Raw genomic sequence first — 57671 nt, forward strand, 5'->3', positions numbered from 1 at the left:
AGTCACCGATATATTGAATTTGCTCGGCTTTCAGACAGTTTGCAGAACGTACAGTTAGTTCTAAGTCATCAACTGGACGAAGTAGAATCGGATCGAACTCCGGTTTCTCTTCTTTCTCTTCTGGCTCAGAAACATCACGTAGGTCTACGAATGCATCTAACTGCTCAGCAAGGATAGTTGACGCACGGCGGATCGCTTCTTCAGGATCTAAAGTGCCGTTCGTTTCCATATCGATGATTAGTTTATCTAAGTCTGTACGCTGCTCAACACGAGCTGACTCAACCGAGTACGCAATACGCTCAACCGGGCTGAATGATGCATCTAGCAACAAACGGCCGATTGGACGCTCATCGTCATCAGAGGATAAACGACTAGACGCCGGTACATAACCGCGACCACGCTCAACACGAATGCGCATGCTGATTTCGCTATTGTCAGCAGTTAAGTGACAAATGACATGCTCAGGGTTGGCGATAGTCACATCTCCGTCGTGCTGGATATCAGCCGCAGTCACAGGGCCTACACCAGACTTAGTCAGGGTAAGGAAAACTTCATCTTTACCTTCTAGAGATACCGCTAGACCTTTAAGGTTTAACAGAATTTCAATGATGTCTTCTTGTACGCCTTCTTTCGCGCTGTACTCGTGCAATACGCCGTCAATTTCAACTTCTGTCACAGCACAACCAGGCATAGATGAAAGAAGTATACGACGTAGAGCATTACCTAGTGTGTGGCCAAAACCACGCTCTAGAGGCTCTAAAACTACTTTAGAACGCGTTGAGCTTACAGCGTCGATATCGACTAATCTTGGTTTTAGGAATTCGGTTACAGAACCCTGCATTTTATCCTCTCTTAACTCTTAACTTTACTTCGAGTAAAGTTCGACGATTAGTTGTTCGTTAATGTCCGCAGACAGATCAGAACGCTCTGGTAGACGCTTGAAAGTGCCTTCCATTTTCTTACCGTCAACTTCAATCCAAGTTGGCTTTTCACGTTGCTCAGCCAACTCTAGAGCAGCGATGATACGCGCTTGCTTTTTAGACTTCTCGCGAATTACTACTACATCTTCAGGAGTAACTACGAAAGAAGGGATATTAACAACACGACCATTAACCATAATCGCTTTGTGGCTTACTAGCTGACGTGCTTCAGCACGTGTGCTTGCAAAACCCATGCGATATACAACATTGTCTAGACGTTGCTCTAGAAGCTGTAACAAGTTTTCACCTGTGTTACCTTTAAGGCGAGCAGCTTCTTTGTAGTAGTTACGGAATTGCTTTTCTAGTACACCGTAGATACGACGAACTTTTTGCTTTTCACGTAGCTGTAAACCGTAATCAGATAGACGACCTTTACGTGCGCCGTGCTGACCAGGTGCTGTTTCTAGTTTACACTTAGAGTCAATTGCTCTTACGCCGCTTTTAAGGAACAGGTCAGTACCTTCACGACGACTCAGCTTGAGCTTAGGGCCCAAATATCTTGCCATGTTCTTTCTCCTAACCTATTGTTATACGCGACGTTTCTTCGGTGGACGACAACCATTGTGTGGAATTGGCGTCACGTCAGTGATGTTAGTGATACGGTAACCAGCAGCATTCAATGCACGAACAGCAGACTCACGGCCTGGACCTGGACCTTTGATGAATACTTCTAGGTTCTTAAGACCGTACTCTTGTGCAGCAACACCTGCACGCTCCGCAGCAACCTGTGCAGCGAATGGAGTAGACTTACGAGAACCACGGAAACCTGAACCACCTGCAGTCGCCCAAGAAAGAGCATTACCTTGACGGTCAGTGATGGTCACAATCGTGTTGTTGAAAGATGCATGAACGTGAGCCATGCCGTCAACAACCTGCTTTTTGACCTTTTTACGACGAATTGGTGCTTTTGCCATAACTTACCCCACCTTATTTCTTGATAGGCTTGCGAGGACCCTTACGAGTACGCGCGTTAGTCTTAGTACGCTGACCACGTAGTGGTAGCGAACGACGGTGACGTAAGCCACGGAAACAACCAAGGTCCATAAGACGCTTGATGTTTAGTGTAACTTCACGACGAAGATCACCTTCAACAGTGTACTTGCCAACTTCTTCACGAAGGATGTCAAGTGTTTCGTCATTTAACTCGCCGATTTTAGTAGTTTCAGCGATACCTGTCGCAGCTAAGATCGCCTTAGCGCGAGTTTTACCTACACCATAGATGCTTGTTAAACCGATAACAGCATGCTTATGATCAGGAACGTTAATGCCTGCGATACGGGCCACTAACATATCTCCTATAAATAAACTTGATTATCATCTTGCTGGAAAGCCCGTATAGGATACCCAACCGACATTCAAGTTTTACCAAAGAAACAGGCTAAGTAAAGTTACTCAGCCTGCACGACTTAATTTGCTTAGCCTTGCCTTTGCTTGTGCTTTGGCTCACTGCAGATCACACGTACAACACCTGCACGCTTGATTACTTTGCAGTTACGGCAAATTTTCTTAACGGAAGCACGTACTTTCATTACTCAACTCCGTAAACTGACCTTAACGGCCGTAGCCTTTAAGGTTCGCTTTTTTCAGCACAGAATCATATTGATGTGACATCATATGAGTCTGTACTTGTGCCATAAAGTCCATGATGACAACAACGATAATCAGAATCGATGTACCGCCGAAGTAGAATGGCGTTTGCCATGCCATAGTCATAAACTCGGGCACCAGACAGATAAAGGTTATATACAAAGCACCTGCCAATGTCAGGCGTGTCATCACTTTATCAATGTATTTAGATGTCTGCTCACCTGGACGAATGCCTGGAATAAAAGCGCCAGATTTTTTCAGGTTATCTGCTGTCTCACGCGGGTTAAACACCAACGCAGTGTAGAAGAAGCAGAAGAAGATAATAGCCGCAGCTAATACCATCGCATACAGTGGTTGACCTGGAGTCAATACTGCTGAGATAGCTTGTAGCACATCAGCGACCGGACCTTCACCTTGGCCAAACCAGCTTGCTATTGTACCAGGGAACAAAATGATACTGCTAGCAAAGATTGGTGGAATAACACCCGCCATGTTAACTTTTAGTGGTAAGTGCGTGCTTTGAGCAGCAAATACCTGACGACCTTGTTGACGCTTCGCATAGTTTACAACGATACGACGTTGACCACGCTCGAAGAACACAACTAGGTAAGTTACAGCGAATACGATTACCGCAATCAATAACAATGCTAAAATATGCAGATCACCTTGGCGCGCCATTTCTGCTGTCGAACCAATTGCAGACGGCAGGTTAGCTACAATACCAACAAATATTAGAACTGAGATACCGTTACCGATACCACGCTCAGTGATTTGTTCGCCCAACCACATAAGGAACATAGTTCCTGTGACTAAGCTCACTACAGCTGTGAAATAAAAGCCGAAGCCTGGATTCACAACTAAGCCTTCCATCATGTTAGGTAGACCAGTAGCGATACCTATCGATTGGAATGTAGCAAGCACAAGCGTACCATAACGCGTATACTGGCTGATTTTCTTACGCCCTTGCTCACCTTCTTTCTTAAGCTCTATCATCGCAGGATGTATGTGCGTTAATAGCTGCATAATAATCGAAGCCGAGATGTACGGCATAATACCTAGCGCCAATACCGATGCACGCTCAAGCGCACCACCGCTGAACATGTTGAACATCTCAACAATGGTGCCCTTTTGTTGCTCGAAGAATTCGGCAAGTACAGCGGCGTCAATCCCAGGGATTGGCACAAAAGAGCCCAGACGGTAAATAATGATAGCACCCAATACGAATAGTAATCGGCGCTTCAGTTCCGCAAGCCCACTTTGTGCACTTTGCATATCTTGACCTGGTTTAGCCATAGCGTACTTCCTTAGTCTTCTACCTTGCCTCCGGCAGCTTCGATAGCTTCGCGTGCACCTTTAGACACTTTCATGCCTTTAACAGTAACAGCGCGTGAAACTTCGCCAGATTTTACAACTTTTACGAACTGGATGTTCTTTTTAACGATACCAGCTGCCTGTAACGCGTTTAGATCTACCACATCGCCTTCAACTTTAGCGATTTCGAATAGATTCACTTCTTTAGACACAAGAGACTTGCGTGAAGTGAAACCAAACTTAGGTAGACGACGTTGCATAGGCATTTGACCGCCTTCGAAACCAACGCGTACTTTACCGCCAGAGCGTGACTTTTGACCTTTGTGACCACGGCCACCAGTCTTACCAAGACCAGAACCGATACCACGGCCAACACGCTTACCAGCTGTTTTTGAACCTGCAGCAGGTGAAAGTGTATTCAAGTTCATCGAATTACCCCTCAACCTTAACCATGTAAGAAACTTGGTTGATCATACCGCGAACTGCTGGCGTATCTTCTAGCTCAACAGTGTGATTGATACGACGTAAACCAAGGCCACGTAATGTAGCTTTATGCTTCGGTAAACGACCGATTGAGCTACGTACTTGAGTTACTTTTACTGTGTTTGCCATGGTGTCTTACCCCAAGATTTCGTCAACGCTAAGACCACGCTTCGCAGCAATACCTTCTGGAGAATTCATATTCTCTAGCGCTGCGATAGTTGCGCGAACGATGTTGATCGGGTTAGTTGAACCGTATGCTTTAGATAGTACGTTCTGTACACCAGTTACTTCTAGTACTGCACGCATCGCACCACCTGCGATGATACCTGTACCTTCAGATGCTGGCTGCATGTATACTTTAGAACCCGCGTGGCGACCCTTGATTGGGTGCTGTAGCGTGTTACCTTTTAGTTCAACAGTGATCATGTTGCGACGTGCTTTTTCCATTGCTTTTTGAATAGCAGCAGGAACTTCACGTGCTTTACCATAACCAAAACCTACTTTACCAGCGCCATCACCAACTACTGTTAGTGCAGTGAAGCTAAAGATACGACCACCTTTAACCACTTTAGACACACGGTTTACCGCGATTAGCTTTTCAGCCAATTCAGGCTGTTGTGCTTTTGCTTCTACGTTAGCCATTGTCTACTCCTAGAATTGCAGACCGGCTTCGCGCGCAGCATCAGCTAGCGCCTTCACACGGCCGTGATATTTAAAGCCACTGCGATCAAAAGCGATTTTTTCAACGCCTTTGTCAGCTACGCGCTCAGCGATTGCTTTACCAACTGCTTGAGCCGCTTCGATGTTGCCTGTGCCTTTAACTGTTTCAACAATTGCTTTTTCAACAGTAGAAGCAGCAGCCAGTACATTACCCTCAGCATTGATTACTTGAGCGTAAATGTGACGTGGCGTGCGGTGGATAACAAGACGTGTTGTGCCTTGTTCGATAATATTTCTACGAGTGCGCTTAGCACGACGTAGACGAGCTGTTTTCTTATCCATCGTCTTACCTTACTTCTTCTTAGCCTCTTTACGACGCACGTGCTCATCAGCGTAACGTACACCTTTACCTTTATAAGGCTCTGGTTCACGGTATGAGCGGATGTTAGCAGCTGTTTGACCAACTAACTGCTTGTCTGCGCCTTTAACAACAATTTCAGTCTGGCTTGGAGCTTCGATAGTGATACCTGTTGGGATCTCGAAGTTCACTGGGTGAGAAAAGCCAAGGGTTAAATCTAATGTATTACCCTTAACTGCCGCACGGTAACCAACACCTACTAGCTGTAGTTTCTTCTCATAACCATCGTTAACACCAACAATCATGTTGTTGATTAGCGCACGTGCAGTACCAGCTTGAGCCCAAGCATTAGCAACTTCACGAGGAGCTGTAGTGATAACGTTGTCGTTTAGTGAAACTTCAACCGCATCGTTGATTGTGCGAGTTAATTCACCGTTCTTGCCTTTAACTTTGATGTCCTGGCCGTTAATTGTAACTTCAACACCGGCAGGAACATTGATTGGAGCCTTCGCTATACGAGACATAGTTCCCCTCCGATTAAGCTACAAAGCCAATGATTTCACCACCAACGCCAGCGGTACGCGCAGCGCGGTCTGTCATCAGGCCTTTAGAAGTTGATACGATAGCGATACCTAGACCACCCATTACCTTAGGTAATTCGTCACGTCTCTTATAGATACGTAGACCAGGGCGGCTAACACGCTGGATGTTTTCGATTACAGCTTTGCCTTCGAAGTACTTAAGTTCGATAGTCAATTCTGCTTTTACGTCACCAGATACTGCGAAGTCAGTGATATAACCTTCGTCTTTAAGTACCTTAGCTACAGCTACTTTCAGCTTTGAAGTTGGCATTGAAACAGATACCTTCTTCGCAGACTGACCGTTACGGATACGTGTGAACAAATCCGCAATTGGATCTTGCAAGCTCATGTCTTACTCCCGTGATTCTATTACCAACTAGCCTTTTTAAGGCCAGGAATTTCACCGCGCATCGCTGCTTCGCGAACTTTAATACGGCTTAAGCCGAACTTGCGAAGGTAACCATGAGGGCGGCCCGTGATGTTACAACGATTACGTTGACGTGAAGGGCTAGAATCGCGTGGTAAAGACTGTAGCTTTAACACTGCATCCCAACGCTCATCATCAGATGCATTAACATCGCTGATGATAGCTTTTAACGCAGCACGCTTTTCAGCATACTGAGTAACTAATTTAGCACGTTTTACGTCACGTGCTTTCATTGAATTCTTTGCCATAACCCTACCCTTACTTTTTGAATGGGAAGTTGAACGCTTCTAACAACGCACGGCCTTCGTCATCTGTTTTCGCAGAAGTAGTGATTGTGATATCCATACCGCGAACGCGGTCTACTTTATCATAATCGATTTCTGGGAAGATGATTTGTTCACGTACGCCCATAGAGTAGTTACCGCGACCGTCAAAAGACTTTGCGCTAACACCGCGGAAGTCACGAATACGTGGCATCGCGATAGAGACTAAACGCTCTAGGAAATCCCACATACGCTCGCCGCGTAGGGTTACTTTACAGCCAATTGGGTAACCTTCACGGATCTTAAAGCCAGCAACTGATTTGCGTGCTTTCGTCACTAGAGGCTTCTGACCAGAGATTGATTCTAGGTCTGCTACTGCGTTTTCTAGAATTTTCTTGTCAGCTAGGGCTTCGCCCACACCCATGTTAAGTGTGATCTTTTCGATCTGAGGGACTTGCATGACAGAGCTGTAACCGAACTTCTCTTGAAGCTCTTTTACCACTTTGTCTTTGTACACTTCATGCAGTTTCGCCATCGTCTACTCCAACTATTAAATAGTTTTACCGGTAGACTTGAAGAAACGGACTTTTTTACCGTCTTCAAATCTAAAACCTACACGATCCGCTTTGCCAGTTTCGGCATTGAAAATCGCTACGTTTGATACGTCGACTGACGCTTCTTTCTCAACAACACCGCCAGCTTGCTGTAGTTGTGGTACAGGCTTCTGGTGTTTCTTGATGATGTTAACGCCTTCAACAAATACTCGGCCAGTTTCAGTAACAACTGAAAGCACTTTACCGCGCTTACCTTTGTCTTTACCGGCTAGTACGATTACTTCGTCATCACGACGGATTTTTGCTGCCATGATCGACTCCTTATAGTACTTCTGGTGCTAGTGAAACGATCTTCATGAACTTTTCAGTACGAAGTTCACGAGTCACAGGGCCGAAGATACGAGTACCAATAGGCTGTAAGTTATCATTTAAGATAACAGCCGCATTGCTATCGAAACGGATTAAAGAGCCGTCTGGACGACGTACGCCTTTTTTAGTACGCACTACTACTGCGTTTTTAACATCACCTTTCTTCACTTTGCCGCGAGGAATCGCTTCTTTAACAGAAACTTTAATGATGTCGCCAACCGCTGCGTAGCGACGGTGCGAACCACCAAGGACTTTTATACACTGCACTTTGCGAGCGCCGCTGTTATCAGCAACGTCCAGCTGAGTTTGCATTTGGATCATCTTAATGACCTCCGGTGTAGTTACAACTCGCCTAGATTTCGTTCAAAATCAAGGCATTTAGGTTAAATTCCACTCAAAAAACTGTGATTATGTCTTTCAAGGGCGGGCAATTGTATCAGCAATGTCGCATCAAAGATAGTTCAATTTTTAATTAATTTAACGCGTTAACATGAGGTACCGATTACAGTTTGAGGATATGGCGGCAAGCAATCGAGAATTCAACCACTTGCGCAAATATTAAACAAAGTTTACAGCGAAAATTTTATTTCGATTATTGTTTAGGCATATCGCTTAGTAGGCTGTGAACAAGAATTTCTCATCCTTTTCTCACAAACAAGCTCAAGCTTTGAGCAAACAGCTATATGGAGCGACGAGAGAATTTTAGAAACCGTCAAGTCGAGATAAATCTCGACCTACGGCTCTCTTTTACTTTTGATGTAATCACCCACATTGCTTACGGTGTCTAGCCAATAACCATTTTTAGGGTCCTGTAAATAAGGAATAAGCTGGTCTAACATTTTGGTATCGACGGTGTACATGCCTTTTTCACCCACTTCATGTCCAGCAAGGATGATCCAACTGTTATTTGCCCTAAGATGCTCCAGCAGCCCTTTTAGTTCTTCAAAGCTAACACCGTCCATCCTGATTCCGGTGAGTTGCGCAAAGTCAGTATAAGTTGGGTGGTTAGCGGTTTCATCTAACCACGTACGGCCACTGTCAAAGTGCTTCGCAATCACCGGTACATAACTTTTTACTTCAGCGCCGCGACCAACAAAGGTATTACCACAAGGGTATGCAAAGCTTCTGGGGGTTACGCCCAAATGCTTTTCAATATATTTTGTGGTGCTTACTACATCGCGTTCTATGTAGGCCAAATCAACTTGTTCCAGCCCTTTGTCCTTTTCCCTTAGCCAGGCAAAGTTACCCGTACATAAGTGTTCACTGGTGTGGTTGCCTATTTCATGCCCCTGCTTCACCGCCGCTTGCCACAATCCGAGCTTTTCCTCCACCTGTGATGGCATAACATAAAATGTGCCTTTCACCTTATGGCGATTAAGTAACGGCACTCCCACCTCAACTTGACTTGGCCTTGCATCATCAAACGTAAGGCTTATTGCGTTACGAGCATTATTAGGATAATTAAAGGTTTGGTTGCTATCAGCCGCTATACTAGAAGTATTTACGAGCAGAGCGCTTGCCATCATGGCAGCCAAACTGAAGTGAGAAACTAAATTAGAAGATAACTTTGCCATTTGTTTGTCCTTATTGTTATTTATCCTTATAACCTATATGAGGCTGTGAGTATGACAAAGTGTTAAATTTTCAACTTGTTATTTGCGACTAAGGCCAACGCAAATGGTACTAATTTAGTATTTTTAGCGATACACTAATCCCAATAATAAAAGAGAAAGACAGCGCTGTGTTGAAGTTAGAAGAATACTATCAGGACGTGATCTTGCTCGCCGAAGGCGGAATGAGCAAAGTGTACCTTGCTACCGACAAAAAATTAGGCCGCCGAGTAGCGGTAAAGGTGATATCACTAACTCAGCACACGCAATCAGATGCACTCAACGAAGCCCGCCTGTTAGCGCGTTTTAACCATCCAAACATAGTACAAATTTATGATGTATTTGAAAGCGATGGCCAAATGGCTTTGGAAATGGAATATGTGCAAGGTGCAACTTTACAGCACTACACAAAAACACACGTATTAACTACCGAGCAAAAAGTCGAGCTGCTAAGTCATATAGCCGATGGGCTGGCCTCAGCTCATGGCCAGAACATTCTTCATTTAGACTTAAAACCTGGCAATATACTGGTTAATGAACAGAGCATAGCCAAAATTGCCGACTTTGGTATTTCACAATTAGAAGACAACCAAGCCTCTCGTCCACATACCAGTTACGGTAGTCTCACAGCAATGTCACCAGAGCAACTTCGTGATGAAACGCTAGACAGTCGCAGTGACTTATTCTCATTTGGGCTAATAGCTTATCAATTGTTAGCAGGACATCATCCTTATTTCGAACAAGCTGACGATGGTAGTGACAAGTCTATTGCTGAACAGATCAAGTTCCAGCCATTAAAAGCCAGTGCTAAACGTATTTTAGATATTCCCCCTGCACTGGCACAGCTCATTGATCGCTTATTGCAATACGACAAAAACGCTCGCCCAAGTAGCGCGAATGAAGTCAGTCAGCAGCTAAAGCAAATTTTACACGCCTTTAGCTACGATAACAGCGAAGCGACAGTGTCACTTGAACAAATAGAGCTACGAGATAGAGCCAGAGAGAAAGCCAAAGCACGTAAAAAGCAACTAGGTATTGCAGTATTTTTCACCTTTTTAGTGTGCTTAGCCGTTGGTGGGTACTGGTATTGGCAGGAAACCAAACCCAAGGTTTATATTGCAGCGCTACCGATAAAATTCACAAACTCTTTTCAACTACTTGAAGCGCATCAACAAAACATCGAGTTAGCAATTAACGACGCACTTAAACAACATTTTTTAAGTAATGATGATTACGTCTTCATTTCAGACAGTGAAGTAGAGCAAACACAAAAATTTATTGGTGTTGAAGCACCATTAAAGGCATTGGGGCGAGCGTTAAATAGTAATGAGCTCATTACGATAAAACTAGACTGTAATATTCAAAGCTGTGACATCGTTATCGACTTAGTTGATGCGTCTAATGGAGCCTTGATTAATGGTGCGCGAACAATGACCTCGAGTGAAAACTACAGCCATGTTTTTGCTATTACAGCCTCGGCCCTCACTTCATTAACCGGAGGCTCAACTGATTTAGCCACTAGCAATAAAACATTACTGAATAACTACGCCACACTGCATGATGCTAGCTTAGTACAAGGGGCGGACCGCGCTGCGATATTAAAAGAGTTAACAACGCTGATTGATACTGCGCCGGACTTCCTGCCGCTGTATTCACTTTACTCTGAACTCGCAATTCAGTTGTATACAGATAGTTCAAATGATCAAGTACTTCTAAACTGGGAGCAAGTATTACAGCAAGCCCCCAAGAGATTAAAGGCAAGTACAATTATTCAAACTTCCTATCTCGAGTTTTATGCGTTTGTAAAAGACAAGAGCCGTGCCAAAGGAACCTTTTTAGCCATTCAGAATTCAGTCAAGGACGAGTATCAAAAGCATGCACTTATCAGCATCTACTATAATTTAATAAACGATTACGCTTCGGCGCTTCATCACATTGAGCTTGCCTATGAACTTAGACCGACCTTAAAAGTCATCCGCAATGCAGCCTTGCTCAACATGAAGCTTGGCCAGTATGAAGAAGCCTTACCTTACTTACGAGCAGCCAGCCACTACGGCCCTGACAACCTGAAAACACTAAAGGCCATTGCCGATATCTCTCTTCTACTTGGTAAGCTCCATGACGCAGAGAAATCTTATCAAGCTCTAGTTAATCGCTCATATACAAGTACGGCTACCTTTAATAATTATGCCATTGTATTGATGCTCTTAGGTGATTTAGAACGGGCACTAGAGTTTGCTGAACGAGCGACTCAGTTGGCGCCCAGCAATGTAGAAATCTTACTTAACTATGCAGACATTTACTCCCTAATGGGCGAGAAGGCGAAAGCCAGTGAAGTGTATCAGCAAATTTTAGCCAGTGCTCCAGCAAGCCAAGTTGAAGTCGTACGCATTCAAGCTTTGGCACACCTAGGTCGGAACCAAGAGGCATTAATAGCAATTGATGAATATTTGGCAGAGTACCCCGATTCAGCCGAGGCTTTTTACGTAAAATCGTTAATTCAAACACTGATAGAAGAAAAGTATTCCGCGATGGCTTCACTGAAAAAAAGCATTGATTTAGGCTGGAGCCCGTCTTTTTATCGCCTGTCATGGTTCAAGACACTATGTCACTCGCCATCACTTGAATTAAGAATTGGCACAGAACACTTTACCTATCTGTGCCAAGTGCAAATTACGAATTAGACTGGAGCATCTGGCTCGTCAATTATCACCCTTGGATCTTGAGAGAAATAACGCACAGCACCATTTGCGGAGTCATATTGAGCAACAAGTCTGAACTCAATTTTCGAGTTGTTATTCTCTACGAGTGTAACAACTCTCGCATCAGGGTTAGCTGAAAGCGCTTCGATATCATCTTCACTTAGCGTATTCGCAACATTCAATGCTTCAATCTTCACCTCAACCGTAAACTCATCTTTTAATGTGCTTATAAGGTTATAATTGAAATTGTCTTGCGCTTCGGTAAAAAAAGTACCGTTTTCAGCAAAGCTCCAGCCGGCTTCATCAGTAACGAGCTTATAAGTTAGAACAGCGCTTTCACCCTGAGCTAATTTAAGTTCAACTGGTTTATCGTCATTTGAAAATATCCAGTTACCCTCAGCTTTTGGCGTCACCGTGTATTCGAGTAAAATAGGTGTACTCATTATTTTATCCTTCGTTTGTTTATAGAGCTATTCGCATCTATCTAAGCACATGAATAGCAGTAATTCTATTACAGCTGGTTACAGTTTATAGGCATAAGTCATCATAAGCTCACTATAACTGCATATAGATAATTAACTCGCGATAAATATAGAACAAGGGCTACCATCGGCAAGCCCTTGTTTAGCTGAAATTGATTTAAAACAAACAGATGAGCTGTTTATTGAAGCGTCATAAAGATCTATCCACCAAACAAACCTTTAAGTTTGTCTTTTACCTTATCCTTAACCTTGTCTTTGGCTTTGTCTTTTGCCGCTTCTTTTAGGTCTAAGCTAGTTTCAACTTTGTGGAATGGACCTTTGATCCGCACCGGAATTTTAAAGCCGGTACTGTCATCGCTACTGGCTTGCCCCTCAATGGTATCAACAATTCCAGTCACCACACGGTAATCAACTAAAGTTTGTGGTAAATCAACGGTGCCCTTGCCTGTCACTCGAAGTAACGGGCTTGCCAATGAGAAGTCATCGTTTTGACCTACGCCTTTGGTAAAGACAAAGGTGCCAGTCATGGCTGAGAAGTCGGTTTTTTGATCCGGATCGAAATTGGCATTGAGTCCTTGCGATACCGAAGAGAAGTCACCTTTGAGCATCTCTTTGCCCTTACGGATCATCTCAGCAAGGTTTGCGCCTTTTACGCCACCATCTTTGAACTCAAAACCTAATTTACCACCTAGGGCATTCACAAATTGCTTTTGAGTGACACCTTGTGTGTTTAACGCCCAATTAAGACTACCTTTACCCAATACTTTGTCAAAGCCAATGGCATCGGTCAGTAGTGGCTCGGCATTAATTGCCGTTAACGCAAAGTCAGTACTGATGGTATAAGGTTTTGCAGCCGCATTTACAACAACCCTACCTTTACCCTGACCTTCATAGGCTTGGAACTTATCTAAGCTCAGTGTCGCCTTACCTGAGTTAAGCACTAAGCTGATTTGGTTTTCGCCAAGCTTAATTTCTCTCGCACGTAGCCCTGTTGAGGTGATCTTCACATTCGCATTGAGGCTATTAAGTGCTGACAAATCAATTGCAGTGTCATCCCACACGATAGGCTGTGCTGGTGCGCCTTCTGGCTCAGTTTGCGTTTGTGGCTTTTCCACAGGTTCTGGTAAATACGGGTTAAGATCTAACATGCCAAGGTCAACGCTAGCGACAATATCAGGCTTACCTGAGAGGGTGACTTTGCTTTGACCCTTTATTACCAATTCGTCCAAGGTCGCTTCTAAGGCATTGAGAGTAAAAACTTGCCCTTGCGTCGTCATTTTAGCATTTAGGCCAAAGTCATTGAACGCATTTTCTTTGGCTTTTAGATCAACGCCCTGCCACTTAGCTAGCGCTTTTACCGAGTCGCCAGACAAGGCTAATTGACCGCGAATGGTTTTACCTTGCTCTGCAATTTCACCTTTATAGTCAAGGTTGAACAGCGCTGATTTTACTTGTTGTTCAACATTAAAGGTTTCACCTTCGATCGCCTTTGCTGGATTATCGAGTGTAGTAACTAGGTTAAAAGTTTGACCTTGAAAAGTCAGCTTGCCGTCGACTTCTAATGGTTGGTACAGTGACGATAGCATCACGCTAATGTCTAAATCAGTTACCTGATATTCAGCGCCTGTCACACCATCAAGATAAGTCACCGAGCCACCATAAATCGCCACTTCGCCAAGGCTAACATCTAAGCCTTCCGGTAACTGCATATTACCTTTTGAGCTGGTTTGCGCCGTTGGCGTGTTTTCTGCACTGGTGGGTAGCAACTGCCAGTTAGCATTACCTTGTTTGTCGGTTTCTAGAATAATTTTAGGATTATTGATCACAAAGCGCTCAAGCTTAGCTTCACCAGACAACGCACTTAACCACGGAATATGCACGGCAAGTTGCTCCATAGCGAACATATCTGGGCGACTGCCCGTTGCCATGTTGGCAAATCGCACTTGGTTTAGCTCAATGTGCAGCGTTGGGAAAATACCGATGTCAGAGTCGCCATCGATCGACAGTTTTCTACCTGTCACTGACTCAACCTGTGACGTGACTTGGTCAATAATTGCCTGTTTGGGGATTAAAAACGGGGCTGCGATAACAAGAATAATAATAAGCGCGACAATGGCGCCTACGATTTTAACTAGCCGGTTCATTGCTTTTCCTTCGTAAGGCTTGGTTCTCTTTATGATAACGGCTGTAGTCGAATATACCATGAATAAAGGCAAATAATTTGTACTGAGCGATTGCAACCTTTTGACTAATCGGTATGATCCTCGCCCTTGCCAGTTTTTAGCGTCATTAGCTATATTTTACTGGTTGGTTTATTAATCAAACTTGGAGTATCTAACCCGCATGAAGAAACTGCTCGTATCACCGTCAAACATGGCCTTGGGCGAACAAGAAAGTCAGATTTATCAAAATATCCTCAAACAGGCCACGGAGATCAGCCTTAATCTGATGGCGGTTAAGGTGGAAAATCATCCTGAAGATTTTCTTGGTTGGTGTTATGAACTGCTTGATGTGGCGAAAAATCGTATCAATTTTGATTTACTGGATGACCATCAATTACCCACAGTGAAAAAGCTACAAGATCTGCTCATCGCAGCGATTAGCTTTTTACAACTCAAGACGTTACGCATTGCGCCTTGGCCTATGGTGGCTGCATTTATTACCGGTCACAAAGAAGTGATTGTACTAGATGAGCAATTAAAACTGATTGAATACCTTAAACCAATGCGCAGCACTCCACTTAAAGACATGATCAAAGAAGATCGCCTCGCCTTTAGCGGTAAGCATGCTGCAAATTTAGATACCAGCGTGTATCAGTTTGACGTGGAGTGGTTTGCCTCCACCAAAAGTGCAAAAGGCTTTCACCAGTTATTAGACGACCTTCCGGGTGCTTTTGATGAAGCGCTAGCCACAATCCCGGCAGAAGGTGACGTGACGCTCGAGCATTATCAGTCATTTATGGTGGGGTATTTAAGCGCTTTTGCTGGCAGCGAGGAAAAGCCAACGCTTGCACCAGCTACTCGCCTATTAGCAATGCGTCGCCCTGATGTGTTCACTCCAATAACCTCGAGCAAGCTTGACGCTTTGTGCCAAGCGCTTGGTGTTGCTAAACTTAACAATCGCGATTTTGAGCGTTACTGGACCGATGTCGTCAGCACCATTAAAGCAATGCCATGGTATACGATGGCCGCTCCTGTGGATGAGTTTGAAACGCAACTTGCTGAAATTAAAGCGCTGCTACCATGCCTGTTTTATTACGCGGATAAAGACACCGCCACTAACTCCAATTACTTTAAGCTACTGCATAAGCCTAAGCGCAGCGGCAGCAGTGGTGGCAAAAAGACCGTACGCCGCGGTAAAGAGTCAGCTGAAGTGTTAGTCGACCGCGCACTCGCGGATGAGTCTATTCCAGAACATATTCGCGCCAAACGTGACTCGATAGTCGCCGAAGTGGAAAAAGGCCGCAGTGTTGATGAAACCATCAGCCTAATGCGCACCATCTTTGGATAACGACTAGCTCAAAACACAGCTTGCATTAATACTGTGCAAGCTGTGTTACTTTGCACCAGCCATGTGCAACATTTATGCAAATCACTCTGCCCTACTTTCGAAACTCAGAAATTAAATGCTAATATTTTTAATAACATAGAATAAATTCTCCGTTATTTTCCGACATTGGCCTCCCCCTTGCACCTACTCTTTGCAAAAAATGCAATGACAACAACTGAATAATAACTCTGCGTTCAATGGGGAAAACAGAATGAAAAACAAACCTTTGCTTATGCTACTCGGCGGCCTGACTGCGTGCTTTTGTGTCTCTGCTCAGGCGGAAGTGACCGCGAATATTGCGGCAAGCTCAAATTATTACTGGCGTGGTATCACCCAGACTGATGACGGCGCAGCGGTGTCTGGCGGCTTGGATTATAGCAATGAGTCAGGGTTTTATGCAGGCACTTGGGTCTCTAACATCGACTTTGGCGACTCCGCCAGTTACGAAATGGATCTGTACGCGGGTTACGCTGGAGAAATCAAGGGCATGAGTTTTGATTTCGGTTATATCCACTACGCCTATCCCGATGCCAGTGGAGATATTGATTTTGGCGAGATTTACGCCGCGCTTGGCTGGCAATACTTTACGTTTAAACTCAGCCACTTAGCTACAGCGCAAAGCGACTCAACCACAGAAGAAGACATGCTATATGCCGAAGTGTCGGCCAGCTTCCCCATTTTTAAAGACAGTGAATTAACTCTACATATTGGTCGCTCCAGCGGAGACACAGTGCTTGAGTGGACAGGAGAAGACGACGCTTATATGGATTACGGGGTGAGTTTATCTACGCAAGGCTTTACCTTCGGATTAGTAAAAACCGACCTAGACAGTAGCGACGATATCAAAGCATACGTAAGTTATGGATTAGATTTTAATCTGTGATGACCAAAGGTGAACGGCCCTGTGACAGCCGCATCACCTTATTTTTTACTTGCTGCAACACGTAGGGCCGAAAGGCCCTTTTTTTAATTCTTCAACATTCTGAGTTTGGAACATTAAAAACGTACTGTAATTCATTGCGAGAATTGTAAAAGTGAATTGTGCAACCTGTTACCTTACTGCTGTCTCCAGACTCTGGCGGAATTCCACCTAGATTACCAAACCGAGTCGCCGAACCATCCTTAAGTTTCAACTGTCCGAACTGACTTAATTTTTCTAGCTGGTATAAAACACACTCATTAGTAATTTCTTGCGGCCTATGAAGTGCCTGCAATAGCGTCGTAATTCTTTTCCCCCCAGCAACTCGCGAATGAGCTTTATTCAACTTCATACCCAGAAAAGGTACATTTTCAGCATCCCAACCGATATGATCTATGCTCAACGCTAGCACATCACGAAATGAGCTAGACTCTTCATTTTCATAAAACGTCTTAGCATAAACTAGCGGTTGCTCATGTTCAGGTATACTGACTGACACACTCGCTCCAAAATGAGATAGACTCACGGAACCTCCAGTGAAACGCGCGCCTTGATAAATTCTCTTATTAACATCAATACCGTCACCCATCCCAACTGTAATCTCAGCCAACGCAAGCTCCTCCAGTGCCATCATTTTTGAGGGGTCGAGCAAAGTTGCTAGCGCAGAATTTGATGGGCACGATTGTTCTGGCTGCTGAGCCTGGCTACGCACGTTTGACAAACCATAACGACTCACATTCTGACTTGAGGTAGTTGCTAGCACGTGCTTCATCTCTTCATAAAAACTGGCCGCCTCTGCAAAGACCTTTTTTTGCACTTCCGTTAACGAAAAGGCAGTCACTTTGACATCATAGGGTAAAAAATCTTCATGCGTAACCCAAAAACCGTAAGTCGTTCCACTTGCAGGGTGTACAAGAAAAACCTGTTTTTTTGCAGAAGTACACTGCATGTTTTCAGGGGTCATAGGCGCGCTAGGTTTTAATGGATAGCAGCTTTTTTGTGGTGCATAAGTTTTAGCCATCTTCTGAGCTTTACTTTCAGATGTACATAAGCTGCAAAACTGGCCTCGATAATCAGACGCACTCGAATTCGCAAATACAGGTCTGGTGGCCAATATGCACATCAAGAATAGCACCGCTGAGATTATACATTTCATTTATTTAACTCCTTTTTAGAAATGAAAGTACAAAATAATCAAAAGAAGAGACAATATACAAGTAGTTTGAGATAAGTATTAAAGTTCAAAAGTAGTGCTCTCAGCTACTGCCAAGCTATCTATGTTTACTAGGAAAAACTTCGCTATTCATTTGTTCTAATTGATAAATTTTTAACAAACTACGATACCTGGGGTTTGAATGCAACTGATATTATAACTGGCTCAAATTTATTGCCGTGGTTTGCCCCAAATAACTTCAGGGCAAACTAATCGGTTATGGTACGCTATACCCGGTAGACGCCGTCCAAATGCGATACCACTGCTCGCGACTCATGCTAAGTGACTGTGAAGCAAACGCGCTGGCAACTCGAGTGATATTTCCCGTTCCAAGCACAGTGGCGGGTTTCGATGGATGCATGGCAAGCCATGCGTAGATCACTTGATCAATTTCAGTGCTACCAATCTCTTCACCCACTTGCTGTAGCACCGCACGCAGTCGTTCGGCTTTTTCATCTTCGCTGGAGAATATTCTCCCCCCTGCCAGCGGCGACCACAGCATAGGATTCATGCCTAGTTGTTGGCACTGATCAAGCGTGCCATCGTCAAGCGCTTTCATCTCATAAGGTGAAAACTCAATTTGGTTGGTCACTAAAGCGAAATCGAGTCTCGATTGCAATAAGGCAAGCTGGCTCGGTGTAAAGTTCGAGACCCCAAAATGCAGCACATCGCCGTTTTGTTTGAGGGTATTAAACGCATCGGCAACTTCATCAGCATCCATCAGATAATCCGGGCGATGGATCAACAACACATCTAACCTATCCGTGCCGAAATGCTTTAGTGACTGCTGCGCTTGAGCAATGATATGCGCCTTACTCGAATCATAGTGGTTCGCCTTTCCCACTAGTCCCAAGCTTGGAAATGCGGGCTTAATGCCACATTTAGTGATGATCCGAATGTGCTCTCGAATGCTAGGCTCAAGCGCTAAGGCTTTGCCAAACTCCGCCTCACACTGATACTCACCGTAAATATCAGCATGATCAGTATCGCGTATTCCAAGCTCAATCGCTTGCTTTAAAAAGCGTAAATTTTCTTGCGGCGTAATTTGCCAATCTAATAGCCGCCAAAACCCCAATACTAATGGGTCAAGTACGCGGGTGTTTGCGTTCATAACGTAATTCCTACTGTTGCAGCCACTTGCTTGGCTTTTTCGACAGCACTTTCAGCCGAATCTGAGCGCGCTAACGCCACACCCATTCTACGCTTGCCACTCACCTCGGGTTTACCAAACAAACGAATATCCGTTAGTGGCTCTGCAAGCGCTTGTGCAAGATTGTTGAACTGTAGCTGTGTTGATTCCCCTTCGACAAGGATCACGCTAGATGCCGATGGCCCATTAAAGTGAATGGTGGGGATAGGCAAACCTAAAATTGCCCGAGCATGCAGCGCAAACTCACTTAAGTCTTGCGAGATAAGCGTGACCATGCCGGTATCATGTGGCCTTGGCGAGACTTCGCTGAAGTAAACTTCATCACCCTTAATAAAGAGTTCAACGCCAAACAGACCCCGACCGCCCAGTGCCGCCGTGACTTTTTCAGCCATCGCTTTGCTGCGCTCTAGCGCGAGTGCTGACATCTGCTGCGGCTGCCAGCTTTGCTGATAATCACCGTCTTGTTGCACATGTCCAATTGGCTCACAAAAACTCGTACCATCGATATGGCGTACGGTTAGCAGCGTAATTTCGTAGTCAAAATCAACAAAACCTTCCACAATCACTCTGCCCTGACCTGCACGCCCACCTTCTTGAGCATAGTGCCAAGCCGCTTCGATATCCGCGGCACTTTTAATCACACTTTGCCCTTTACCTGATGAGCTCATGATAGGCTTAACCACACACGGCATGCCGATACTCGCGACAGCAGCATTAAAGTCTGCCAAGGTGTCAACAAATTGATAGGGTGAAGTGGCAAGCCCAAGCGTTTCAGCAGCAAGACAGCGGATCCCTTCACGGTTCATGGTCAGTTGAGTCGCTTTGGCGGTTGGCACCACCGTGTAACCTTCAGCCTCTAATTCCACCAGCTTATCCGTCGCAATGGCTTCGATTTCCGGCACGATATAATCAGGTTGCTCTTGTTCAATAATCGCTTTGAGTTTTTCACCATCCAACATAGACAAGGTATAGCTGCGATCTGCCACTTGCATCGCTGGCGCATTGTCGTAGCGATCTAAGACAATCACTTCTGCACCTAAGCGCTTAAACTCGATAACGACTTCCTTCCCTAACTCACCGCCACCGCAGAGTAATATTTTGCAAGCAGTTACCGAAAAGGGCGTGCCCAGAGGTTTGATTTTCATGATGATTCCTTGGTTGGTTTGATACCCCATGGTAGCGACTTTTTGTCATATGCAAAAGCTGAGAAGACGGCAATTCAACTCGAAATCACAAAATACACATTTCAAACACATTCTTTACATATCGTACACAAAGAGCATTTTTATATTTAAAGGATTACTTCAATGACTGCCCAGTCTCCTATTGATTACAGCACTCAGCCGCAGATCTTATTAACGCGCGCACTCAACCAATACGCCAATAAAATCGCACTGGTATTTAACGGTACGCAAGTCACCTATCAAGCACTTGAAGAGCAGGTAACACGGGTCGCCACGAATATCCAGCAACAGATGAGTCTGAGCCAATCTCAATCGCCTTATGTGGCACTATATCTCGAGCGTGGCATTGATATGGTCGTGGGGATCTTAGCGGCAATCAAATCAGGACTGGGTTATATCCCTATTTCCACGGAGGCACCCAAAGCTCGCTGCGAGTTTATTCTTGAAGATAGCCAACCAGCGCTTATCGTCACCCATGGACATTATCAAGCACTGCCACAATTTGGCCACACACCTCAAGTGCTGATCGACTCTCCTGCAACGCAAGCCTTTGTTACTCCTGATTATAAAATGAGTGATATTGCTTATGTGATCTACACCTCGGGCACCACTGGCACGCCAAAAGGCGTAGAAGTACCTTACCAAAACTTACTTTATTTAGCCGAATCACAAATTAACCGTTTTGAGCTAGACCGATTAGACCGCGTTATGATGTTTGCTTCTTATATTTTCGATGCTAGCGTGTTTGAGCTGCTCGTGCATATCATGTTGGGTCAAACTGTATTTGTAACGACAGAAACCGAGCGACGAGATGCCAAAGCGCTGAGCCAATTGATCTCAAAAAATGCGATTCAATTTGGCGCTATCCCTCCTGCATTGCTGGCTTTGATGGATCCCCGAGATTTGCGCTCGATGCGCAAATTAATCGTTGCAGGAGAAACCCCAAATCTAGAAATGCTATCTCGACTTTCAGAAGTCACGCGAGTGTTTAACGGTTATGGTCCTACCGAATATACCGTGTGCACCTGCGCCAATGAATATACCAATGCCGACTCCGAATTTAATATTGGTCAACCTTTTGTGAATACCAGACTTTATGTGCTAGATGAGCAATTGCAACAAGTAGCCAATGGCGCTATCGGTGAGCTCTATATTAGTGGTGCAGGTTTGGCTAAAGGATACTTGAACCGTCCTGAACTCACAAAATCTCGATTTATCGCCAACCCCTATTATCAAGCAGAAGTCGACCCTGTGCACTTCGCTAGACTTTATAAAACTGGCGACTTAGTAAGTTTTGACGGTGATAATTATCATTTTGTTGGTCGTAATGACAACCAAATTAAGCTACGTGGATTTCGTATTGAGTTAGGTGAAATAGAAAAAGTTGTTGCCCAACATGAGGCAGTAAAACTTGCAAGCTGCCAAGTAGTACAACGAGGTAATGCAAAGTTCTTGGTAGCATTTATCGTTCCTCATAGTGAACCTACAGCAGACCTTGGACAACACATCAGCCAGTTAGCAGAAAAGCTACTGCCAGACTATATGCTGCCTGATCACTATCAATGTTTAGACGCATTACCCATGACCGAAAACGGGAAGGTAGATAGCCGCGCACTCGCTAATTACGAATTAAGTAGCCAACAAGACCAACCGCAAGATCAGCTTAGCCAAGAACAGCAAGCTTTTTTAGCGCAGTTTCAAGGTTTCTGTTTGCCAGGTCTTGGCTGGCAACAAGATTTTTTCCAACAAGGTGGTGACTCCATTTCTGCAATCAACCTTAGCAACCAGTTATTTCAGCAGCTCGGCTTAAGCGTGCCAACACACCTAATCTATCGCTATCGTAGTGCTGGACAAGTATGGCAGGCAATGCAAACTCAACACTTTGAAACCATTGCGATTCCAAAGCGCGATGCTGATTTTGCTGAGGTCGCCCCGCTATCACTGCAACAACGCGCGATTTGGTTTTTAGCCAAAGCCGATCCAAGTGATAAAGCCTATCATGCAAAGTGTACAATCACCTTCAGTGGTGATTTAAATGTACCAGCACTACAAGGTGCATTACAGGATATCGTTGATAACCATGCGATTTTCCGTACTAGCTACGACTTACATGAGCCACTGCAATATATTGCAAAACACTACCAGCAAGACGTGCCTTACTTTGATTTTAGTGAGTATCAAGAAACACAAGCATTAGCTGAGGTCGATAAACTCGTTAATGGTCATATGAATGATATTTTTGCGATTGACCAATTACCGCTAGCGCGCTGGGCAATTGTAAAAATTAGCGAATATAAACATGTACTTATTCATATTGAACATCACTTAGTACATGATGGTTGGTCTTCTAACATCTTCCTTGATCACCTCTTTAGTTGTTATAAGCAGCGCTTACATGGCGCAAGCCAAGGTACTTTGCCTGAAATCACACAATACGCCGATTACGCAGCCTATCAGCATCAATGGTTAGGAACAGAGCAAGCCGAGTTGCAACGCCAATTTTGGAAAGCACAACTACAAGATGCACCGAGCCGTATTAACTTGCCTGTTTCTCGTCTCGGCGAAACCGCCACCGAACGTGGTCGCGCACACCGAGTAAAACTGCCTCGTTCGCTATGGAACAATTTAAAAGCCTACAGCCAAGCGCATCAGATCACGCCATTCGCCGTCGCCCTTGCGGCATTAAATATTGTCCTTTCGCGCTTTAGTGGCGATCAGGATATCTGTATTGGTTCTGGCGTTGCAAACCGAGGCTACACCAATGTGGATGATACCATTGGTATGCTCGTCAGCACCGTAGTGGCGCGAGTTCAGCAAACACCAGAAATGCCTGTTGAACAACTGGTACAGCATTGTTTTGAAGTCAGTAACGACATGCTGGCCAATCAAACCCTACCATTTACTGAAGTCGTCGCGGACGTAAACCCTGAGCGCATCAAAGGCGTCAACCCGTTATTCCAGATCTGTTTTAGCTTCCATGATTCACCACTCCCAGAACTCACGCTTCCGGGGTTAGATGATATTGAGTATTTCGAGGCGATCAGCAGTCAAGCGGCGAAGTTTGAGATTAATATCGTGGTGCTTACCCGTATGGGGCAAGATCAGGATGATTCGGTCACCATGTTATGGGAGTTTGACTTAAACCGCTACGATCCTTGGTTTATCGATGCCTTGAGTGACAACTTCAGTCATATTCTCGCTCAACTTATCAGTGTAGATGGGCAATTACCACTTGAGCAGTTAAGTTTACAAAACCTTGCTGAGCGCGATGTTCAAGCGACACAGCACCAAAGCCAAGACTTGCTGTCACTATTTACGCATCACGCGCAGTCTCGCAACCAGCAAACTGCACTTATCACCAGTCAAATGGAGTTAAGCTACCAGGAGCTAAGTACTCGATCAGACAGTCTGGCTGCACATATTCTTAAGCAGTATGGCACGCTTGAGTATATCGGCCTATACCTGCAGCCCGGCATTGACACAGTGGTTGCAATGCTCGCCATCATGAAAGCTGGCGCCGCTTATGTGCCGCTATCGCCAAGAGCGCCAGCTGCCCGCAATGCTTTTATTATTGACGATGCTCAGCTCAAGTTAGTATTAACTAACACCATAAGTCAGCAAAGCTTGAGCGAAAATGAGCAATCAAATTGGCCACTGTTAAACTTGGATAATACATTCGCGCCTTGCGATATTGCACTTTGCCGACCGTCGCCTGATTCTGCAGCCTACATAATTTACACCTCAGGTACGACGGGCCAACCTAAAGGCGTTATTCAAAGCCATAAAAATGTTGCGCGTTTGCTATCTGCCAGTCAACCGCTTTACCACTTTAATAGCGAAGATACTTGGGTGATTTATCACGATACGATTTTTGACTTTAGTGTTTGGGAAATATGGGGAGCACTGTGTCATGGCGGTCGGTTGTTTATTCCAAGCTACGAACAAGCAAGAGACAGTTTTGGTTTTGTAAAACAGTGTGAGCAATTTGCTGTCACCGTCCTTAACCAAACTCCAAGTGCATTCTATAATTTTAGTGATATTGCCATTTCTGCGGGCGCGTCACTTGATAGCCTTCGCACTGTGATCTTTGGTGGTGAGCAGCTCAACTACGATAAACTAGCTCCTTGGTGGCAACGTTTTGGTAAACGTATTCAATTGGTCAATATGTACGGTATTACTGAAACCACAGTACATGTCACGTACCAACCTTTGCACCCTAACATGAATACCCAGATTGCTGACATTGGCGTGCCGCTCAATGATATGCAGGCTTGGGTGCTGGATAGTCAGTTACGTCCCGTACCTGTGGGCTGTCCTGGAGAGCTGTTTATCTCTGGTGCAGGTTTGGCGATTGGTTATTTGAATCAGCCAGAACTGAGCGCTACTCGCTTTTTCGAGCTAACGCTAAATGGCAAACTCACCCGCGTTTACAAAACCGGTGATAACGCCAGACTATTGCCAAACGGTCATTTAGAATATCTAGGTCGTTTGGATAACCAAGTGAAGATCAGGGGGCATCGTATCGAGCTTGGTGAAGTCGAATCCCAATTGCTCAGCTGTAGCGGTGTTAAAGAGGCAGCAGTGATCACCTATACACGCCAAAATCAAACGGCGCTAAGTGGCTATGCTGTGATGGAAAGCCATGCTTATTTTGACGCCGAGCTGTTACTTAATTATCTACGAACGCAGCTGCCAGCATATATGATACCGGATAGCATCACCCAACTCACGGCGATGCCACTAACCGTTAACGGTAAGCTAGATAGCAAAGCACTACCGCTGCCGCAGGTGTTATCATCAAACCAATACGCAGCTCCGCGCACTGCGCTTGAACAGACGCTTTGCCAAATTTGGCAAACCACATTAGAACTGGAACAAGTCGGTATCCATGATAACTTCTATCGCCTAGGTGGTAACTCCATCTTAGCGGTGCAGCTCGTACGCAATGCCCATAAATGGCATCAGATTGCGATCCCGTTATCAGCGATTATTGCCAATCCATCAGTCGCGGCTCTGGCTCAACACCTAAACACCATAGAGTTGAGTGATATCACCCAATCTCAGGAGGCACCTGCCACCACCTCTTCACAGGTGATGGAGCTATAGTCATGGAGTTAACATCTTTACTGAACGACCTTCACGCGCAGCAGTTGCGCGTGTGGGTGTCTGAGCAAAATACCTTGGCACTGGGATATGAGGGTAACGTAGCGCCAACTTTGCTCACAGCACTCAAAGCGCATAAAGCTGAACTATTGGCGCTACTAAGCGCCCACCAGATCTGCTCCGAAGCCGCCTTTTTAAGTTGGCCATTATTAAAACCAGTGCCGCTTTCCAATGCCCAGGCAAGGTTGCTGTATGTAGACAAACGTGCACCAAAGTCCTGTGCTTATCATATTCCAATGCTGGTTGAGCTGAATGATCCAGCGCAGCAACAAGACATAATCTCGGCACTAGCACAGCTGCTTGTCCATCACCCGCTCCTAACGAGTGTAATTGAAACCGATGCTGAGCATTTTAACTGCCGAGCAACCTTACAACCTCTAGTGGTCGAGTATCACCGTGCAACCACTTTGGCTCATGTACAAACACTGGTAAAAGAGCACATCCACACGCCGTTTGACCTCCATACTCAAGCTCCCTTTAGAGTCTGTATTATTGAGCTTGAGCAAAGGCGTTTTATGCTTTTCCTTTGGCATCATATCGTCTTTGATGCTTGGTCAATGCGAGTCATGTTGCGCGACTTAGTTAGCTTGCTACGAGGAGAAAGCATTAAGCCATTAAGCTATTTTGACTTTGCCAAGTGGCAACAAAGGCAAGAACAAAGCGCTGCACACAGTTATTGGCACACGCAACTTGCAGGCGCTCATGCCACACAAATTGCACCGCTGTTCGCTACACAAACACACGAAACCGAATCGCTCACGCACTATTTTGCACTTTCACCACAGCAAAGCCAGGCATTGCGTGCCCTAGCAAAATCATTAAATACCACAGTGTACAGCGTGTTGCTTGCCCATTACTGTTATATTTTGGCACTTCATAGCGGTGAAACAGACATCGTGATTGGTGCGCCATCGGATAATCGAGATCACCCGCAAACGCAAGAAATGATTGGCTTTTTTGTCAACACCTTAGTGCTTAGAGTGAAGCTAGATTATCGCCAAAGTTTTGCCAGCCTCGTGCAGCAAGTTCATGAGACCGTGCGCGCCGCAAAACAATACCAAAGTTATCCTTATGATCAACAAGTTGCCTGTTTAAGTGAGGGAAAACACTCACCTCAGCCAAGCCTGATGTTTAGTGTACAGAGATTTGCCAGCGAGCTTATGGACGAGTTTGCGTTGCCATTTTCAGCGGTTGATGCTTTTACTAACGAGTCTTTATATAACCCGATTAAATGTGATTTCCGTCTGGCATTTGATGATAGCAATACAAATCTGCAAGGACAGATAAGTCTTGATCCCAATAAGTTTGATGATGCATTTGCACAGCAATTTGCCCACACCTATCAGCAATTATTGGTACAGCAGTTAGAGCACAGCGACGTCGCTCTTGAGCAATTATCAACTTCTCACCCAAGCACAAAGCCATCAGCAACCACAGTTAAGCAAACTTCAACCCTATCGCTATATCAACAATTTTTAGCCTGCGCCTCAGCAGCTCCAGATGCACCAGCGTTACAAATCAACGATGAGGTTATTACTTACCAAACACTCGCTGCGCGTGTTCAGCACCTGACTGTGCAACTCCAAGCACAGTTAACCCACGAGCAAAACCCTGTTATCGCGCTGATATTTGAGCGCAGTCCAGAGATGATAGTCGCCATATTAGCAACGCTTGGAGCCGGTGCTGGATATTTACCCCTCAATCCAGAGCAAGGCCAAACACGTAGTGAGTTTATGTTGCAAGACAGTAGTGCCAACCTGCTACTTTGTCATCAAGCAACCTTGAATACAGCCATGTGTTTTAGCGCAATCACAGAGGTGCAAAACATTGACGAGTTAGCGCAACAACCAGCTCCTGTTTTCGATATAGATCAAGCGAACTCAACGTGTCATTCATCACTTGCATATATTATTTATACTTCTGGAAGCACCGGTAAACCAAAAGGCGTCATGGTAGAGCAGCGGCAAGTTCAGGCTTTGGTTCAAAGCGCAACTGCGGCTTACGACTTTAACTCCAGCGAAAAAACACTGAGTCTGGCTCCGTACTTTTTCGACGCGTCCGTAGAGCCACTCTTTTTAACGCTGCTCAACGGTGCTTGCTGGGTGATCATGAATGAGGCAAGTGCAAACTCGCCAGCTATGATAAGCGAAACTATCGTTAGCCAAAGGATCAGTCACTTAGTCACAGTTCCTGCATTTTTAAGTGCCATCGGTACGCCGCCCCGGCATCATGCACTACAGCGTGTGATCACCGGTGGCGAGCCTTGTGACCGTAATCTCATGGAGGCATGGACGCCTCTTCTTCATATTGAATATGGTCCGACCGAAACCACGGTAACCGCAACAGCAAACCACCAGCCGCTACAATCACGCTATTTCAATAATATTGGCGCACCACTGCCTCATGTTGATATTCAGATCGTTGATGCCAACCTCAAAGCGCTGCCACCCTTTTGTCAAGGAGAGATCCTTATTGGTGGCGCGAGTGTCGCTCGAGGCTATGTTAACCTTGCAGAGCAGACGGCGTCGCGCTTTATTAACTGGCACGGAACACGTATGTATCGCACGGGCGATCAAGCGCGGTATCTGGCAAACGGCGAGATCCAATTTTTAGGACGTGCCGATGAGCAGGTAAAAATTCGTGGCTATCGCATCGAGCTACAAGAAATAGAGCACCTACTTAACCTGCATTCGCAAATCAACCAAGCTTGCGTCAAAGTACAGCAAAACAACCATCTCATTGCTTATTTCACTGGCGACCAAACCCTCTCTCACACCGAGATTGTGAAGTGGCTACAACCGCAATTACCAGATTATATGCTGCCAAATGCCATTTGTTGGCTAGAACAATTGCCTGTGCTCGCCTCTGGTAAAGTGGACAGCCGCAGCTTACCAAGCGTCGCACTGGTATCACAGACACCATACCGAGCACCGCGCACGCCATTAGAGCAGCAGCTTTGTGCTCTATGGCAGACGCAACTTGAAGTTGAGCTCGTAGGCATTGATGATGACTTTTTTGCCTTAGGCGGCCATTCTCTGAGTGCAATGACATTGGTGGCTAAAATGCACTCTAGCTGTAACGTTAACATCAGTTTGAGTCAATTTTTGCAAAGCAAAACGATAGCGCAACTGGTATCACAGCAAGCTAGCAACGCCAGTGAGCCTTTACCGGTCGCATCAACATCACAATCACTTGACGAAATCATTGTGCCCGCGCAGCAGCAAGCGATGCTCACCAGCGAGCAATTAGCAACACAATCAGGCGCTTTTCATATCCCCTTACAGCTAAAATGCCAAAGTGGGCTACAACAGCAAGCGTTACAACACGCAATCTATCAGCTGGTTGAGCGTCATGCTATTTTGCGCACCCGCTATACTCAACAGCAACAAGGTCGTTGGGCATATAAAGATGAGCAAGGCGTGCCAACATGCAAAACCCTCATAAACACGCCGCATAGTGAATTTATCGCTCAGACATTTGACCTTGAGAATGATGCGCCGCTGCGGCTTGGACTGTATCACCAAGATGATGAATTTGGGGTGTTACTGGTATTTCATCACATAGCCTTCGACGGCTGGTCGACACAAGTATTGTTGGATGAACTGAACACGCTGCTATCAGGACACACGCTTGCCCCAACCTCACTGCAATTTCGCGACTATGCATATTGGCAATCAACACAACAATACGACAAAGCCGCAGCATTTTGGCAGCAACACTTGATTGATATTGATGTCACCCCATGGCCAACCGATGAGCCAAGACAGGCTTTGTTTGATCACCAAGGTGAAGCATTCCCCTTTACCCTCTCGGCAACACTAACATGTGAGTTAAGGACGCTGGCAAAATCACATCAGGTATCTATGTACAACTTACTACTGTGCGCTTTTCAGCTCGCATTATGTGCATGGGATAGTCGTGAAAGTATTGTCGTTGGCTCCCCCACCGATAACCGCGACTCGGCATTTAAAGATACGCTAGGTTACTTTGTTAATACCTTACCGATGCCGCTGCGTGTCGACTTAAATAAGAGTTTTTCTGACTACCTAAGACAAAGCCAAACGCTGTTACTTGCGGCAAAATCTCACCAACAATTGCCGTTAGAGTCAATTGCCGCGCAACTTGGATTGATCCGAGAGGTGGGTGTATCACCACTGTTCCAAGTGTTTTTTACCTTTGATCAGTTCTCACTACCAACAGCGCAATATCAACATTTTGAAGTCGCCAGCGACACCGCCCAGCAAAACCAATATCACCCAGCCAAGTTTGACTGGAATTTGGTGATTAAAGATATGCCAGAACAATTGGTTGGTCAGCTCATTGTTGCTCGCAGTCGTTACCAGTCTTCCCGCTGCCAACAATTTGTGCACTTTTTTTGCCGTTATCTTGAAAATCTCTGTCAGTACAACGAGGAACCTTTACTACAATGCCCTTTGGTTAGTACTGAATATTTACAGCAAGTCATCTCAGAAACACGATTATCACAACCAAATGACGCTTTTTTAGTGCAATTTGCGAAGACAGTAGCAGCGTATCCAGCACGCACAGCATTAAGCTTCGCTGAGCAAACCGTGAGTTATCGCGAGCTAGACTTGTTTTCTGATCACTTAGCAGCACAGTTGATTGCAACCAATGACGAAGGCTCACCAGTTGCATTATATTTTGATAAAGGTATAGAAGCTCCCATAGCAATGCTAGCGGCGCTAAAAGCGGGCATGCCCTTTGTTTCACTCTCAGCTAATCATCCCGTTGCTCGTCGCCAAGAGATTATGGCAAAAGCGCAGGCAAAACTGCTCCTTAGCCGCACACCACTCAGCTGGAATGCATTGCCAACACTGACTCTTGATGTACAGACATTACAGCAAAGTGCTCAACTACGGCCATTCTCAGCCAACAATCATGCAACAGACAAGCTGGCTTACCTCATTTTTACTTCGGGGACGACGGGAGAACCAAAAGGGGCGATGCTGTCTTACCAAGGCCTTGCTAACCTCTGCACCGAGAAGCGCAACACCCATAAATTAGAGGGAAATACTCAGGTAGTCACTAGCCAATATGCTGAATATGTTTTTGATGCCTGTATTTGCGAGATATTCCCAGCCCTAGCTGCCGGCGCTAAACTGGAAATCATTCCAGAGCCAATACGCAAAGATCCACAACAGCTGTGCCGCTATCTCAAAGCTAAACAGGTCAACGTCGCATTTATTCCTACGGTATTTATCAATCAGTTTCCAAAGTGGATAGCGGATATTAACTTAACCGTATTGTATGCCGGTGGTTCTCGTTTAGACCCAGTCAGCCACAAGTTGGCAGAGTATCATTTCAATGAATATGGATTAAGTGAAACAAGTGTCACCGCAACACTTAGTGAAGTGTACCCCAATACACCTATCACTATTGGTAAGCCTATTCGTAACACTCGATGCTATGTGTTGGACCCTTTTATGCGGATTTTACCGGACGGTGCGTTGGGTGAGCTATACATCGCCGGTGATTGCGTCGGTTTGGGCTATTGGCAGTCACCAAAGCAAACGGAAAAACACTATATTGACTATCACCTTCGCTGTGAAAACAACCACTTTTCTGACGAAAAGCTCTACCGCAGCGGAGACTTAGTGCGTAAAAATCAGCAAGGTGAATTCGAGTTTGTTGCCAGAGCTGACAAACAGTGGGATTTACATGGTCACCGTGTTGAGCCAGGCGAAATTGAGTATAAACTCAAAGCGCATCCAGATGTTGACCACGCCGTTGCACACTTACATTTAAGTGAAACAGGCAAAGTGCTGTTGGGTTATGTCGTACTTAACGCTAACACTGAGTGTGATGTGAACGACCTTCGCCAATGGTTGAATCAACAGCTCCCAAGCTATATGCAGCTTGCTGCGATATCACAGATTGACGCACTTCCAATGACAGTAAATGGCAAACTTGATACCGCTCAGCTCATCATTCCAACGCTGCAAGATAGTATTACCTATATCGCGCCAGAAACGGAACTACAACAACAACTCGCCAATGCTTGGCAGCAAGTGCTTGAAGTCTCCGAGATTGGCCTACAACACGACTTTTTTGCTTTAGGTGGCTCATCGATACAGGCAGCACAAGTTACCGCTCTGTGTAGTCAAGCACTCGGTAACGAAATTGCCGTCGCGACCTTACTGACTTACCCACAACTTGACGCATTTGCCACGCAAGTAGAACAACAGCTAAACACGCTCGCCAGCAGCGAAGACTGCGAATTTGAAATGGAGTTATAACGCATGATCGAATCATTTATTTATGAACTAAAACAAAGTGGGATAAGCGTTTGGCAGCAAGAGAATAAATTAAAAATTGCTAGCAACGTGAATTTACAAGGCCAAGCCATCGTTGAGCAGCTAAAACAGAATAAGCCACAGTTGTTACGCTACCTCACAAGTCAAGGCATAGATAGCAAAGCTCGTTTTGATGAACTGTCTATCTTGCCATTGGAAACGCGATGCGCTCCGCTTACGCTTGGGCAGCAACAACTACTGTTTACGCAAGAAGTGAGCAACGCGGCAAGTACTTATCATATTCCATGCCTACTCAAAATCGCCAAGCACTGCGATATTGAAAAACTCACAGCAGCAATAGAACAACTGGTGATCCGCCACAGTGCGCTAGATATGGTTGTGGCCTATGATCACCAAGGAAAGACGATACAGCAGCCTGCCAATGAGGCGTTTATCGTGACGCATCATGAGCTTGGTAATCTAAACTTGCATGAGCAGTGCGAGCATTTCTTTAACGAGCCCTTTAGCTTACAGCATTCTCGACCATTTCGTGCCTATGTCATCACCTCAAAGGAGCAGCAACATGTGTTTTTTGTCTGGCATCATATCGCCTTTGACGGATGGTCTTTGGGACTGTTTTTACAAGAATTGACATCACTCTATGAGGGAGAAAATCGACCTCTGAGTCTACAATTTAGTGATTATGCTTATTATATGGCAACACCCAGCCAACGTGAACGACAAGCAACAAGTCAACGTTATTGGCAAACTCAATTGGCTGATTACGAACCATTAAAACTTGCGCAAACTCAGTCGCGCCCAGCCACCTTTGATCATCGCGGCGCGATACAGAGCATTGTGCTAGATGAAAGTACGACCCTAAAGTTACAACAAACAGCGAAAACGCACCGCATTAGTATTAATACACTTGGGCTTGCGGCTTGGTATCACACCCTTGCGCTACTCAGTCATCAACGGCAATTTGTTGTTGGTATTCCAAGCGAGAACCGTCCAACGGCACTGCAGCAAAACATACTTGGATATTTTGTTAACTCATTGCCGATTAAAGCGGATATCGACATGACGATGTTACTTGAGCGCTGGTTCACTCAAGTTAATCAAGTCGTTAATCAAGCCAAGCAACATCAGGCCTTACCGTTTGAGGCCATTAAGAATAGCTTAGACGTGCCGCTCGACACTAGCATGCACCCGATATTTCAAACGTTGTTTAGCAGTAGTCAGTTTGCCCCTGAGCAACATCATACCTTATGGCAAAGCGTTGACCTTGATCTTAGCCAGCAGTGCCAAGCGAAGTTTGATTTAACGTTACACTTGAGCGCAGGGAAGACCACAGAGTTGGGGTTAACTTATGCCACGGCACTTTTTTCCAGTTCATACGCGCAGCAGATCCTCGAGTTATATCAAACGGTTTTACAGGCATATCTAACAGCTGAAAACGCCCAACAGCCTCTCTATAGCCTACCTTTATTGAGTAACGCGGCGCAGCAAAAACAATATCAATTAAGTGGAATGCAACACGCCTATCCGAGCGTGGCAAGTATCACCGACCAGTTTGCTGAAGTAGTAGCACGCTATCCAGATAAAGCTGCTATCAGTAATCGCCATCAAACCTTGAGCTACCAAGAGCTTGATAACCAAGCCAAGCAACTTGCCAATGCTATCTTGGCAGTCTGCCCTGAACCCAAAATCGTCGCACTCTACATGCGAAACGACATTGAGTTTGTGATTGCCATGTTGGCGGTACTAAAAATCGGCGCGGCATACACAACACTATCGCTCAAAGACCCAGTGGCGCGTCATCAATATCAACTGAGTGATAGTAATGCCGATGTAATTGTCACCTTGCGTGAACATAGCCAATCATTGGCAACACTCAACCACAACAATATCGCTGAAGTTTTCTATGATACAAGTCTGGCAAATACTGATATCACGGCGAATTTTGAGCCTATGTACATCGCACCTAGCGAAGTCGCGACGATTATTTATACCTCAGGTACAACAGGAAACCCTAAAGGCACATTGCTCTCTCACGCCGCAATTAGCTCTTTGGCACTCGATAATCATAGTTACCAGCATCAGCCCCAAGATAGCTTTATTCAACTCGCAAACCCAGCTTTTGATGCCACTCTATTTGAGATATGGAGCGCATTACTCAACGGTGCCGAGGTGCACTTAGGCTATCAGGACAGCCTTAATTCTGCAGCGCAGCTCAGTGCAACATTACAGACGCTGAATATCACTTCGATGTTTCTAACCCGTTCACTGTTCGACACTTTGTTGCTGCAAGACGAGCATATTTTCGCTTCTCTGACTCATTTACTCGTGGGTGGTGAAGCATTAACAGAGTCGATGGTAAATAAATTGCTGGCGTCCACATCTTGTCCAAAACACTTTATCAATGGTTATGGCCCGACTGAGTGCACCACATTTACCACAGTGCAAACGATGTCTAAACAGCAGTCTGAGATAGCAATCGGCAAGCCAATCCCAGGGCGAGCAGTGGCTGTAGTCGGTCGCAATAACGAATTACTGCCACTTGGCTGTCCCGGCGAGTTAGTGGTTTGTGGACATGGCGTGGCTGCACGTTACCTCAATCACCCAACACTCAACAGCGAAAAGTTTGTATCCCTAAATCTGTTTGGCTCAATGCAAAAGTACTATCGCACGGGCGACTTAGTATATTGGAATGCACAACAGCAACTGTGTTATATCAACCGTGGCGACCAACAAGTCAAAGTACGAGGCTTTAGAATTGAGTTGGCAGAGATTGAGCATCACCTTAATCAGCTGGCGGATATAGATAGCTGTGCGGTTATTGCCAAAAAGCAGCAGGCTCAGACCTTGCTGCATGCATATTTGGTCATCAAACCAGCGGCCGATCAAGCTGCGGCACTCAGCCACTGTAAAACTCAGCTTACCAAGTTACTTCCTAGTTATATGATGCCACATAGCTTCACTGTCCTTTCGGCGTTACCGTTAACGCTCAACGGCAAACTCGACAAAACTAAGTTGCCAGAACCTGAGCTAAAGCAGCATCAACTCGTCGTGCCACAAACCAACACAGAGAAGGAAGTGCAGGCCATTTGGCAGGATGTTTTAGGCCAGAGTCCACTTTGTTGTGTGACGGCAGTGACTGAGCAAGGTGCCGACTCCATTAGTTTATTAAGCTTTTGTGGTGCAGCAAGCAAGCGTAATTGGCAGCTAACGCCACAACTTATCCTTGAACATCTATCAGTGCAGCAACTGGCAAGATTTATTGATAATCAGACCCGACTTGATTTTGCCACCATGAGTGAAGATCAAGCAATTGACGCTGCGCTTGCCCATGAGCATTTCGCTCCTTCACGTTTTTTTAATGCACCGCAGGGCGAGTTTCTGCTTCACCTCATGCCCGCAGCAGCAACCGCAGATAGCTTTGCACCTCTGTGTGAAAAACTCGCGCCCGACCTGCGCATTCACGCATTAGAAAATATCAAACTGTTCACAGGCAAACACATCAGCTTGCATACTATGGTGCGCTATTATGCTCAGCGTATTACAGAGGTATCGCCAACTGGCCCACTTTACTTGGGTGGCTTTTGTGAAGGTGCGGCATTGTCACTGGAAGTGGCGCGTTACTTGGCCGAAATGGGTAGAGAAATTGTCCATTGCTTTTTGATTGACCCCGTCTTACCAAGGCTTACTTCAACAGCGCGTCAGGCCGCTGAAGAAGAGTATATTCGCTCGCAAGACGATGACGCTAAACCCATCGCTCGAGCATTTTTAGACTTTACTCAATACTTTCAAAGCGCGACGGCGTTTACCTTCCCTGTGAGCTTCTTTATCGCCGATCATGTCAGTGATGAGGCCATTCCACTTCCGGCACTGAGATTGATCCATCAAGTGGAAGACATACCTGCGCTGTATAAACGAACGTTTGCGAGTGACAGAAATGGTTTTGAAAATTTACTTGCCAATGCAGACTATATTGCGCTTGAAAGTGCACACGATGAAATCATGACCGACGCTAAAGACTTATCCATCATCGCGTCACACATTAATGCGTTAATGCAACAAACGAATAGCGCCGCAACCACTGTGGAGCAACGCGCATGACTCGTTCACAATTTGCTACACGATACGGCATCCACCTTGGGTTAACTATGTTTGCCAGTATGCTGGTGCTCCCTATTTTTACGCCTTACATGCTGAACTTAGGCCTAGCATTGCAAGATGTGGCCTTAACTATGGTGGTCATGGCTATCACTATCGTGGTGTGCGAAGTACCAAGTGGTATTGCGGCAGATGCCATTGGTCGCCGCAAAGTCTTTTTAGCTTCTTTAGTGTTTGCCGCTGTATGCAACTTACTTTTATTGTTGAGTGAAGACTTTTGGCACGTCTGCTTAGCCATGGCATGCTGGGGATTAAGTCAGGCGTCGTTAACTGGCACGCTCAACGCATGGTTTGTTGAAACTTATCAAAAGCTTGAAGGAGATGAGCCACTGAATAAGGGGTTCGGTAAAGTGTATGGTATTGGCTATCTTATCGGCGCCAGTGCCGCTTTATTTGCCGCCCTCTTTTTGGCGTTTGCGACTAGCCCAACACAACAGCTCAACCACTTGTATCAAGCCTTAATCTTGGTTTCGATAGCGGTATTGTGTGTGGTATTTGCATGTACTTTTGTCGTGGTGAAAGAGTCAACGAGACCTCTGCAAGACGTGGTTGAGAAAGGACTGATTAGCCAAGCTAAGGCCATGCTGGCAACTTGTAAGCAAAGTGGTATGCAAAGGCTGCTGTTGGTGATTGTTTTTGCAATTCCTGTTGCCAGTAGCATAGAGAAGTTTTGGCCTGCTCTAGCAGAGCGCTATAGTAGTGCACCAGTTGACTCTATTGCGTGGATATTCCCAGCAATGATGGCAGCTGGGTTTGTATTAAATGGCGTCGCTGCAGCTATCAGCGCTCCGATCTGTTCTCTATTTGGCCAACGCTTAGGGTATGTCATGGCGTTCGCTCATTTCGCCAAATTAGCCTTTGTGCTGTTACTTGCTTGGGTTACGTCACTACCATTACTGATTGTAGCTCTGCTGTGCTTTTATCTTTGTATGGGACTAGCGCAACCAGCACAACTGCAACTACAACATCAACTGAGTAGCGATAACGTGCGAGCCAGTGTGGAGTCAATAATGTCACTGACCACTCGCTTTGGTGGCTTGCTCGGCTCTGCATTAACCGCTTTACTGTTGGGCTACGTCAGCCTGACTATCAGCTGGATAATATTAGGCGCAATTTCACTCGTTGCTATCATGCTGTGCTGCTCGAGCACAATCAATCAACCGGAAGCTGAGCTCGTTGCTGCGCAGTCGTAACAGACTACGCAGCGATGTACATAAAAGCGAGAAGCTAATCTATCGCAACTTTGCCATGCCAAGGAGTATGGCTTTTCAGCTGCAGCGTAAGTTCATCGCCATGCACTAGGCTCCCTACCCCTTTTGGCGTTCCTGTTAAGACAATATCTCCTGGCTGAAGCGTAAAGTAACGAGCAATGTCCTTTAGCAACTCAGCGATTGGAAAAATCATTAAGCTAGAGTCGCCATGTTGTTTAAGCTCTTCATTTTGCCAAAAACGATATTCAATACACTCAGCAAAGGTGTTTTCATCACATGGTACAAAGGGTGTCATTGGGCAACTATTATCATAGGCCTTTGCCCGCTCCCATGGGTGCCCTTGCGCTTTTAGCTCACTTTGTAAGTCTCGTAATGTCAAATCGAGTGCCAGCCCAATTCCGGCGATATGCTTGAGAGGCGCTGGGGTTTTTGCATCAATTTTGGTGCCTACCAATAGTGCAAGCTCGGCCTCATAATGATGTTCGCCAAGTGCGGCGTCCAACTTCATTTCATTATTAAATGGTACTAAGCTCGTTGCTGGTTTAATAAACAACAGCGGACTGCTTGGAATAGGGTTATCTAGCTCTTTGGCGTGCGCTACGTAGTTTCTACCAACACAAACGATTTTCCCCGCTGGTAGACTTATTTTATTGTTTTCATTATCAATATGTTGATACATTTCACCCTCTCTGTACGGCCACAAGCTCCGGTTATGGAGCGTACCATAACCAAAGCGTTGTGCTAGCAAGTTATCATATAAACGGTATTATTCCGGTTTACAGACCCAGCGCACCATATCCTTAATTGAGGGTTCCTTGCCATACATCACCATGCCCGCTTTAAACAATCGCCCCGCAGCAACACGGATAAGGTAGCAACCAAGTAATGCGCTGACCAACGCGCATAACACTTGCCAAATGGGTACTTCAATTAACGCCATTTTTACTGGCATCACCACAAATGCGGTAAGCGGGAAAAGACTCAAAATATCCACGGCAAAGCTGCTAGGACTATCAACAATCATAAACGCGATAACAATTGGCAATATAGGGATCATCATAAATCCTGTCTTGCCACTATGGTTAGGATCGTCAATAGCTGCGGCTATTGCTGCCATAAAGGCTGTTGCCATATAAAGACCTACTATCGCAAACAGGGTAAACCAAGGCAACATTGCAAAGTCTATCATCGTAAAGTCCAAGGCTTCGTTTTTTACAACGACTTGTATAAAAGCCATCGCCAACAAAAATGAAAATAACGTACTTAACATAGCCTTTAGACAATGGAGCATTTGACCAAATATTTTGCCGTCAATCCAAGTTTGCGCATTCATACAAGAATATAATTGCTCGGTAACACGCTGCTGCTTTTCTCCGGTGATAGACACGAAGATCTGTCCAAATGACGTAAAAATACCGATGAGCATCAATAGCATCACGCCAAATGCTGTCATCGAAGACTGGTTGTGTGCCTCCTTAACCGCATCCTTGGTGTATTGATTGGAAACGGTCACAGGTTGCTGTAACAAGGCGAGCTGAGCGGCAGATAAATTAAAACTCTGTGCGAGTTCGTTGCTGTAAAACTGCTTAAGCGCTACCTCAACTTCATTCTGCCAAGACATTTTACCTGTGGTAATCAGTTCAAACTGTAACGCCTCACCCGTTTGGGCTTGAAGTATCAAAATACCGTCAATTTCCTCTTGTTCTAACTGAGTCAGAAGTTCAGCTTTTGAAGCATCAACTCGCTTTAGAAGCAAAGGCTCAGGTAGCTGAGTTAAGTTCATGGCGGATGGTGTTGCGATAACATATTGTTCAGGTTCAAAAAACGAAGTGCTTTGCCAAAAATAGATAAGCAAACCTATCGCCAGCATAATTGCTTTACCGATCAACTCCTGCTTGAGTTTAAAAAAGTACATAAACTCCCATTTGGTCACTTGCAGTATCTGTTGCAGTTTATGAGACATGGGCATTCTCCTGAGATTGCACTTTGCCTTGATGAGACTCGATTGCTTTAAGATAGAGTTGATGCAAGTCCATCGTTTTGGTTTCTATTCCTTGCAAAGTCGTTGATTTAGACAAATCGGCGAGCAGCAAATTAAGCTCTGAGGAGTCAATCAACTCAAACTTAATTTTATTCTGACTTAATTGAGTACACGCAACCTTGTAGTTACCTAAATTGAGCGCTGCGTAGTTCGTTGCCTCACTGAAACTCACTGTGATATCGATGCCAACACCAACGTCCTGTTTTATTTCGGCTAACGTGCCATAAAGCACAGCTTGCCCGTGATTCATTAACAGCATTCGATCAGCAAGCTTTTCTACCATCGCCATCTGATGTGCGCTTAAAATAACGGTCATGCCTTGTGCTTTTAACGCTTCTAAAAACACCACCACCTTTTCTTGGTTGATGGGATCAAGACCAGAGAAAGGCTCATCGAGCAATACAACCTTGGGTTTGTGCAATACTGCCGATATTAACTGTACTTTTTGCTGATTGCCTTTTGACAACGATTTCAACCGCTCATGCGCTCTATCACTTAAGTCAAACTGCGTTAGCCAAGACTCAATCTGTGCTAGCGCTGCGTTTTTCTCAACACCGCGTAGCTTGGCAAAATAGAGCAAATTCTGCTGCACGGTTTTTTCAGCGTAAAGCCCTCTATCTTCTGGGAGATAACCTAAACTTTGATGAGGGATTGATTGATATGCTTGCCCATCAATATTCACAGCGATTGTGCCGCTATCTGGATAGGTAAATCCAACCAACATTCTCACAAGGGATGATTTACCCGCACCATTGGGGCCCAGTAATGCAAAGATCTCACCTTGTTTAACGCTAAAACTTAGATTGTCTACTGCTTTTACCGAAACATATTGCTTCGACACCCCTGTTACTTGCAATAAATCTGGCATAACTTTCCTTTAAAAACGAATGAGGGCTTTCGAAAAGCCCTCTCCTACCTATATATCCATTAGAGTGACTTGATGTTATCGGCGGTTTTCTTATCAATCAGTTTTACAAACGGATCAACTCCCACAAATTTCGGTAACTCTGTTACTTTCAACTCAATCTTATTTTCACCCGATGTGATGACGTGCTTTTGTAGATATAACAGCGTTTCGTCACTTTGAATGTTGTTAGGATCGGCAGAGAATAAGGCTATATCAATCTCTTGATTAAGCGGGATTTCTTCTTCGTTACCTTCACCATCTGCATGCTTTTTCGCCGCCTCAACCGTTAAGGTCACCGTATGTAGCTCTCCCGCTTGCGTCGCTTCTTGCACTTCAACACCCGCAAGCTTAAGCTCATACAACGTAATCGCATTGAACTGATCTTCGATAAATACTTGTTCTTGCTCTGAAGCCCCCGCTTTTAAGTAAGTCAAAAAGTCGAGTGTCGTTGGGTAGATATCTGTTCTAAAACGATAGTCATTTAAGAAGCTTCTTAATGCGCTATTGAGTCGCGTTTCTCCAAGTAAATCGTGCAGCGCTAACATCACAACAGAACCTTTATTGTAGTGAATGTACTGCTGACCGACGGTTCTGGATAGCGCCCGCTCTTCATACGGATCAGAACCTCGCCCACTTAAATAGGTGTCTAGTTCATACTTCAAGAATTTACGAAGATTATGCTCGCCGTACTTTTCTTTCATCACCATAATGGCAGAATATTGCGACAACATTTCCGACAGGATATTTGATCCCTCCACATTAGCACCAATTACCTGATGCGCCCACCACTGGTGTGCCAGCTCATGTGACGTCACATAGTAAGGTACATTGATATTGTCAGGGTTACGGGTGTCCGTTAAAAATCCAATATTCTCCGAGTAAGGCACTGTATTGGCAAAACTTTGCGCAAAGTCTCGGTAACGAGGAAACTCAATAATACGCATTTGCTTATGTTGGTAAGGCCCAAATTCTCGAGTGAAATAATCAATTGAGTCTTTAGTCGACTGCAACATAGTGTCGACGTTCCAAGCATGATCTTTATGGTAGTAAACCTCGAGCGCAATGCCTTTGTACTCTTCTCGTTTCACCTCAAGATCCATCGACAAGATGTTATAGAAGTGCAGCATTGGAGCATCCATTTCATAGACATAGGTCGTGCGGCCGTCTTTGCTGAATTTTGATTGCAAATAACCCGGCACCATCGCAACTTGCGATTCATCCGTCGTCACCGTTGCGGCGAATGTGACGAAATTTTCAGCAAACAATGGCTCATGATGATAGTGTGTTTCTTCAATCTTATTGCCACGTTTTAGTGGTTCAAGGCTGCGCTGACGACGCTCACTTTTGTCTTGAATTTGCTTATAGATGTTATAACCAAATGTCGGGAACAAGGTCGCGTTATCAATGAAGGTACCATTGTTCACCAAAGTTTCATCATAGCCTCTATCTACAAAGCCAAGCGTTTGGCGTACGACTGACATCGTAATTACACGCTGCTCACCCGGTGTCATTGGTTGTGAAAGCTCAAGCCAAGCATGCTTAAAGGTTTTATCCTCTTCAGCAAGCGTAGCGCCAGCCATTTCAACTTGCCACTCTAATGTATGATCAGGTTTATTGACCAAAAAGCGAGTAATCTCTTTATCTGAGCGGTTTTCAACCAACAGCTTTACCTGCGCTTCAATACGACGTGTCTTTGGAAATATCTCAGCATTGAGCTGTACGTCTAACGTGACAGGTACAGGGTCATCACGATACTGGGCAAATTGTTGCTCATATAGCTCTGCGATATCTTCAGCTTCATCCTGCGTGATAAACTCATTGACCATTTGCGTGTTGTAGTAGATGTAGCTGCCACTGCCCACGAATATTAAAGCACCACAAGCCAATAATGCTTTACCAGCGTTACCTAACTGATAGCCCATCAGTGAAATGCGTGCTTTCAGCGTTTGTCCTGCACCACGAGGCCAAAGTGCATAGCTTAGTGTCGCTAATATCATGCTAAAACCAAACCAGTACAAATTGTACCAATGTGCTGCACTGAGGAAATGACCATAACCATTAATATCTGAGTACGGCACTGGGGAAGTTTCGCCTAAGTGGTACATATTGTGCTCAAAACCAAAGTTGGTCAGGACTATCGAAATAATGAAATAAACGACATATATTCCCATACCCATATACTTGCTTGGACTCATCACCTGTATCAAAAATGCTAAGGTGGTTTGGAAGGCAAAACCTAACACATATAAATATCCCAAGCGCACAATATACTGGGCAAGATCTATCTGTGTCACACCCGACAATAGTTGATAGCTAATGGTGATCAAGCTACCAAATACACATAGCAGCGTCATCACCGCAACTAAGGCTATGTATTTAGAGCCCCAAAATACCCAGTTTGCAACAGGATAAGAGTCAACAATGTCTCCCATTCGCGAATCACGGTCATGCCATACCAGCTCAGCGCTGTAATACACCAATACAATGACCAATAATTGCCAGAAGCTCCCATGGATAAGCTCCACCATTCTAAAGGTCACTGGCCATACTTCTGTGCCATACCAATTAAATGAGCCAACCAGTGCAGGTATTAAGGTTGCCACCGCCAAAATTAATAACACTAAGAATGGGTAGCTTTTAAGCACTTGCTTTACTTCAAAAGTGGTTCTGGTGCAAAAGTGCACCCAACTACTACCTACGCTCGCTTTAAAATCAAAACGATTCAGCAATGCCGACGCTTGGTTACCATCTTCTTTGGCTTTACTCTTAGTTTTTTGTTTTTGCGGTAAATAATGAGAAGTATTTAAGGCTAAAGCACCTAAACTGAGCAGTGCAACTGACATCCAAATTAAGCGGTTATAGAGCAGTTCATCAACTAAGCTAATGACTGACGTATTGCGATCTGCAATGGTCCAATATTCTGATTGCGCCGAAATAGCTGATAGGCCAAACATGTCTAAATACGCAGCAATGGTACGGTATTCAATGTCTGAAAAAATACTATTTGCCACAAGATAAGTCACAAACAAACCCACAGCAACTAAGTACATTGCTATCATGGTTCTAAATTTTTGCGCCACCAGCGCAAATAGGCTCGCCATAAAGAACAGTGAAGGGGCCGCGATGACAAATAGTGGCGTTAGGTAATAGTTGAGTTTATTAGGCCCAATCAGTTCGGTATCTAGCCAACCGACTAAACCACCAATGCCTGAGCCTACCCAGATCCCCACTAAACACATTGAAAATACTAGTAAAGTAACAAGATAAGCGCCGAGAAAACGACCCAATCGGTACTGAGCTAAGTGCAAAGGCTTACTCAAAATAAGCTCACTGAACTTACTTTGATCGTCTCTTATTACCGCACTACCAACAAAGTTAACCACCAAAAAGATGGAAAAAATGGTCATGATGGCAACGGTTTGTAAGATGGCAAAGGGCGAGTTTACATTGACGTTACTGCCACCACCAATCTGTACCGAGTCCGAAACTGAGGCAAAAAAGGTGAGCAAAAATAGAATCAGAGAAGTCACATAAAAGGAAGGCTGACGGACAAAATACCGCAGCTCAAAACGCATCATTTTAAATAGCATCTGCCTACTCCTTACGCTGCTTGATTATTTCGATGAGTATGCAGAGTAGAAAAATAGACGTCCTCTAAATCGGCTGGTACCGCTTCAAAGCCTTCAGGTGCTTGATCAGCAAATACATTAAGTAAGGTCTGGCCCGCGAATAAGCGCTTAGAAATAACCGGTAAGTTTTGCTCTACTTCTTTCGCTTCTGCAAGTGTGACCGACTTACGCCAGATTTTCCCCTGTAGCTGCTCGGTGAGCGCAATTGGATTACCTTCAAGTAAAATTTGTCCGCTCGCCAATACAGCCATATTCGGACATAGCTCAGACACATCCTCTACAATATGCGTTGATAAGATGACTACTTTACTCTCACCTAAGCCAACGAGTAGATTGTGGAAACGATTACGTTCTTCTGGGTCTAGTCCCGCCGTCGGCTCATCCACAATGAGTAAATCAGGGTCGCCAAGCAGTGCCTGTGCAATACCAAAGCGTTGACGCATACCTCCGGAAAATCCGCTTACCGCATTTTTACGGTGATCATATAAGTTAGTTTGTGCGAGCAATCCGTCAACGGCTTCTTTACGCTCTTTTTTATTATTTAACCCTTTTAGGATTGCCATATGATCCAATAAATCATACGCACTAACGCGTTGGTAAACACCAAAGTCTTGCGGCAGGTAGCCTAAACGTGCACGAAGTGCCTTTGGCTCCTTTAAAACATCTACACCATCGAACTGTATAGTGCCTGCATCTGCCGACTGTAATGTGGCAATCGTGCGCATCAACGAAGATTTACCAGCGCCATTAGGTCCGAGCAAACCAAACATTCCCTTTGGAATAGTCAGGTTTACACCTCTCAAAGCATGAACGCCATTGTCATAGGTTTTTGAAAGTCCTGAGATTTCGAGCATTTTTATTTCCTGTCCGGATTTTTATTATTGTCCTTTTTATAACATTTCCCTAGGTTAGTGACAATTAACATAAACATATCAATTGCAAATAAAAGTAAACACTGAAACACTAAGAAGCATTCTTAGTTTACAACACCCAAGGAAAACTAACATGCAAGATCACGCCAACCACCCATTGACGGATTTTATTGAATACCCTCACGAGGAAATGCTAAGTCGTGCGGAAGCATTCTTGGAGAACAGTAAGAGACGTCATAGTATCCGTGCTTTTAGCGACCGCCCAGTACCGCAAGAAATCATCGAAACTTGTATCAAAGCGGCGGGCACTGCCCCTAGTGGTGCAAATCACCAGCCATGGCATTTCGTGGCGATTGGCAGCGCAGAAAAGAAAAAACAGATCCGAGCTGCAGCCGAAGACCTCGAGCGCTCGTTTTACCAAGGCCGTGCGGGAGATGAGTGGCTGGACGCGCTAAAGCCTTTGGGCACAGATGCACAAAAACCCTACTTAGAACATGCACCTTGGCTTATCGCTATTTTTAGTCAGAAAAAAGGTGGGATCCACGCGGAAGACAAAAATACCAACTACTATGTCCATGAATCGGTTGGGATAGCTACTGGGTTTCTTATCCAAGCTCTGCATAATGCAGGACTTGCCACACTGACCCATACACCTAAACCTATGAGCTTTTTAAGCGAGTTGTGCGGTAGAGATAAAGATAACGAACGTCCTTATATGTTATTGATTGCGGGTTATCCAAGTGATGATGCAACTATTCCAGAGCACGCAACAGTGAAAAAATCACTCGCCGAAATCGCTTCCTTTATTTAAAAGTTCGGATCAGCTAACTATCGCTGCACAGCTAGCTGATCACCTCCGTTTAGGCCACTAATAACAATCGTTTTATTACCTGTCTCTTCGCCCAACCTGAGGTAGCGTTTGTGAAGCTGGCCACTTTCTATTACCTCAACCATCGCCAATTGACCATACTTGCTGATCATATTCGTTGGAATTTGGATAACCGCCTGCTCGCCAAGCACAAGTTCAACCAGCGCGTACATGCCAGGCACCACATTTTGCAGCAAAGGCATATCCAATTTAATAATAAAGCTGCGCGCTTGGCTGTCGGCAATTGGCACCATTTCCGACACGCGCGCGGTTTGGCTTATGTCTAGCGCAGGTATGCGCACCTTAATCTCGCTTCCTAACTGAATATGCTTAACTTGGCTCTCGCGAATTGGCGCTTCAATCTGTAATTGTAATGGGTTGAATAACGAAATAATGGCGCCACCGGGGCTAACCATGCTGCCCGGCTCTTGTAAGCGCGCCACCACTTTACCCGAAATAGGGGCTGTGATTTGCGTGTAACCCAGCGCGACTTCAGCACTACGATACGCTTCTTGCAATGCCTTATCTTGCGCTTGTAACTCGTTCACTGTGGCTTGCCACTCATCCACTTGGTTAATCGCGATAAGCCCTTTTTCATTAAGAGATTTATTGCGTACTAACTGCTTAGTTGCTTGCTCTAGCTTAGCTGAATTTGCCGCTTGCTGCGCTGCCACTCTTTGCAGCTCTGCTTTAAGCTCTGCATCATCGAGTGTTGCTATCAGCTGTCCCGCAGTGACTTTATCACCGGCTCTGACGTTAAGCGTTTTAAGCTCCGCCAACAACCGACTGGACACTAACGTATTTTCTTTTGCGACCACACTCGCGGGAACTTGTTCAATCATCGCAATCAGCGACTTTTGCACGGTATAACGTGCTCCTTGATAGGCGGGAAGTTCGGACTTATTGCCCGGAGCTAGCTTATTTTGGAATCCACCAGCAAGCCATACGACCATCAATAATAGGCAAAAAATAGCAAGAACAGGAATAAAGATTTTATTACGGGACATGAGAAAACTCCTGAACTGATGAGGCATTAAGGGGTTGATTAGGTGTCGATGATGATTTGAATACTAAATAGTAAACGATAGGCACGACCAACAGTGAAAATAACGTTGAAGCAATGATCCCGAAGATAATAGCAAGGGCGAGGCCACTAAAAACGGGATCTAAGATAATCACTAAATTGCCTAATAACGTCGTACCTGCTGTAAGTAATACCGGTCGCATTCTTACACTTCCCGCCGCAATCAATGCATCGATAAGTGCCATACCAGCCGCTCGAGACTGATTAATAAACTCCACCAAAATCAGGGAATTTCTCACCACTATTCCGGCCAGCGCTATCATCCCTATCATCGCGGTCGCTGTAAATAACACGGGCTCTGGCGCACCTGAAACCACACGCTCACCAAACTGGTTGAGTAACCAAAAACCCGGCATAATCCCTATCATAGTAAGGGGAATAGCCGACATAATGATAAGTGATAAGCTACTAGATGCCGTTTGTACCCGCAGGATGATAAATATCGCCACCAGTGCAAACGCAAATGCGATCCCCATATCTCTAAACACATCTATGGTAATGCGCCATTCACCTTCGCCTTTAAAGGTATAATGGGTTCCCTCAAACATTGACCAAGTGACTCCTCCGCCACTGTGTAAAAAGGTGCGAGATGCCCAATTGCTCGGTGTTATCTGTTGGTTTTCATCCGCAACCACATCGGCAATCACCTCAGCTGGCGTGCGGCCATTTAGCTCCGCAAACACATAAATCACCTCTTGTAGGTCTTTTCGAAGGATCACGGGAGCCGTAGGAATAGCTGTTAATTCGCCCAGTTCACCAATCGCCACAAGGGGTCTCGCAGCCTGCTCTAAGCCGTATTCTTGAGTGGTTTTAGCCAACTCCTGACGACCACGAACTTGCATCGCTAATACGTTTTGCCATTGATTACGCTGCGCGTAACTCACACCTAACTCGATGGGCACCGTTGCGACCTCACCTTGAGTATATAAAAAGCCTGCTGACATGCCGCTGCTTGCAACCACTAAAGATTGATTAATATCCTCTGTGGCCACACCTGATAACGCAGCCTTTTGTTTATCAACCACAAACCGCTTTAGCCATGTTGGCGAAGCCATTGAGGTGTCAACCTCAACCACATGTGGCTCCTGCCTTAAACGATGTGCTAACCTCTGGGCTGCTTGCTCTTGCGTTTCACGAGCAACAAACGGATCTGCATAAACCTCAGCAACGAGTGTACTTAATACCGGAGGTCCCGGCGGCACTTCCACCACTTTTACTTGCGTCAAAGTTTGGTTAAAAGGCTGAAGCTTTTCACGCAGTCGCATGACGATGGCGTGAGATTGATGTTCGCGTTCACGCTTATCCACCAGTAAGACTCTAAGTTCGGCAAGATGAGTACCACTACGACGATAATAGCCTCGCACCATACCATTAAAATCCATACTGGAAGGCTTACCGACAAAAGCGGCGATGTCGGTCACTTCAGCTTCTGACCAAACGATTTGCTGTACTTGCCTCGCCATTGCGGCCGTTTGCTCAAGGCTGGTTCCCTCAGGCATATCTATCAGTACTTGGATTTCACTTTTATTGTCAAACGGCAGCAATTTCAGTGGTACGGCCCTAAAAATAGGAAGGCTCACACTCGCAACAAATAACCCTAACACACCCCATAATAACCATTTGGCTTTGCGGGGGTTTTGTAAAATTGGCAGCATGATTTTGCTGTAGTACGAGTCTTGAGGCGCGACTTCACTTGTTTTTGAATCCGCTTTGAGTAGCTTTTTAGATAGCCAAGGCGTTACTAAAAAAGCCACTAACGTCGAGGCAATGACACTAACAGGGACGTTAAATGCCATGGGTGCCATATATGGGCCCATCATGCCAGTAATAAACGCCAATGGAATAAACGCCATGATGATAGTTAACGTTGACATCAAAAGCGCAGATTTGATCTCGACCATAGCAGCGACAATATTATGATCTGTGTCAGCTGCCGCGCCGCGATGAATAAAGCGGCTAATATTATCAATCCCAGTGATTGGGTCATCGACTAACAATCCCAGCGACAAAATAAGCGCAAACAAGGTGACCCGATTAATGGTGTAACCAAACGCAAAATCCAACCCAAGTGTAATGCCATAGCAAATTGGCACTGCAAGACCAACAACGATGGCAGGCCGCCAACCTAAAAATACACCGACAAATACCACAACTGTAAATACCGCAAAGGCCAAGCTAGAGGTAAGATTATTGACTTTGTCATTGGCCGTCTCGCCATAGTTTCTTAATACTTTTACCGATACCTCAGCAGGAAGGAGCTCCTGTTGTAGCTGGGTCACAAGCGCTAAACTTTGCTCTGCAACCGTTACCGCATTACTTCCCTTTTGCTTCGCCACGCCAATCGTCACTAATGGTGCATCAGCCTGGCTGCCGCTGCTTGCTAACCACTGATAGCTATCGGGCTCACTAGGACCATCAATAACCCGAGCAACTTCTTTTAAAACAATGGCACGACCATTAATTACATTTACCGTGAGCCCTTCAAGTGCCGACTTATTACGAAGGACATCACCTGATTCAAAGGCAATTGTGTTACTGCCTGCCGTCACTTGCCCGACTCGTGTCACTAGATTACTACTTTGGATAGCACCTAAAACATCCATTGGTGTTGTTTGATGTGCGGCAAGCGCAGCTAAGTTCAACTCAACCCTAAGTGCTCTCGTGCGCCCGGTAATAACCGTAACCTCGCTGGTATCTGCAATGCTCTGTAACTGGATAGCTAGCTCTTGTGCAAAGCGCGTTAGCGCGTAGTCATCATATAGTTGCGGCTTGGAACTTGTCAGTCCAAGCATAAGAATCGGAACGTCATCGACTTCTATTGGACGGATCTGCCACTGAGTGACAATTCCCGGCATAGTATGCTGGTTGGCATACAGCTTAGTGTAGGTGTTGAGAATGGCTTTCTCTCTGTCTTCACCCACATGAAACCTTAAAGTAACAACCGTGCCGCCGGTTTGGGTCGTAGAATAGACGTGTTCAACGCCTGGAATTTGCAGCAGTAACTTTTCAAGTGGAGTGGTGACCAATCGTGCCACTTCTGGTGAGGCAGTATTTGGTACCGACACATGAATATCCAGCATAGGCACCACTATTTGTGGTTCTTCCTCTCGTGGTGTCATTTGCAATGCAAATAATCCAAGTACCACAGCGCACAAGAAGATAATCGTTGGCAAGCTGCCTTGTAGAGCATACCGAATGACACCATCTAACTTTTGCATCTCAGTCGTTCCTAGTTACTCTGCACTTGAGGCGCAGAACAGCTGATATAAACTCTCGAGTAGTACAGCGACTCGGCTATCTTTAACATGATAATAAATCGTCGCCCCCTCACGCCTAGTCGCCACGATTTGTGCCTTTCTCATGCTGGCTAAATGTTGTGATAAGGCAGACTGCGCTAACGGCACCATTTCGTTAAGCTGGCTAACACTGAGCTCTTGCTTTTGCAATGCGCACAAAATCATCAAGCGATTTTTATTCGCCATAAGCTTTAACAAGGCTTCTGCCTGTTCGGCATTTTGCGCCATTTGCTGAAGATCCATGTTGACTCCCAAAAAATAAATGCGCTTAAAGTATAGACACAAACATTAGCAATGTCTAATATTAGAAATATCTAATATTAAAGGTGACACTCATTATGACCTTACATCCTCTACTTAGATTAATCGCTGGTGTTATGTTTGCCATTTCTTTACTGCTCACACATTTTGTCAACCCACATTGGGTTTGGTTTAGTGTGTTTATTTGTGTCAATTTAGTGCAGTCTGCTTTTACAAACTGGTGCCCTATGATCGTTATATTGAAGAAACTTGGCATTCAGGAAAGGTGAGTCATAATGAAACCGATAACCCAATAAGGAGCTATATATGCTGATATCTGCCCAAGATGTATTAAAGACAGTCAAGCCTAATCAACGCTGCATTGACGCGGTACAAGCAAAATCAGAGATTGCACAAAACAATGGTCTGGTTATCGACGTGAGAGAGCCGGCTGAACACAGTCAAAAGGCAGCCAACGGCACGGTAAATATCCCAAGAGGATTGCTAGAATTTAAGCTTCCAGAGCTGGAAAAAGACGCAGACAGACCAATTTATTTACACTGTGCCGCTGGTGGCCGTGCTATTTTTGCCGCAGAGCAACTAACTCGTATCGGTTACACCAATGTCAGCGTAATTACCTGCAAAGCTGAAGTGGTGTGTGACACGCTTTAAGCACATTATGACCTTCTTTTTATTGAGGCACTGAGTCACAAAACTTTATTAGGCTCAGTGCTTTTTCTGACTTCCATTTCTTACCCAACCTTAACATTCGCTATAAAAGTATTTAAATCATTAAGTTAATTAATTTTATAAATCTATTGTCATATGACAGTTTGAGCACTGACGTAAGCTTGTCGGCGTGTTTTAATGGAGAAACAGGCACAGTGGAGACAACAACTTAACGAGAGTTCAATATGTCTGACTTAAAAAAGCTAGAAAGAGCCACCTACAAAGTGTATTTCCAAGATGGAGATCATCAAATTACGTGTTGTGCAAATGCATTAAATTGCACTCAATATGTTTTCGTCGACGATGTTTGCGTTTCTCAAAAACGCCACTTACTCGGTGATAGTACCCATAAATTTACTTATGCAGATCAAGCCTATGAAGCTAGATTTTGTTTAATTAACGGGTTTACTTTTGAAACTGAGTGCCTACTACTCAAAGGAAAAAAAATACTTGGTCGCCAGTCAAGTCCCCCTCTGAACGATCAACTGACCTTAGCCAAGGTCATATTCACTTTTATGGGCTACGGCCTGGTTGCAGGTTTTTGTATATTTACTCTCGCGTACTACTTGGGACGCTGGTACGGCAGCACCGTACTTTAAGTTCGTCAAGGAGGAGATAATGCAAATAAATAATAATACAGTAAAGCTGTTGCGAACCGAAAAGAGTTGGACTCAGCAACATTTAGCAGATGCCTCTGGAGTAAGTCTACGCACAATTCAACGCGTCGAGAGCGACGGGACAGCAAGTAAAGAGACTGTAATGAGCTTGTGTGCGGTGTTTGAAATCTCCCAATCCAAGCTTATTGACTTGGCCGACATGCTCCATAATAAAGAAAACAAAGAAGAAAAAACAGTGAGTTATCATTTATTCTTGTTTACTGCAATCCTATCCCTAAGCGTTGGGGGCGTTATCGGCGCAGGCCTGATTTATCTGATAATTCGATAAATACCTTATTCTTATAGCAGCCGAAATCCATAAAAAGGAGTGCTCAAACATAGCACTCCTTGATTTTCTTACGCGCGGTTTGGAATAATTTTAATTTCGACTCGGCGATTTTGTGCCTTACCTTGCTCGGTGCTATTGCTCGCGATTGGCTGAGACTCACCCATGCCCTCTGCGTACAAACGCGCAGGTAGTACTTGCTGTGATAATAAATACTGCTTTACGCTATTTGCGCGCTGTTCAGACAAAGTCTGATTGAAGCTCGCTGAACCAGTAGAGTCTGTATGTCCGACAATCGTTAAGAATGTCTTATCGTACTGCTGCATCACGCGTGCAATGCCTTGAAGTGTATTGTAAAAACCAGGGCTGATAGCTGACTTACCTGTCGCAAAGGTTATGTTTGATGGCAACACTAAGCGCATTTGATCGCCTTCACGAACAACCTCAACACCCGTACCAGCAAGCTCTTGGTTAAAAGCGGCTTCCTGCTTGTCCATATAGTTACCAATCGCGGCACCTGCAATTGCCCCAACCGCAGCACCAATGGCAAGACGCTTATCTTTGTGGTTACCTGTAGCTTTACCTAACACCGCACCGGTTGCAGCACCAATCGCCGCACCTTTACCTGTGTTATTCATTTCACATCCAGACAAAGCAACCACAACAGCTGCACCAATTAACATATTTCTTGCAATCATCTTCCCACCTGAGTTCGTTTCAACTTGATTGTCTATATTGTTGCAATAAACAATTAACTCTGGCTGAAGCCTTGTTGGTTTTTTTAAGGGTGAGCAGGGACTAAGTCGCTTATATGCTCAGAAACTGGTGGCAGTTTATATTTTGCAACCACAGCATCAAGCTGCTTTCTCTTAGCCAATTGCTTCATCGTTAAACGAATGGTTTGCGCAAGCTCGGTGCCGCTGAAGCGTTTGCTCATCGCCATATGGCCATAAATCGGCTGAGCGTGGTGATAGGAGACTTTTTTCAACTTTTCAATGGGCTGACCAAGCACTTCCATCGCCACCTCAGCGGTGTCTTCAACTGCGATCACTAGGTCAACACGTCCTTTAAGCAATAAATCAAACGCCACTTGCTCACTAAACACAGGGACTTTATTGAGTTGACGGTCTTCATCAAAGCGAGGGTAAAAAACGCCCCCACGCATCACTGCAATCCGCTTGGTATAAAGATCCGTATATTGCTCCACCCGAATATCGCTGTCTTGTTTAGCGTAGAATACAAACGAAGATGTCAGCGCCATGTAGGCGGGTTCGACAAAGTCGATTAACTTTTCTCGTTGAGGCGTACGGATCAAGCCACCCATGACGTCTACTTCACCTTGCGCTATCATCCGCATACAGCGTGAGAAAGGACAGGGAACGGCATTTATTTGATAATCAACACCAGCTTGAGCCTGTACCGTTGCCAATATATCTAAGATTAAACCTTGCACTTCACCATTGTCTTCAATAATGCTATACGGTGGCGCGTGATCAACAGCGACATTGATTTGCTGAGCAAAACAAGAGAAGTTCGCCAACAAAAAAAGTAAACAGGGCGATAAAAAAGTCATTCGCATAATACTTATCCAACTGAGGCGCACCAGCACCAAAAGTCATAAATATGTCATATAAAAATGTGAGGATACAAGGTTAACAATATCACAAGGTACACTATGTTTCTGAAAATATTTTATCAGTTTTTGTTATTAGGATGTACGAGCTTTGGGGGACCTGCAGCCCACCTTGGGTTCTTTAAAAAACACTTTGTCGATAACTTAAAATGGCTGAGTAACGAGCGCTATGCCAGTATGATCAGCCTGTCACAAATACTGCCAGGGCCGGGGTCCAGCCAAGTCGGATTCGCGATTGGTTTAGAAAAAGCTGGAATACTAGGAGGGATCGCCGCCTTCTTAGGGTTTACGCTACCGTCTTTTTTGCTCATGATCATGCTGGCATTAACCGCTGAGCAGCTTTCGGGCACTGCGTTGAATGTCATTGATGGGTTGAAGTTGTTTGCTGTTGTTATCGTTGCCGATGCGGTACTGAGTATGGCGAAAAGTTTTTGTAAAACCACAGCACTCAAATTCGTCGCATTTTTCGCCACATTCACACTGTTGATGCTGCCAAACTTAAGCGCGCAGTTGGGTGTGCTTATGGTGCTTGTCGTTGCTGGTTACTTTTACTCATTCAGCAATGCGCCAAGTAAACCGAGTCAATCAAAAAGCCAAATCAACTGGTCTGTATTTGCGCTATTTATTGGCCTATTTGCGTTAACCTTTGCCGCGCTACCAAATCAACTATTTGCCGAGTTTTATCAGGCAGGTGCTTTGGTTTTTGGTGGTGGTCACGTCGTGCTGCCGCTGCTACAAACCAGTGTCGAGGGGATCGCGCAAGAAACCTTCTTAACGGCTTATGCTGCCGCGCAAGCCATTCCAGGGCCGATGTTTACCATCGCAAGCTTTTTAGGCGCCGTTGTCGACAATACCCATCCCATTTTGGGCGCAGCGATTGCGACGCTCGCTATTTTCTTGCCGGGCCTACTGTTAATGTGGGCATTTAACCAACAGTGGCAATCACTTATTGCATTGCCACTGTTTGCAAGTATTAGCGCGGCCTTAAATGCCGGTGTTGTGGGAATTTTAGCCGCTGCGTTTTATCAACCAATTTGGCTTTCTGCGGTGCATAGTTTGCTCGATATCACCGCGGTGGTATTAGGCTTTGCAGCACTAAAATGGCTAAAGCCCGCGATATGGCAGTTGCTTATTGCCTTTATGGTGTTTGGGGTTATCGCAGGAAGTGTGTAGGCCACGCTTGAGTGGCCTTGATGATTATTCTGAAGTTGCGTCTGGTTTGCTACCGGCGCGCACTTTCACGCGGTGTGCGCCAAAGTAATCACTCACGCTTTGATATGGACGTAACCCAAATGCTGGCATTACGCTTAGCATGTAGTCCAAAATATCGGCTTGTAGATGCTCATAAAACACCCAGCGTTTATCGCGACTAAAACAGTAAAACTCTAGAGGCAAGCCATGTTGCGTGGGGGCAAGTTCCCTGACCATACATAAACAATCTTGATTGATGGCATCATGCAGCTTCAAGTAGGCCTCTGCATAGCGTCTAAATAAGCCTAAATTGGTGATATCACTGGGTACATCGTCAAGCTTTTCCAGCAGTGGATATTGCTCGGTTAGCGACGCTCGCTTTTGCTCAGGCAACGGCTCAATGCTAGTAAAATCAATATGGATGGCGCGTTTGATGCGGCGTCCTGCTGACTCTTGCATGGCACGCCAGTTTTTAAATGAATCAGAGATCAACATATAAGTTGGTATGGTGGTGACGGTGTTATCCCAGTTACGTACCCTAACGGTATTTAACCCCAGATCTATCACCTCGCCGTCTGCGCCAAATGCGTCAACTTGGATCCAGTCGCCAGTGGTTACCAGTCGGTTGGCTGCTATTTGAATACTCGCAACCAATCCCAAAATCGTATCTTTAAATACCAAAATAATGACTGCCGCGATAGCACCAAAACCGGAAAGAATATAGGTCGGTGATTTATCCACCAAGATACTGACCACCAATATAGAACAAACTATAAATATCAGTAGCTTAATTACTTGAATAATCCCTTGGATCGGCACTTCTTTGGCGAATGGAAAGAGGTTATAAACGCCATTCCCTAAATTGACTAAACTACTAAATAAAAACCCAGATGACACCACCAACATAACGTACACTAGTGTTTCCATCACGATAAACACCCAAGCAGGCGCGACAAATAGACGCTCGTGGTAGGCGGAAAAGACCAGTAAACACAATACAAAGGCAAAGCGGCCGCTAAATTTACTTAACTGAGGGGAAAGGTGACCAATTTTACGCGGTGAAATATGGCGCGCGAGGTTTTCTACATTGGGTAGCACTAAACGGCGGATCACCCAATATAAAAGCAATAACCCAACAACCGCGACACCATTGGTGAATAAAGCACTGATCACAGTGCCCTGCGGTAACTCTTTTAACCACGGTTGAACGACATCATGAAGGTGATCAAACTTCATAGCTGTTTTAGCTCCTCATTGAGCGTGTCATTTGGCTCAGTCGAATGCAGCCAATGCGCTTCGAGTTGGCAATCTTTGCGTTGCCAAACTTCATTCATAAAAGATTGAAACTGTACACGATAAGCTTTATCGGCTTGATAATTACCAAGTGGCACTTTCTCCATCGCGATGTAGTCTATTTTTACATCAATTGCATCCAAGCGTCCAAGCGTAAATGCACGGCAAATATGCTCACCCTCTAACTCATAAGCCAAAGTCGCGTTGAGCATACCGTCAAGTTGCTCAGATAACACTTCTAGGGCAAACGCTACACCACCCGCCTTTGGTTTGAGCAGATGCTTAAACGGACTATTTTGATGCGCATGTTTGGCTTTAGTATGACGAGTACCTTCCACAAAATTAATTACCGTTGTGGGATGATCACGAAAATTGCGACAACTGGCTTTGGTACGCTCTACATCCATCCCTTTAAGCTTAGGGTTTTTGGCGATCTGCGCTTTACTCGCACGTTTCATAAATGGCATGCCCATCGCCCATGCACCAGTACCAATGAAAGGCACGTACTTTAATTCATCTTTTAGGAAAAATTTAGGTGCAGGTAGTACCTCCATGGCACTAAGCACAACGATATCAAGCCAGCTAAGATGATTGGAAATTAATAAATACCACCCTTGAGCGTGTAATTCTTTTGGCAAGCTCACTTGTATTTTGTCGCACGCGATGCGCAAACCGAGGTAATTGCCTTTACACCACATACCGTAAAAAAAGTGCAGTGCTGTAGAGATAAACTTAACTGGCACAAGCAATTTTATGATGCCAAACAATAGCACCAATAAACCACAAACAAAGGTATTCACCAGCAGCCACACACTGGCCGATAGCCCGAGAAACCACTTAGGTAGTATTTGTTTTAACATCACAACATCCTTCTACTACTTTTTATCGGCAAGCTCCACAAGTTGTGCGTCTTTGGCTTGCCACAAGGCGTTTAATTCGGATTGGAAACGCACTCTAAATTCGGGATCATTCGTGTAGTCGCCGACCAAGTTTGCACTGACCGGCATTACTTCCACCTGAACATCTACTGACTTCACTTTACCAGCGATAAAGTCTGCAAAAGTTGGTACACCACCGGGATAATGGATGGTGACATTCACCACTTTGCTGATTTGCTCACCCATGGCTTGCATCACAAACGCGATGCCTCCCGCTTTTGGTTTAAGCAGGTGTGTGAATGGGCTTTTCTGCTTACTATGCTTGGACTCGGTGTAACGCGTACCCTCAACGAAGTTTACAATACTCACAGGCATTGTTTTAAACTTTTCGCATGCTTTTCGCGTCGTTTCTATGTCCTTACCACGCAATTTAGGGTTTTTCTTTAATTGCGACTTGCTGGTTCGCGTCATAAAAGGAAAATCGAGCGCCCACCAAGCAAGACCTAGCACGGGTACGTAAAGCAGCTCTTTTTTCAAAAAGAAATTCAAAAACGGGATTTTGCCATGAAGCACTCGCTGCAACACTAAGATATCCACCCAACTTTGGTGGTTGGCAATAACCAAGTACCAGTCTTTGCGTTTAAGCTCATCTAATCCGCTAACATTGAGCGTATACGGCGCAATGAGGTTTTGGCTCACTGAATTACACGCGACCCAGTTACTTGCGCACGCTTTAGCAATATAGCTCATGGCTTTTTGCAATGGTGGGATGGGCAGTAGCTTAATCAAGCCACAAATAAAGATCGGTATAAACCAAAATATAGTGTTAACGGCGTACAGCAAGATGCTGATCACTTTACGAATAAACGACATTCATTCCCT

The 57671-nt window shown here is 45.0% G+C and carries 48 protein-coding genes (1 of these 48 only partly in view); 13 read left to right on the top strand and 35 right to left on the bottom strand.

The window, feature by feature from the left end:
- The 17 genes from PNC201_RS16785 to PNC201_RS16865 all read right to left on the bottom strand — a co-directional run.
- A protein-coding gene (locus PNC201_RS16785; RefSeq protein ID WP_010378288.1) for a DNA-directed RNA polymerase subunit alpha crosses the window boundary here: on the bottom strand, positions 1-841 show its 5' portion. 146 nt of this gene lie to the left of the window's left edge; 841 of the gene's 987 nt are visible here — the first part of the coding sequence; its start codon is at positions 839-841; its stop codon lies off the left edge, out of view.
- 24 nt (positions 842-865) lie between these two features.
- Positions 866-1486 (bottom strand): 30S ribosomal protein S4, encoded by a 621-nt coding sequence (gene rpsD, locus PNC201_RS16790; protein ID WP_017218390.1) that lies wholly within the window; start codon positions 1484-1486, stop codon positions 866-868.
- 21 nt (positions 1487-1507) lie between these two features.
- A complete protein-coding gene (rpsK, locus tag PNC201_RS16795; protein WP_010378285.1) occupies positions 1508-1894 on the bottom strand; it encodes a 30S ribosomal protein S11 in 387 nt (128 codons plus the stop codon).
- Between the two features lie 13 nt (positions 1895-1907).
- Complete coding sequence (gene rpsM, locus PNC201_RS16800) at positions 1908-2264, bottom strand: 30S ribosomal protein S13 (RefSeq protein ID WP_010378282.1); 357 nt, start codon at positions 2262-2264, stop codon at positions 1908-1910.
- 131 nt (positions 2265-2395) lie between these two features.
- Positions 2396-2509: a 50S ribosomal protein L36 gene (gene rpmJ / locus PNC201_RS16805; RefSeq protein WP_002959476.1), complete on the bottom strand. Its 114-nt coding sequence runs from the start codon at positions 2507-2509 to the stop codon at positions 2396-2398.
- 22 nt (positions 2510-2531) lie between these two features.
- Positions 2532-3860, bottom strand: coding sequence for a preprotein translocase subunit SecY (gene secY / locus PNC201_RS16810; protein ID WP_010606805.1), 1329 nt, complete (start codon positions 3858-3860; stop codon positions 2532-2534).
- Positions 3861-3871: 11 nt separating this feature from the next.
- Positions 3872-4306 carry a 50S ribosomal protein L15 gene (gene rplO, locus PNC201_RS16815; RefSeq protein WP_095728863.1) on the bottom strand — a complete coding sequence of 145 codons (435 nt, stop codon included), beginning with the start codon at positions 4304-4306 and terminating at the stop codon, positions 3872-3874.
- 4 nt (positions 4307-4310) lie between these two features.
- Complete coding sequence (rpmD, locus tag PNC201_RS16820; RefSeq protein ID WP_010378276.1) at positions 4311-4490, bottom strand: 50S ribosomal protein L30; 180 nt, start codon at positions 4488-4490, stop codon at positions 4311-4313.
- A 6-nt stretch (positions 4491-4496) separates the two neighbouring features.
- On the bottom strand, positions 4497-5003 hold the full coding sequence (gene rpsE / locus PNC201_RS16825) for a 30S ribosomal protein S5 (protein ID WP_010606806.1): 507 nt from the start codon (positions 5001-5003) through the stop codon (positions 4497-4499).
- A 9-nt stretch (positions 5004-5012) separates the two neighbouring features.
- Entirely contained in the window at positions 5013-5363 is a 351-nt protein-coding gene (gene rplR, locus PNC201_RS16830; protein ID WP_010378271.1) for a 50S ribosomal protein L18, read from the bottom strand.
- A 9-nt stretch (positions 5364-5372) separates the two neighbouring features.
- Positions 5373-5903 (bottom strand): 50S ribosomal protein L6, encoded by a 531-nt coding sequence (gene rplF, locus PNC201_RS16835; RefSeq protein ID WP_102057674.1) that lies wholly within the window; start codon positions 5901-5903, stop codon positions 5373-5375.
- A gap of 13 nt (positions 5904-5916) precedes the next feature.
- Complete coding sequence (gene rpsH / locus PNC201_RS16840) at positions 5917-6309, bottom strand: 30S ribosomal protein S8 (RefSeq protein WP_010378266.1); 393 nt, start codon at positions 6307-6309, stop codon at positions 5917-5919.
- A 20-nt stretch (positions 6310-6329) separates the two neighbouring features.
- Positions 6330-6635 carry a 30S ribosomal protein S14 gene (rpsN, locus tag PNC201_RS16845; RefSeq protein ID WP_010378264.1) on the bottom strand — a complete coding sequence of 102 codons (306 nt, stop codon included), beginning with the start codon at positions 6633-6635 and terminating at the stop codon, positions 6330-6332.
- Positions 6636-6645: 10 nt separating this feature from the next.
- Positions 6646-7185, bottom strand: a complete 540-nt coding sequence (rplE, locus tag PNC201_RS16850; protein ID WP_010378262.1) for a 50S ribosomal protein L5 — start codon at positions 7183-7185, stop codon at positions 6646-6648.
- Between the two features lie 15 nt (positions 7186-7200).
- Positions 7201-7515 (bottom strand): 50S ribosomal protein L24, encoded by a 315-nt coding sequence (gene rplX / locus PNC201_RS16855; protein ID WP_010378260.1) that lies wholly within the window; start codon positions 7513-7515, stop codon positions 7201-7203.
- A gap of 10 nt (positions 7516-7525) precedes the next feature.
- Positions 7526-7894, bottom strand: a complete 369-nt coding sequence (rplN, locus tag PNC201_RS16860) for a 50S ribosomal protein L14 (RefSeq protein WP_010378257.1) — start codon at positions 7892-7894, stop codon at positions 7526-7528.
- A gap of 413 nt (positions 7895-8307) precedes the next feature.
- Entirely contained in the window at positions 8308-9147 is an 840-nt protein-coding gene (locus PNC201_RS16865; RefSeq protein ID WP_102057675.1) for a polysaccharide deacetylase family protein, read from the bottom strand.
- 167 nt (positions 9148-9314) lie between these two features.
- On the opposite strand from PNC201_RS16865, the gene PNC201_RS16870 reads away from it, so the two are divergent.
- Positions 9315-11867 (top strand): serine/threonine-protein kinase, encoded by a 2553-nt coding sequence (locus PNC201_RS16870; protein ID WP_102057676.1) that lies wholly within the window; start codon positions 9315-9317, stop codon positions 11865-11867.
- On the opposite strand, the gene PNC201_RS16875 is transcribed toward PNC201_RS16870, so the two are convergent.
- A complete protein-coding gene (locus PNC201_RS16875) occupies positions 11864-12328 on the bottom strand; it encodes a hypothetical protein (protein WP_102057677.1) in 465 nt (154 codons plus the stop codon). The two genes, PNC201_RS16870 and PNC201_RS16875, sit on opposite strands and share 4 nt — an antisense overlap.
- Before the next feature lie 239 nt (positions 12329-12567).
- On the bottom strand, positions 12568-14511 hold the full coding sequence (locus tag PNC201_RS16880; RefSeq protein WP_102057678.1) for an AsmA family protein: 1944 nt from the start codon (positions 14509-14511) through the stop codon (positions 12568-12570).
- A 199-nt stretch (positions 14512-14710) separates the two neighbouring features.
- Here PNC201_RS16880 and PNC201_RS16885 point away from each other — a divergent pair, with 199 nt between their 5' ends.
- Both PNC201_RS16885 and PNC201_RS16890 read left to right on the top strand, forming a co-directional pair.
- Positions 14711-15877, top strand: coding sequence for a hypothetical protein (locus PNC201_RS16885; RefSeq protein ID WP_199539667.1), 1167 nt, complete (start codon positions 14711-14713; stop codon positions 15875-15877).
- Positions 15878-16127: 250 nt separating this feature from the next.
- Complete coding sequence (locus PNC201_RS16890; protein WP_010378243.1) at positions 16128-16799, top strand: TorF family putative porin; 672 nt, start codon at positions 16128-16130, stop codon at positions 16797-16799.
- A 91-nt stretch (positions 16800-16890) separates the two neighbouring features.
- Here PNC201_RS16890 and PNC201_RS16895 read toward each other — a convergent pair whose 3' ends face one another.
- From PNC201_RS16895 to purT, 3 genes are all read right to left on the bottom strand, one after another.
- The gene (locus tag PNC201_RS16895; RefSeq protein ID WP_158299132.1) at positions 16891-17856 is read right to left on the bottom strand and encodes a hypothetical protein; all 966 of its coding nucleotides are present in this window, start codon (positions 17854-17856) and stop codon (positions 16891-16893) included.
- 409 nt (positions 17857-18265) lie between these two features.
- Positions 18266-19159: an aldo/keto reductase gene (locus PNC201_RS16900; RefSeq protein WP_102057680.1), complete on the bottom strand. Its 894-nt coding sequence runs from the start codon at positions 19157-19159 to the stop codon at positions 18266-18268.
- Complete coding sequence (gene purT / locus PNC201_RS16905) at positions 19156-20343, bottom strand: formate-dependent phosphoribosylglycinamide formyltransferase (protein WP_102057681.1); 1188 nt, start codon at positions 20341-20343, stop codon at positions 19156-19158. The genes PNC201_RS16900 and purT overlap by 4 nt, the downstream gene beginning before the upstream one ends.
- A 162-nt stretch (positions 20344-20505) precedes the next feature.
- Between purT and PNC201_RS16910 the strand changes: the two genes are divergently transcribed.
- The 4 genes from PNC201_RS16910 to PNC201_RS16925 are packed head-to-tail and all read left to right on the top strand — an operon-like array spanning position 20506 to position 37168.
- The gene (locus tag PNC201_RS16910; protein ID WP_102057682.1) at positions 20506-25488 is read left to right on the top strand and encodes a non-ribosomal peptide synthetase; all 4983 of its coding nucleotides are present in this window, start codon (positions 20506-20508) and stop codon (positions 25486-25488) included.
- Between the two features lie 2 nt (positions 25489-25490).
- Positions 25491-31802, top strand: a complete 6312-nt coding sequence (locus PNC201_RS16915; protein WP_102057683.1) for a non-ribosomal peptide synthetase — start codon at positions 25491-25493, stop codon at positions 31800-31802.
- A 3-nt stretch (positions 31803-31805) separates the two neighbouring features.
- Entirely contained in the window at positions 31806-35918 is a 4113-nt protein-coding gene (locus PNC201_RS16920; protein WP_102057684.1) for a non-ribosomal peptide synthetase, read from the top strand.
- A complete protein-coding gene (locus PNC201_RS16925) occupies positions 35915-37168 on the top strand; it encodes an MFS transporter (RefSeq protein WP_102057685.1) in 1254 nt (417 codons plus the stop codon). The genes PNC201_RS16920 and PNC201_RS16925 overlap by 4 nt, the downstream gene beginning before the upstream one ends.
- 34 nt (positions 37169-37202) lie before the next feature.
- Here PNC201_RS16925 and PNC201_RS16930 read toward each other — a convergent pair whose 3' ends face one another.
- The 5 genes from PNC201_RS16930 to PNC201_RS16950 form a co-directional block, all read right to left on the bottom strand.
- The gene (locus tag PNC201_RS16930; RefSeq protein WP_102057686.1) at positions 37203-37865 is read right to left on the bottom strand and encodes a fumarylacetoacetate hydrolase family protein; all 663 of its coding nucleotides are present in this window, start codon (positions 37863-37865) and stop codon (positions 37203-37205) included.
- An 87-nt stretch (positions 37866-37952) separates the two neighbouring features.
- On the bottom strand, positions 37953-39149 hold the full coding sequence (locus PNC201_RS16935) for an ABC transporter permease (protein WP_102057687.1): 1197 nt from the start codon (positions 39147-39149) through the stop codon (positions 37953-37955).
- A complete protein-coding gene (locus tag PNC201_RS16940) occupies positions 39139-40095 on the bottom strand; it encodes an ABC transporter ATP-binding protein (protein WP_102057688.1) in 957 nt (318 codons plus the stop codon). The genes PNC201_RS16935 and PNC201_RS16940 overlap by 11 nt, the downstream gene beginning before the upstream one ends.
- Before the next feature lie 59 nt (positions 40096-40154).
- Complete coding sequence (locus PNC201_RS16945; protein WP_102057689.1) at positions 40155-43724, bottom strand: ABC transporter permease/M1 family aminopeptidase; 3570 nt, start codon at positions 43722-43724, stop codon at positions 40155-40157.
- Positions 43725-43735: 11 nt separating this feature from the next.
- The gene (locus PNC201_RS16950) at positions 43736-44617 is read right to left on the bottom strand and encodes an ABC transporter ATP-binding protein (protein WP_010606823.1); all 882 of its coding nucleotides are present in this window, start codon (positions 44615-44617) and stop codon (positions 43736-43738) included.
- A gap of 151 nt (positions 44618-44768) precedes the next feature.
- Between PNC201_RS16950 and PNC201_RS16955 the strand changes: the two genes are divergently transcribed.
- Complete coding sequence (locus PNC201_RS16955; protein ID WP_010606824.1) at positions 44769-45446, top strand: nitroreductase family protein; 678 nt, start codon at positions 44769-44771, stop codon at positions 45444-45446.
- Between the two features lie 17 nt (positions 45447-45463).
- Here the strand turns inward: PNC201_RS16955 and PNC201_RS16960 are convergent, their stop codons facing one another.
- The 3 genes from PNC201_RS16960 to PNC201_RS16970 are packed head-to-tail and all read right to left on the bottom strand — an operon-like array spanning position 45464 to position 50126.
- Positions 45464-46510: an efflux RND transporter periplasmic adaptor subunit gene (locus PNC201_RS16960; RefSeq protein ID WP_102057690.1), complete on the bottom strand. Its 1047-nt coding sequence runs from the start codon at positions 46508-46510 to the stop codon at positions 45464-45466.
- Complete coding sequence (locus PNC201_RS16965; protein ID WP_102057691.1) at positions 46500-49805, bottom strand: efflux RND transporter permease subunit; 3306 nt, start codon at positions 49803-49805, stop codon at positions 46500-46502. Before PNC201_RS16965 ends, PNC201_RS16960 begins: the two co-directional genes overlap by 11 nt.
- 15 nt (positions 49806-49820) lie before the next feature.
- Positions 49821-50126 (bottom strand): ArsR/SmtB family transcription factor, encoded by a 306-nt coding sequence (locus PNC201_RS16970; RefSeq protein WP_017218369.1) that lies wholly within the window; start codon positions 50124-50126, stop codon positions 49821-49823.
- Positions 50127-50260: 134 nt separating this feature from the next.
- On the opposite strand from PNC201_RS16970, the gene PNC201_RS16975 reads away from it, so the two are divergent.
- From PNC201_RS16975 to PNC201_RS16990, 4 genes are all read left to right on the top strand, one after another.
- On the top strand, positions 50261-50413 hold the full coding sequence (locus tag PNC201_RS16975; RefSeq protein WP_083229929.1) for a YgaP family membrane protein: 153 nt from the start codon (positions 50261-50263) through the stop codon (positions 50411-50413).
- Between the two features lie 37 nt (positions 50414-50450).
- Complete coding sequence (locus PNC201_RS16980) at positions 50451-50795, top strand: rhodanese-like domain-containing protein (RefSeq protein WP_010606829.1); 345 nt, start codon at positions 50451-50453, stop codon at positions 50793-50795.
- 242 nt (positions 50796-51037) lie between these two features.
- Positions 51038-51451 (top strand): hypothetical protein, encoded by a 414-nt coding sequence (locus tag PNC201_RS16985; protein WP_102057692.1) that lies wholly within the window; start codon positions 51038-51040, stop codon positions 51449-51451.
- Positions 51452-51470: 19 nt separating this feature from the next.
- Complete coding sequence (locus PNC201_RS16990; RefSeq protein ID WP_010606831.1) at positions 51471-51797, top strand: helix-turn-helix transcriptional regulator; 327 nt, start codon at positions 51471-51473, stop codon at positions 51795-51797.
- Between the two features lie 68 nt (positions 51798-51865).
- Here PNC201_RS16990 and PNC201_RS16995 read toward each other — a convergent pair whose 3' ends face one another.
- Together PNC201_RS16995 and PNC201_RS17000 are read right to left on the bottom strand one after the other, a co-directional pair.
- Positions 51866-52492 (bottom strand): OmpA family protein, encoded by a 627-nt coding sequence (locus PNC201_RS16995; RefSeq protein WP_010378204.1) that lies wholly within the window; start codon positions 52490-52492, stop codon positions 51866-51868.
- 83 nt (positions 52493-52575) lie between these two features.
- Entirely contained in the window at positions 52576-53373 is a 798-nt protein-coding gene (locus PNC201_RS17000) for a substrate-binding periplasmic protein (protein WP_102057693.1), read from the bottom strand.
- A 96-nt stretch (positions 53374-53469) separates the two neighbouring features.
- Between PNC201_RS17000 and chrA the strand changes: the two genes are divergently transcribed.
- Positions 53470-54600, top strand: coding sequence for a chromate efflux transporter (chrA, locus tag PNC201_RS17005; protein WP_102057694.1), 1131 nt, complete (start codon positions 53470-53472; stop codon positions 54598-54600).
- A 24-nt stretch (positions 54601-54624) separates the two neighbouring features.
- Here the strand turns inward: chrA and PNC201_RS17010 are convergent, their stop codons facing one another.
- From PNC201_RS17010 to PNC201_RS17020, 3 genes are read right to left on the bottom strand one after another with little or no spacing between them, the layout of a single operon-like run.
- Positions 54625-55854: a mechanosensitive ion channel family protein gene (locus PNC201_RS17010; RefSeq protein WP_102057695.1), complete on the bottom strand. Its 1230-nt coding sequence runs from the start codon at positions 55852-55854 to the stop codon at positions 54625-54627.
- A complete protein-coding gene (locus PNC201_RS17015; RefSeq protein WP_017218365.1) occupies positions 55851-56771 on the bottom strand; it encodes an acetyltransferase in 921 nt (306 codons plus the stop codon). Before PNC201_RS17015 ends, PNC201_RS17010 begins: the two co-directional genes overlap by 4 nt.
- A 15-nt stretch (positions 56772-56786) precedes the next feature.
- On the bottom strand, positions 56787-57662 hold the full coding sequence (locus PNC201_RS17020) for an acyltransferase (RefSeq protein WP_010378193.1): 876 nt from the start codon (positions 57660-57662) through the stop codon (positions 56787-56789).
- Positions 57663-57671 lie beyond the last annotated feature (9 nt).

Source organism: Pseudoalteromonas sp. NC201 (assembly GCF_002850255.1).
Taxonomy (GTDB): domain Bacteria; phylum Pseudomonadota; class Gammaproteobacteria; order Enterobacterales; family Alteromonadaceae; genus Pseudoalteromonas.

Coding starts and splice junctions, on each gene's coding strand:
- PNC201_RS16865 (WP_102057675.1), bottom strand. CDS start 9,147: ATGGCAAAGTTATCTTCTAATTTAGTTTCTCACTTCAGTTTGGCTGCC.
- rpsD (WP_017218390.1), bottom strand. CDS start 1,486: ATGGCAAGATATTTGGGCCCTAAGCTCAAGCTGAGTCGTCGTGAAGGT.
- PNC201_RS16875 (WP_102057677.1), bottom strand. CDS start 12,328: ATGAGTACACCTATTTTACTCGAATACACGGTGACGCCAAAAGCTGAG.
- chrA (WP_102057694.1), top strand. CDS start 53,470: ATGTTTCTGAAAATATTTTATCAGTTTTTGTTATTAGGATGTACGAGC.
- PNC201_RS16940 (WP_102057688.1), bottom strand. CDS start 40,095: ATGCCAGATTTATTGCAAGTAACAGGGGTGTCGAAGCAATATGTTTCG.
- rpsE (WP_010606806.1), bottom strand. CDS start 5,003: ATGGCTAACGTAGAAGCAAAAGCACAACAGCCTGAATTGGCTGAAAAG.
- rpsK (WP_010378285.1), bottom strand. CDS start 1,894: ATGGCAAAAGCACCAATTCGTCGTAAAAAGGTCAAAAAGCAGGTTGTT.
- PNC201_RS17010 (WP_102057695.1), bottom strand. CDS start 55,854: ATGAAGTTTGATCACCTTCATGATGTCGTTCAACCGTGGTTAAAAGAG.
- PNC201_RS16995 (WP_010378204.1), bottom strand. CDS start 52,492: ATGATTGCAAGAAATATGTTAATTGGTGCAGCTGTTGTGGTTGCTTTG.
- rpsH (WP_010378266.1), bottom strand. CDS start 6,309: ATGAGCTTGCAAGATCCAATTGCGGATTTGTTCACACGTATCCGTAAC.
- purT (WP_102057681.1), bottom strand. CDS start 20,343: ATGAAAATCAAACCTCTGGGCACGCCCTTTTCGGTAACTGCTTGCAAA.
- secY (WP_010606805.1), bottom strand. CDS start 3,860: ATGGCTAAACCAGGTCAAGATATGCAAAGTGCACAAAGTGGGCTTGCG.
- PNC201_RS16910 (WP_102057682.1), top strand. CDS start 20,506: ATGACTGCCCAGTCTCCTATTGATTACAGCACTCAGCCGCAGATCTTA.
- PNC201_RS16950 (WP_010606823.1), bottom strand. CDS start 44,617: ATGCTCGAAATCTCAGGACTTTCAAAAACCTATGACAATGGCGTTCAT.
- PNC201_RS17020 (WP_010378193.1), bottom strand. CDS start 57,662: ATGTCGTTTATTCGTAAAGTGATCAGCATCTTGCTGTACGCCGTTAAC.
- PNC201_RS16925 (WP_102057685.1), top strand. CDS start 35,915: ATGACTCGTTCACAATTTGCTACACGATACGGCATCCACCTTGGGTTA.
- PNC201_RS16960 (WP_102057690.1), bottom strand. CDS start 46,510: ATGTCCCGTAATAAAATCTTTATTCCTGTTCTTGCTATTTTTTGCCTA.
- PNC201_RS16965 (WP_102057691.1), bottom strand. CDS start 49,805: ATGCAAAAGTTAGATGGTGTCATTCGGTATGCTCTACAAGGCAGCTTG.
- PNC201_RS17000 (WP_102057693.1), bottom strand. CDS start 53,373: ATGCGAATGACTTTTTTATCGCCCTGTTTACTTTTTTTGTTGGCGAAC.
- rplX (WP_010378260.1), bottom strand. CDS start 7,515: ATGGCAGCAAAAATCCGTCGTGATGACGAAGTAATCGTACTAGCCGGT.
- rpmD (WP_010378276.1), bottom strand. CDS start 4,490: ATGGCAAACACAGTAAAAGTAACTCAAGTACGTAGCTCAATCGGTCGT.
- PNC201_RS16945 (WP_102057689.1), bottom strand. CDS start 43,724: ATGCTATTTAAAATGATGCGTTTTGAGCTGCGGTATTTTGTCCGTCAG.
- PNC201_RS16935 (WP_102057687.1), bottom strand. CDS start 39,149: ATGTCTCATAAACTGCAACAGATACTGCAAGTGACCAAATGGGAGTTT.
- PNC201_RS16980 (WP_010606829.1), top strand. CDS start 50,451: ATGCTGATATCTGCCCAAGATGTATTAAAGACAGTCAAGCCTAATCAA.
- PNC201_RS16955 (WP_010606824.1), top strand. CDS start 44,769: ATGCAAGATCACGCCAACCACCCATTGACGGATTTTATTGAATACCCT.
- PNC201_RS16930 (WP_102057686.1), bottom strand. CDS start 37,865: ATGTATCAACATATTGATAATGAAAACAATAAAATAAGTCTACCAGCG.
- PNC201_RS17015 (WP_017218365.1), bottom strand. CDS start 56,771: ATGTTAAAACAAATACTACCTAAGTGGTTTCTCGGGCTATCGGCCAGT.
- PNC201_RS16985 (WP_102057692.1), top strand. CDS start 51,038: ATGTCTGACTTAAAAAAGCTAGAAAGAGCCACCTACAAAGTGTATTTC.
- rpmJ (WP_002959476.1), bottom strand. CDS start 2,509: ATGAAAGTACGTGCTTCCGTTAAGAAAATTTGCCGTAACTGCAAAGTA.
- rplN (WP_010378257.1), bottom strand. CDS start 7,894: ATGATCCAAATGCAAACTCAGCTGGACGTTGCTGATAACAGCGGCGCT.
- PNC201_RS16920 (WP_102057684.1), top strand. CDS start 31,806: ATGATCGAATCATTTATTTATGAACTAAAACAAAGTGGGATAAGCGTT.
- rplF (WP_102057674.1), bottom strand. CDS start 5,903: ATGTCTCGTATAGCGAAGGCTCCAATCAATGTTCCTGCCGGTGTTGAA.
- PNC201_RS16990 (WP_010606831.1), top strand. CDS start 51,471: ATGCAAATAAATAATAATACAGTAAAGCTGTTGCGAACCGAAAAGAGT.
- rpsN (WP_010378264.1), bottom strand. CDS start 6,635: ATGGCAAAGAATTCAATGAAAGCACGTGACGTAAAACGTGCTAAATTA.
- PNC201_RS16895 (WP_158299132.1), bottom strand. CDS start 17,856: ATGGCTAAAACTTATGCACCACAAAAAAGCTGCTATCCATTAAAACCT.
- PNC201_RS16970 (WP_017218369.1), bottom strand. CDS start 50,126: ATGGATCTTCAGCAAATGGCGCAAAATGCCGAACAGGCAGAAGCCTTG.
- rplE (WP_010378262.1), bottom strand. CDS start 7,185: ATGGCGAAACTGCATGAAGTGTACAAAGACAAAGTGGTAAAAGAGCTT.
- PNC201_RS16880 (WP_102057678.1), bottom strand. CDS start 14,511: ATGAACCGGCTAGTTAAAATCGTAGGCGCCATTGTCGCGCTTATTATT.
- PNC201_RS16975 (WP_083229929.1), top strand. CDS start 50,261: ATGTTTGCCATTTCTTTACTGCTCACACATTTTGTCAACCCACATTGG.
- rplR (WP_010378271.1), bottom strand. CDS start 5,363: ATGGATAAGAAAACAGCTCGTCTACGTCGTGCTAAGCGCACTCGTAGA.
- rplO (WP_095728863.1), bottom strand. CDS start 4,306: ATGAACTTGAATACACTTTCACCTGCTGCAGGTTCAAAAACAGCTGGT.
- PNC201_RS16915 (WP_102057683.1), top strand. CDS start 25,491: ATGGAGTTAACATCTTTACTGAACGACCTTCACGCGCAGCAGTTGCGC.
- PNC201_RS16900 (WP_102057680.1), bottom strand. CDS start 19,159: ATGAACGCAAACACCCGCGTACTTGACCCATTAGTATTGGGGTTTTGG.
- PNC201_RS16890 (WP_010378243.1), top strand. CDS start 16,128: ATGAAAAACAAACCTTTGCTTATGCTACTCGGCGGCCTGACTGCGTGC.
- PNC201_RS16885 (WP_199539667.1), top strand. CDS start 14,711: ATGAAGAAACTGCTCGTATCACCGTCAAACATGGCCTTGGGCGAACAA.